At 48.7% G+C, this 54718-nt stretch carries 68 protein-coding genes and 1 pseudogene (2 of these 69 only partly in view); 9 read left to right on the forward strand and 60 right to left on the reverse strand.

Annotation, left to right across the window (positions count from 1 at the left end):
- From Q4E64_RS03650 to Q4E64_RS03675, 6 genes are all read right to left on the reverse strand, one after another.
- Window positions 1-549: the 5' portion of a CoA pyrophosphatase gene (locus tag Q4E64_RS03650; protein WP_303166319.1), read on the reverse strand. The gene continues 117 nt to the left of window position 1, outside the view; only the first 549 of its 666 coding nucleotides appear in the window; it begins with the start codon at window positions 547-549; the stop codon falls past the left edge of the window.
- A 173-nt stretch (window positions 550-722) separates the two neighbouring features.
- Window positions 723-1082, reverse strand: a complete 360-nt coding sequence (locus tag Q4E64_RS03655; RefSeq protein ID WP_303166320.1) for an Hpt domain-containing protein — start codon at window positions 1080-1082, stop codon at window positions 723-725.
- 11 nt (window positions 1083-1093) lie between these two features.
- Window positions 1094-3583, reverse strand: coding sequence for a response regulator (locus Q4E64_RS03660; RefSeq protein ID WP_303166321.1), 2490 nt, complete (start codon window positions 3581-3583; stop codon window positions 1094-1096).
- 180 nt (window positions 3584-3763) lie between these two features.
- Window positions 3764-5329, reverse strand: a complete 1566-nt coding sequence (gene pckA, locus Q4E64_RS03665; RefSeq protein WP_303166322.1) for a phosphoenolpyruvate carboxykinase (ATP) — start codon at window positions 5327-5329, stop codon at window positions 3764-3766.
- Window positions 5330-5354: 25 nt separating this feature from the next.
- A complete protein-coding gene (locus Q4E64_RS03670) occupies window positions 5355-6278 on the reverse strand; it encodes a M23 family metallopeptidase (RefSeq protein WP_303166323.1) in 924 nt (307 codons plus the stop codon).
- An 11-nt stretch (window positions 6279-6289) separates the two neighbouring features.
- On the reverse strand, window positions 6290-7900 hold the full coding sequence (locus tag Q4E64_RS03675) for a polysaccharide biosynthesis protein (RefSeq protein ID WP_303166324.1): 1611 nt from the start codon (window positions 7898-7900) through the stop codon (window positions 6290-6292).
- Between the two features lie 196 nt (window positions 7901-8096).
- Here Q4E64_RS03675 and Q4E64_RS03680 point away from each other — a divergent pair, with 196 nt between their 5' ends.
- Both Q4E64_RS03680 and Q4E64_RS03685 read left to right on the forward strand, forming a co-directional pair.
- A complete protein-coding gene (locus Q4E64_RS03680) occupies window positions 8097-8702 on the forward strand; it encodes a hypothetical protein (protein WP_303166325.1) in 606 nt (201 codons plus the stop codon).
- A 133-nt stretch (window positions 8703-8835) separates the two neighbouring features.
- Window positions 8836-9381 (forward strand): NADH peroxidase, encoded by a 546-nt coding sequence (locus Q4E64_RS03685; RefSeq protein WP_303166326.1) that lies wholly within the window; start codon window positions 8836-8838, stop codon window positions 9379-9381.
- Between the two features lie 181 nt (window positions 9382-9562).
- On the opposite strand, the gene Q4E64_RS03690 is transcribed toward Q4E64_RS03685, so the two are convergent.
- Genes Q4E64_RS03690 through Q4E64_RS03730 form a run of 9 tightly spaced genes read right to left on the reverse strand, consistent with a single transcriptional unit; the run spans window position 9563 to window position 15197 of the window.
- A complete protein-coding gene (locus Q4E64_RS03690; protein ID WP_303166327.1) occupies window positions 9563-9973 on the reverse strand; it encodes a hypothetical protein in 411 nt (136 codons plus the stop codon).
- Window positions 9974-10014: 41 nt separating this feature from the next.
- Window positions 10015-10635, reverse strand: a complete 621-nt coding sequence (locus Q4E64_RS03695; RefSeq protein WP_303166328.1) for a hypothetical protein — start codon at window positions 10633-10635, stop codon at window positions 10015-10017.
- 1 nt (window position 10636) lies between these two features.
- The gene (locus Q4E64_RS03700; protein WP_303166329.1) at window positions 10637-10888 is read right to left on the reverse strand and encodes a hypothetical protein; all 252 of its coding nucleotides are present in this window, start codon (window positions 10886-10888) and stop codon (window positions 10637-10639) included.
- Complete coding sequence (locus Q4E64_RS03705; protein ID WP_303166330.1) at window positions 10888-11178, reverse strand: hypothetical protein; 291 nt, start codon at window positions 11176-11178, stop codon at window positions 10888-10890. Before Q4E64_RS03705 ends, Q4E64_RS03700 begins: the two co-directional genes overlap by 1 nt.
- Window positions 11179-11195: 17 nt before the next feature.
- Window positions 11196-11894, reverse strand: a complete 699-nt coding sequence (locus Q4E64_RS03710; RefSeq protein WP_303166331.1) for a hypothetical protein — start codon at window positions 11892-11894, stop codon at window positions 11196-11198.
- Window positions 11894-12856 carry a radical SAM protein gene (locus Q4E64_RS03715; RefSeq protein ID WP_303166333.1) on the reverse strand — a complete coding sequence of 321 codons (963 nt, stop codon included), beginning with the start codon at window positions 12854-12856 and terminating at the stop codon, window positions 11894-11896. Before Q4E64_RS03715 ends, Q4E64_RS03710 begins: the two co-directional genes overlap by 1 nt.
- A complete protein-coding gene (locus Q4E64_RS03720) occupies window positions 12856-13692 on the reverse strand; it encodes a hypothetical protein (protein ID WP_303166334.1) in 837 nt (278 codons plus the stop codon). The genes Q4E64_RS03715 and Q4E64_RS03720 overlap by 1 nt, the downstream gene beginning before the upstream one ends.
- A gap of 9 nt (window positions 13693-13701) precedes the next feature.
- Entirely contained in the window at window positions 13702-14091 is a 390-nt protein-coding gene (locus Q4E64_RS03725; protein WP_303166335.1) for a hypothetical protein, read from the reverse strand.
- Window positions 14085-15197 carry a radical SAM protein gene (locus Q4E64_RS03730; protein ID WP_303166336.1) on the reverse strand — a complete coding sequence of 371 codons (1113 nt, stop codon included), beginning with the start codon at window positions 15195-15197 and terminating at the stop codon, window positions 14085-14087. Before Q4E64_RS03730 ends, Q4E64_RS03725 begins: the two co-directional genes overlap by 7 nt.
- 76 nt (window positions 15198-15273) lie before the next feature.
- Between Q4E64_RS03730 and relB the strand changes: the two genes are divergently transcribed.
- Together relB and Q4E64_RS03740 are read left to right on the forward strand one after the other, a co-directional pair.
- Window positions 15274-15498, forward strand: a complete 225-nt coding sequence (gene relB / locus Q4E64_RS03735; protein ID WP_303166338.1) for a type II toxin-antitoxin system RelB family antitoxin — start codon at window positions 15274-15276, stop codon at window positions 15496-15498.
- Window positions 15495-15758 carry a type II toxin-antitoxin system RelE/ParE family toxin gene (locus Q4E64_RS03740; RefSeq protein ID WP_303166339.1) on the forward strand — a complete coding sequence of 88 codons (264 nt, stop codon included), beginning with the start codon at window positions 15495-15497 and terminating at the stop codon, window positions 15756-15758. Before relB ends, Q4E64_RS03740 begins: the two co-directional genes overlap by 4 nt.
- A gap of 58 nt (window positions 15759-15816) precedes the next feature.
- On the opposite strand, the gene Q4E64_RS03745 is transcribed toward Q4E64_RS03740, so the two are convergent.
- The 39 genes from Q4E64_RS03745 to Q4E64_RS03935 all read right to left on the reverse strand — a co-directional run bounded on the left by Q4E64_RS03745 (window position 15817) and on the right by Q4E64_RS03935 (window position 44867).
- The gene (locus Q4E64_RS03745; protein WP_303166340.1) at window positions 15817-17208 is read right to left on the reverse strand and encodes a hypothetical protein; all 1392 of its coding nucleotides are present in this window, start codon (window positions 17206-17208) and stop codon (window positions 15817-15819) included.
- Window positions 17201-17536 (reverse strand): hypothetical protein, encoded by a 336-nt coding sequence (locus tag Q4E64_RS03750; protein ID WP_303166341.1) that lies wholly within the window; start codon window positions 17534-17536, stop codon window positions 17201-17203. The genes Q4E64_RS03745 and Q4E64_RS03750 overlap by 8 nt, the downstream gene beginning before the upstream one ends.
- Window position 17537: 1 nt before the next feature.
- Window positions 17538-18176 carry a hypothetical protein gene (locus Q4E64_RS03755; RefSeq protein WP_303166342.1) on the reverse strand — a complete coding sequence of 213 codons (639 nt, stop codon included), beginning with the start codon at window positions 18174-18176 and terminating at the stop codon, window positions 17538-17540.
- A 3-nt stretch (window positions 18177-18179) separates the two neighbouring features.
- Window positions 18180-19415 carry a hypothetical protein gene (locus Q4E64_RS03760; RefSeq protein WP_303166343.1) on the reverse strand — a complete coding sequence of 412 codons (1236 nt, stop codon included), beginning with the start codon at window positions 19413-19415 and terminating at the stop codon, window positions 18180-18182.
- Window positions 19412-20248: a phage tail domain-containing protein gene (locus Q4E64_RS03765; RefSeq protein WP_303166344.1), complete on the reverse strand. Its 837-nt coding sequence runs from the start codon at window positions 20246-20248 to the stop codon at window positions 19412-19414. The genes Q4E64_RS03760 and Q4E64_RS03765 overlap by 4 nt, the downstream gene beginning before the upstream one ends.
- Window positions 20205-23156: a tape measure protein gene (locus Q4E64_RS03770; protein WP_303166345.1), complete on the reverse strand. Its 2952-nt coding sequence runs from the start codon at window positions 23154-23156 to the stop codon at window positions 20205-20207. The genes Q4E64_RS03765 and Q4E64_RS03770 overlap by 44 nt, the downstream gene beginning before the upstream one ends.
- Window positions 23157-23164: 8 nt before the next feature.
- Window positions 23165-23362 (reverse strand): hypothetical protein, encoded by a 198-nt coding sequence (locus Q4E64_RS03775; RefSeq protein WP_303166346.1) that lies wholly within the window; start codon window positions 23360-23362, stop codon window positions 23165-23167.
- Window positions 23363-23466: 104 nt separating this feature from the next.
- Window positions 23467-23853 (reverse strand): hypothetical protein, encoded by a 387-nt coding sequence (locus tag Q4E64_RS03780; RefSeq protein WP_303166348.1) that lies wholly within the window; start codon window positions 23851-23853, stop codon window positions 23467-23469.
- Between the two features lie 53 nt (window positions 23854-23906).
- Window positions 23907-24392, reverse strand: coding sequence for a phage tail tube protein (locus Q4E64_RS03785; protein ID WP_303166349.1), 486 nt, complete (start codon window positions 24390-24392; stop codon window positions 23907-23909).
- 3 nt (window positions 24393-24395) lie between these two features.
- Window positions 24396-24782 carry a hypothetical protein gene (locus tag Q4E64_RS03790; protein ID WP_303166351.1) on the reverse strand — a complete coding sequence of 129 codons (387 nt, stop codon included), beginning with the start codon at window positions 24780-24782 and terminating at the stop codon, window positions 24396-24398.
- Window positions 24783-24784: 2 nt separating this feature from the next.
- A complete protein-coding gene (locus Q4E64_RS03795) occupies window positions 24785-25159 on the reverse strand; it encodes a hypothetical protein (protein WP_303166352.1) in 375 nt (124 codons plus the stop codon).
- A complete protein-coding gene (locus Q4E64_RS03800) occupies window positions 25156-25614 on the reverse strand; it encodes a hypothetical protein (protein WP_303166353.1) in 459 nt (152 codons plus the stop codon). Before Q4E64_RS03800 ends, Q4E64_RS03795 begins: the two co-directional genes overlap by 4 nt.
- Window positions 25615-25628: 14 nt before the next feature.
- Window positions 25629-26462, reverse strand: a complete 834-nt coding sequence (locus Q4E64_RS03805) for a hypothetical protein (RefSeq protein ID WP_303166354.1) — start codon at window positions 26460-26462, stop codon at window positions 25629-25631.
- A 25-nt stretch (window positions 26463-26487) separates the two neighbouring features.
- Window positions 26488-27129 carry a hypothetical protein gene (locus Q4E64_RS03810; protein WP_303166355.1) on the reverse strand — a complete coding sequence of 214 codons (642 nt, stop codon included), beginning with the start codon at window positions 27127-27129 and terminating at the stop codon, window positions 26488-26490.
- 130 nt (window positions 27130-27259) lie between these two features.
- Entirely contained in the window at window positions 27260-27424 is a 165-nt protein-coding gene (locus Q4E64_RS03815) for a hypothetical protein (protein WP_303166356.1), read from the reverse strand.
- Entirely contained in the window at window positions 27421-28938 is a 1518-nt protein-coding gene (locus Q4E64_RS03820; RefSeq protein WP_303166357.1) for a DUF6883 domain-containing protein, read from the reverse strand. The genes Q4E64_RS03815 and Q4E64_RS03820 overlap by 4 nt, the downstream gene beginning before the upstream one ends.
- Window positions 28841-30274, reverse strand: coding sequence for a DUF4055 domain-containing protein (locus Q4E64_RS03825; protein ID WP_303166359.1), 1434 nt, complete (start codon window positions 30272-30274; stop codon window positions 28841-28843). Before Q4E64_RS03825 ends, Q4E64_RS03820 begins: the two co-directional genes overlap by 98 nt.
- A 9-nt stretch (window positions 30275-30283) precedes the next feature.
- Window positions 30284-31534 carry a PBSX family phage terminase large subunit gene (locus Q4E64_RS03830; RefSeq protein WP_303166360.1) on the reverse strand — a complete coding sequence of 417 codons (1251 nt, stop codon included), beginning with the start codon at window positions 31532-31534 and terminating at the stop codon, window positions 30284-30286.
- Window positions 31524-32051 carry a terminase small subunit gene (locus Q4E64_RS03835; RefSeq protein WP_368501500.1) on the reverse strand — a complete coding sequence of 176 codons (528 nt, stop codon included), beginning with the start codon at window positions 32049-32051 and terminating at the stop codon, window positions 31524-31526. Before Q4E64_RS03835 ends, Q4E64_RS03830 begins: the two co-directional genes overlap by 11 nt.
- A gap of 111 nt (window positions 32052-32162) precedes the next feature.
- Complete coding sequence (locus tag Q4E64_RS03840) at window positions 32163-32363, reverse strand: hypothetical protein (RefSeq protein ID WP_303166361.1); 201 nt, start codon at window positions 32361-32363, stop codon at window positions 32163-32165.
- Window positions 32364-32733: 370 nt separating this feature from the next.
- Entirely contained in the window at window positions 32734-33330 is a 597-nt protein-coding gene (locus tag Q4E64_RS03845; protein WP_303166362.1) for a recombinase family protein, read from the reverse strand.
- Window positions 33331-33448: 118 nt separating this feature from the next.
- Complete coding sequence (locus Q4E64_RS03850; RefSeq protein ID WP_303166363.1) at window positions 33449-33697, reverse strand: hypothetical protein; 249 nt, start codon at window positions 33695-33697, stop codon at window positions 33449-33451.
- Between the two features lie 45 nt (window positions 33698-33742).
- Window positions 33743-34252, reverse strand: a complete 510-nt coding sequence (locus tag Q4E64_RS03855; RefSeq protein WP_303166365.1) for a hypothetical protein — start codon at window positions 34250-34252, stop codon at window positions 33743-33745.
- A gap of 62 nt (window positions 34253-34314) precedes the next feature.
- Window positions 34315-34785 (reverse strand): hypothetical protein, encoded by a 471-nt coding sequence (locus Q4E64_RS03860; protein ID WP_303166366.1) that lies wholly within the window; start codon window positions 34783-34785, stop codon window positions 34315-34317.
- Window positions 34745-35095 carry a hypothetical protein gene (locus Q4E64_RS03865; RefSeq protein ID WP_303166367.1) on the reverse strand — a complete coding sequence of 117 codons (351 nt, stop codon included), beginning with the start codon at window positions 35093-35095 and terminating at the stop codon, window positions 34745-34747. Before Q4E64_RS03865 ends, Q4E64_RS03860 begins: the two co-directional genes overlap by 41 nt.
- 59 nt (window positions 35096-35154) lie before the next feature.
- Window positions 35155-35469, reverse strand: a complete 315-nt coding sequence (locus Q4E64_RS03870; RefSeq protein WP_303166368.1) for a hypothetical protein — start codon at window positions 35467-35469, stop codon at window positions 35155-35157.
- Window positions 35459-35797, reverse strand: a complete 339-nt coding sequence (locus Q4E64_RS03875; RefSeq protein ID WP_368501504.1) for a VRR-NUC domain-containing protein — start codon at window positions 35795-35797, stop codon at window positions 35459-35461. The genes Q4E64_RS03870 and Q4E64_RS03875 overlap by 11 nt, the downstream gene beginning before the upstream one ends.
- A 34-nt stretch (window positions 35798-35831) precedes the next feature.
- The gene (locus Q4E64_RS03880; protein WP_303166370.1) at window positions 35832-37217 is read right to left on the reverse strand and encodes a DEAD/DEAH box helicase; all 1386 of its coding nucleotides are present in this window, start codon (window positions 37215-37217) and stop codon (window positions 35832-35834) included.
- 2 nt (window positions 37218-37219) lie between these two features.
- Window positions 37220-37876 carry a hypothetical protein gene (locus Q4E64_RS03885; protein WP_303166371.1) on the reverse strand — a complete coding sequence of 219 codons (657 nt, stop codon included), beginning with the start codon at window positions 37874-37876 and terminating at the stop codon, window positions 37220-37222.
- 306 nt (window positions 37877-38182) lie between these two features.
- The gene (locus tag Q4E64_RS03890) at window positions 38183-40786 is read right to left on the reverse strand and encodes a DUF927 domain-containing protein (RefSeq protein ID WP_303166372.1); all 2604 of its coding nucleotides are present in this window, start codon (window positions 40784-40786) and stop codon (window positions 38183-38185) included.
- On the reverse strand, window positions 40770-41330 hold the full coding sequence (locus Q4E64_RS03895) for a hypothetical protein (protein WP_303166373.1): 561 nt from the start codon (window positions 41328-41330) through the stop codon (window positions 40770-40772). Before Q4E64_RS03895 ends, Q4E64_RS03890 begins: the two co-directional genes overlap by 17 nt.
- Window positions 41331-41333: 3 nt before the next feature.
- Window positions 41334-41969: a hypothetical protein gene (locus tag Q4E64_RS03900; RefSeq protein ID WP_303166374.1), complete on the reverse strand. Its 636-nt coding sequence runs from the start codon at window positions 41967-41969 to the stop codon at window positions 41334-41336.
- Between the two features lie 10 nt (window positions 41970-41979).
- On the reverse strand, window positions 41980-42477 hold the full coding sequence (locus Q4E64_RS03905; protein WP_303166375.1) for a siphovirus Gp157 family protein: 498 nt from the start codon (window positions 42475-42477) through the stop codon (window positions 41980-41982).
- Entirely contained in the window at window positions 42464-42763 is a 300-nt protein-coding gene (locus tag Q4E64_RS03910; protein ID WP_303166376.1) for a hypothetical protein, read from the reverse strand. Before Q4E64_RS03910 ends, Q4E64_RS03905 begins: the two co-directional genes overlap by 14 nt.
- Window positions 42764-42765: 2 nt before the next feature.
- Window positions 42766-43374, reverse strand: coding sequence for a hypothetical protein (locus Q4E64_RS03915; protein WP_303166377.1), 609 nt, complete (start codon window positions 43372-43374; stop codon window positions 42766-42768).
- Between the two features lie 14 nt (window positions 43375-43388).
- The gene (locus Q4E64_RS03920) at window positions 43389-43721 is read right to left on the reverse strand and encodes a hypothetical protein (protein WP_303166378.1); all 333 of its coding nucleotides are present in this window, start codon (window positions 43719-43721) and stop codon (window positions 43389-43391) included.
- A 227-nt stretch (window positions 43722-43948) separates the two neighbouring features.
- Complete coding sequence (locus Q4E64_RS03925; RefSeq protein WP_303166379.1) at window positions 43949-44290, reverse strand: LysM peptidoglycan-binding domain-containing protein; 342 nt, start codon at window positions 44288-44290, stop codon at window positions 43949-43951.
- A complete protein-coding gene (locus tag Q4E64_RS03930) occupies window positions 44284-44697 on the reverse strand; it encodes a helix-turn-helix domain-containing protein (protein ID WP_303166380.1) in 414 nt (137 codons plus the stop codon). Before Q4E64_RS03930 ends, Q4E64_RS03925 begins: the two co-directional genes overlap by 7 nt.
- Window positions 44694-44867: a hypothetical protein gene (locus Q4E64_RS03935; RefSeq protein WP_303166381.1), complete on the reverse strand. Its 174-nt coding sequence runs from the start codon at window positions 44865-44867 to the stop codon at window positions 44694-44696. The genes Q4E64_RS03930 and Q4E64_RS03935 overlap by 4 nt, the downstream gene beginning before the upstream one ends.
- Window positions 44868-45025: 158 nt before the next feature.
- On the opposite strand from Q4E64_RS03935, the gene Q4E64_RS03940 reads away from it, so the two are divergent.
- Together Q4E64_RS03940 and Q4E64_RS03945 are read left to right on the forward strand one after the other, a co-directional pair.
- Window positions 45026-45334, forward strand: a complete 309-nt coding sequence (locus Q4E64_RS03940; protein ID WP_303166383.1) for a DUF6173 family protein — start codon at window positions 45026-45028, stop codon at window positions 45332-45334.
- 188 nt (window positions 45335-45522) lie between these two features.
- Window positions 45523-45867 (forward strand): DUF2513 domain-containing protein, encoded by a 345-nt coding sequence (locus Q4E64_RS03945; protein ID WP_303166384.1) that lies wholly within the window; start codon window positions 45523-45525, stop codon window positions 45865-45867.
- Here Q4E64_RS03945 and Q4E64_RS03950 read toward each other — a convergent pair.
- Together Q4E64_RS03950 and Q4E64_RS03955 are read right to left on the reverse strand one after the other, a co-directional pair.
- A complete protein-coding gene (locus Q4E64_RS03950; protein WP_303166385.1) occupies window positions 45826-46098 on the reverse strand; it encodes a hypothetical protein in 273 nt (90 codons plus the stop codon). The genes Q4E64_RS03945 and Q4E64_RS03950 overlap by 42 nt on opposite strands.
- Window positions 46099-46195: 97 nt before the next feature.
- Entirely contained in the window at window positions 46196-46387 is a 192-nt protein-coding gene (locus tag Q4E64_RS03955) for a helix-turn-helix domain-containing protein (protein WP_303166386.1), read from the reverse strand.
- Window positions 46388-46511: 124 nt separating this feature from the next.
- Here Q4E64_RS03955 and Q4E64_RS03960 point away from each other — a divergent pair, with 124 nt between their 5' ends.
- The 3 genes from Q4E64_RS03960 to Q4E64_RS03970 all read left to right on the forward strand — a co-directional run bounded on the left by Q4E64_RS03960 (window position 46512) and on the right by Q4E64_RS03970 (window position 49302).
- Window positions 46512-46913, forward strand: coding sequence for a helix-turn-helix domain-containing protein (locus Q4E64_RS03960; RefSeq protein WP_303166388.1), 402 nt, complete (start codon window positions 46512-46514; stop codon window positions 46911-46913).
- 404 nt (window positions 46914-47317) lie between these two features.
- Entirely contained in the window at window positions 47318-48007 is a 690-nt protein-coding gene (locus Q4E64_RS03965) for an NYN domain-containing protein (protein ID WP_303166389.1), read from the forward strand.
- Window positions 48008-48153: 146 nt separating this feature from the next.
- The gene (locus tag Q4E64_RS03970; protein ID WP_303166390.1) at window positions 48154-49302 is read left to right on the forward strand and encodes a tyrosine-type recombinase/integrase; all 1149 of its coding nucleotides are present in this window, start codon (window positions 48154-48156) and stop codon (window positions 49300-49302) included.
- 231 nt (window positions 49303-49533) lie between these two features.
- On the opposite strand, the gene Q4E64_RS03975 is transcribed toward Q4E64_RS03970, so the two are convergent.
- From Q4E64_RS03975 to Q4E64_RS03990, 4 genes and pseudogenes are all read right to left on the reverse strand, one after another.
- Window positions 49534-50706, reverse strand: a complete 1173-nt coding sequence (locus Q4E64_RS03975) for an efflux RND transporter periplasmic adaptor subunit (RefSeq protein WP_303166392.1) — start codon at window positions 50704-50706, stop codon at window positions 49534-49536.
- A gap of 17 nt (window positions 50707-50723) precedes the next feature.
- Window positions 50724-53786 (reverse strand): annotated as a pseudogene (locus Q4E64_RS03980) (efflux RND transporter permease subunit).
- A gap of 2 nt (window positions 53787-53788) precedes the next feature.
- The gene (locus tag Q4E64_RS03985) at window positions 53789-54412 is read right to left on the reverse strand and encodes a TetR/AcrR family transcriptional regulator (RefSeq protein WP_303166393.1); all 624 of its coding nucleotides are present in this window, start codon (window positions 54410-54412) and stop codon (window positions 53789-53791) included.
- 294 nt (window positions 54413-54706) lie between these two features.
- A protein-coding gene (locus tag Q4E64_RS03990) for an MFS transporter (protein WP_368501505.1) crosses the window boundary here: on the reverse strand, window positions 54707-54718 show its end. The gene runs 1113 nt beyond the window's last position; 12 of the gene's 1125 nt are visible here — the last part of the coding sequence; its start codon lies beyond the right edge, outside the window; it ends in the stop codon at window positions 54707-54709.

The raw sequence follows: 54718 nt of genomic DNA on the forward strand, positions 1-54718 counted from the left end.
CACGTAATATTCCTTACTTCTGCGCCAGCCCCGCATCCTGTTGGGCACTAAATCAAAAGGAAAATCCTCGCCGGGATGATCCGCCAGCTCCATAGAGCAGCGCTTCGGCGTTATAGCCAACAGCTCCTTTACAGGCACGGTAAAAATACATTCTACCTCGCTGGCGCTGTAGGTGATTTTAGAAATATCGTCCAGCACTCCCACAAAGGGATGAATGATGGGCCCGGTATGCGTAACCAGCGAATCCAGCTCGCCGCACAGGGTAATATCTTCCGGACGCAGGCCAAGCTCCTCGCAGGTTTCGCGGACTGCCGCCGCCGCAAAATTAGCGTCGCTGCATTCCACCTTGCCGCCGGGAAAGCAAATTTCTCCCGGCTGCCGCCGCAGGCTGTGCGCCCGTTCCTCAAAAAGCACGGCTATACCATTATCCGTCTGCACTAAGGGCAGCAGTACCGCCGCTTCCCACAGCCTGTCCAGCTTATCTATACCTGCCGGACGGCGATGCAGGCGCTCATATAGCATGCGCTGTAATTTATCCATCTTGTCCATAGTAACACCTTATTATATCGCGTTCATAGCAAAAATAAAATACAATATTTTATTTCTCCGCCGTGAAATTATACTCCTGCCGGAAAATATGACAAACTTGCAAAGAATAGCGAAAAAATTTTATATAAGCGCGTTAAAAGTAAAAGGCTGCCGCCCGCAGGCAGCAGCTTCATTTAATCCAGCGCCTCGATACAACGCAGCGTTTTTTCCCATTCCGGCACAATAGCAGCCAACCGGCATTGCACCTGCTGCGGCTGAAAGCCTTCGCCGCGCAACAGCTGTACCAGCCCGGCAAAAGCCGCGCTCAAATCCGTCAGGCCCAGATTAGCGCAGACCCCTTTTAAATTATGCGCCCGACGCAGAGCCTCCTGCCAATCGCCAGCCGCAGCCAGTTCCTGCAAAGCGGCAAAATCAGTACTGGTCAGCAGCTTACGCAAAAAGCGCACATACAGCGCTTCGCTCCCCATAAAGCGATCCTCCAGGCTTCCTGCTACATCAATACTTATATATTGAGGCAATTCCTGCAAATTCATTTTATCAGCTCCTATTTATGAATATATTCCTCCATCATTTGCGCCAAAAGCTTCATCTGTACTGGCTTAACCATGTAATTATTCATACCGGCCTGCATAGCGGCCTCCACGTCGGCGCTGCTGCTGCTGCCGGTCAGCGCCAGAATCGGCACGCTGTCCGCATCGGCCCGCGGCAAACGACGAATAGTCCGCGCTGCCTCGCAGCCGCCCATTTCCGGCATCTGCATATCCAGCAGCACCATACTGATGCTGCCCTCCGGTGCGGCGGCAAATTTTTCCACCGCCTCCTTGCCGTTGGCGGCAGCGATAACCTCCAGCCCGTTCATGGACAGCAGCTCGCTGATAATTTCCATATTAATATCGTTATCATCGGCTACTAAAACGCGGCAGCCAGCAAAGTCCGCCAGCTTAGGCGCCTGCTTAACGTCCTGCTTCTGCTTGACCAGCAAAAAGGGCAGCGAAACCACTACGCAGGTGCCCTCGTCAACATGACTGGTAATATGAATAGCGCCGTCCAGCCGTTCCACCAGGCTTTTAACGATGGTCATGCCCAGACCGGTACCCACTACCTTAGGCACACCGAAACGGCTGTCGCGTTCAAAGGGATTATAGATTTTTTCCAAAAATTTTTCCGACATACCGCAGCCAGTATCCTTCACGATAAAGGTATACATAGCCCGATTACGCTTTTCGCCCGTCTCCCGGCGTACCAAAAAGCTGATTTTGCCATTAGCCTTAGTATACTTGACGGCGTTGGACAAAATATTATTGAGAATCTGACGCAGGCCCTGCAAATCGCCGCTTACCATTTCCTGCTCCAACAGCACCTGCTGTTCAAAATATTTTTGTTCCAGCTCGGACTGGGCTGCAAAGATATCGCCAATTTCCTTAACCGTCGCCGCCAAATCAAAGGTTTCCTGCAAATGCTCCACCTTACCGGCATCCAGCCGCGCCATTTCCAAAATATCGTTAATCAAGGTCAAAAGCTGCTTGCCGGACGATTTTATCTTGCTCACATAATCGCTGACCAGTGTCCCGTCGTCCTTGTGCAGCTCCGCCAGCTCAGCCATACCGATAATGCCGTTTAAAGGCGCGCGCATATCGTGCGACATAGCGGAAAAGAACATATTGCGCGATTTAGTATTTTCCCGCGCCACTTTCAACGCCCGCTCCGTCACCTTCATATGCTCCAGCTCGCGCAGCTTTTCGGCGTCCACCTCGCGGAAGAAGAAGATAGCCTCGTCCTTACCCAGCATATCGTCGCGCAGCAGGCGCACATTAACCCACTTAAATTCCTTACCGAAGCGCTGGCGAAATTCGCCGCCGAATTCGCAAATGCGATGCTCCACCAGATTTTTAATATTCTTCAGCGCAAAGGTATCGGCAAATTCTGCGGCAGCCTCCGGCTCCACATAAGTAACTATCTGCTTCAGCAAGTCCTCATAATTGCCTTCGGAAGCCAACGCAAAACCCATATCGGCCTTCAGCATGGTATACTGCCCCGTCCGGAAATTAACGCGGAAAACCGCTAGGAAAGATTTACTCATAACCTGAACGACCTCGTTAATACTCTGCATCTGCCTGCTGAGCAAATATTCGCGCAGGGACAGCATAACTACCATTACAAAGAAAATGCCCAAAGTCAGCAGGAACCATTGCAGCAAATTCTGATAGTCTCCCATCAGATAATCATAGGGAATCGTTACAATGGAAATCCAGCCGCGGTCCGATACAGTGTAATAGACGCCGCGCTTATTGCCCTCCAAGTCGATAATATAGCTGTCGCTACCCTTGCGCAGCTCGCCGAAAATATGGTCCACATAAGGCTGCTGCGCCTCGATAGTCATATTGCGGTCGTTAATGGCAAACATAATATTGCCGTTGGGGTCGCACAAATAATAATAGCTTTGCCGCGGTAGCCTGTTTTCTGCCAGCAGCGAATTAAGCTGCTCCGGATAAAGGTTCATCGCCAGGACGTCTTCGCCATCTCCCAAGCGCACAGCCATTGTCAGCACATATTCGTTGCTGCGGCCAAAGCGATAAAGATTAGTATAGGCCACGTTACCATCGTTAGACAGAGCCGCCTTATACCATTTCAGCTGATTAACGTCAATATCGGGCTCGTCCAGACGGCTGCCAATCAAACGCCCATCGATAACTGCGCACATATCAAAGCTGGTAACGTCTGTATTGCTTTTCATATAATCAGTCAACCGGCGCAGCGCCTGCTCTATTTCCTCGTCCGTCCAGCTTTGCTTGAGCGGCAGCGTATTGCTCATGCTTTGCGCAACGCTGCGCAATAAAAGCTCCTGCGCCTTAATCTTGGAGGTTTCACGGCTGGCGAAGCGCGCCGCTACCTCCTGTCCCATAATGTGCGAGTTTTCCAGAATTTTTTCACGCACAATATGCAGGCTGACGGAAGATACCAGAAGAAAGAAGGCAAAAACAATAACGCTGAACCAGGATACCTTATACGTTCTGTTAAATATATTCAGCTCCACAGTTTAACGCCCCCTTACCGCAATTTAATTCCTACAATAATTATAGTTTACTACAATTTTGCGCGCAAGTCAAAAAGACTGCCGCAATAGCGGCAGTCTGGCAGCACATTGTGCATTTGTAACTTCAACGTAAATACGCAGGTACAATATCGCGTCCTAAATTTACCAGCATCAGTAAGTTTAAGCCTTAGGCCCTGCCGAAAGAATGTAGTCAGTAATCAGCCCATGAAACTTAGCTACATTTTTGCCGAACAGCGCCGCCAATCTGTGCAGCTGCTCGTCGTAAGCCTCTTTATCCTCCCAAGTGTTGCGCGGATTCAGGATATCTGCCGGGACATCCGGACAAGAGGTTGGTATTTGAAAACCGAAGACAGGAAAGCTTTCCCACTTTACCTTGTCCAGCTCTCCGTCCAAAACGGCATTGACCAGACGGCGGGTATATTGCAAGCGTATGCGATGCCCCTTACCATAAGGCCCTGCGCTCCAGCCCGTATTAACCAGATAAACGGACGCGCCGTATTTGTTAATCCGCTCGCCCAGCATTTTGGCGTAGGTCAGCGGCGGCAGCGGCAGGAAAGGCTCGCCGAAGCCAATGGAAAAGGTAGCCTGCGGCTCCACAATTCCGTCCTCCGTTCCCGCAACCTTGCTGGTATAGCCGGAAAGATAATGGTACATGGCCTGCTCCGTCGACAGCTTAGCCACCGGCGGCAGCACGCCGAAGGCGTCGGCCGTAAGGAAAACGATGGTCTTAGGATGAGCCGCCACGCTGGGCAGCAAAGCGTTATCGATATAATACAGAGGATAGGCCGCACGGGTATTTTCCGTCAAAGCGATATCGTCATAATCCGGCTGGCCTTCCTCGTCCAAAATCACATTTTCCAGCACAGTATTTTCCTTAATCGCCCGGAAAATCTGCGGCTCCGTATATTCGCTTAAATGAATGCACTTGGCGTAGCAGCCGCCTTCGATATTAAAAATACCGTCCCTGCCCCAGCCATGCTCGTCGTCGCCTACCAAAGCGCGGGTTCCATCGGCAGAAAGCGTAGTCTTACCCGTACCGCTAAGTCCGAAAAACAGCGCCGTGTCGCCCTTCTCGCCTACGTTGGCCGAGCAGTGCATGGAAAAAACGTCCTGCTTAGGCAACAGGTAATTCATAACCGTAAAAATACCCTTCTTCATTTCGCCGGCATACTGGCCGCCGCCAATGAGCACAACCTTTTCCTTCAGATTGATGATAACGAACATCTCCGAGTGTACGCCGTCCTGCTCAGCATCGGCGTACACTCCGGGCATACACATCACCGTAAAGCCCTCGGCGTCCATGGGCACGGTTTCGTCGCTGATAAACAGATTGCGAATGAACAGCTGGTGCCAGGCCAGCTCGTTGACAAAATGCACCGGCAGGCGATAGCGCGCGTCAGCTCCCGCATAAACGTCGGTAACATACATTTTATGGCTGGCGGCATAAGCCAGCATTTTGCGGTACAAACGCTCAAAGGTTTCCGGAGTGCAGGGCTGATTGTTTTCCCAGCACAGCTCTTCATGCGTGGTTGCATCATCCACAAAAAATTTATCCTTGGGAGATCGGCCCGTGCGTTTGCCCGTGGCTACGCGCAAAGCGCCGTTAGCGGCCAGAATGCCTTCGCCGTTACGCAAAGCCTCCTGCACCAGTTCCTCGCGGGACAAATCGAAAACCGGACGCTGCACCGCCGCATCAATTTCCTGTCTTAATTTCGTCAAAGCCATAAAAATCTCTCCAGTACTCAAATTGTTATTTGCTTTCCTTTAATACATAAAACGGGTCGACGTTCTGCCCGTCTGCCAAAACCTCGTAATGCAGATGCGGCCCCGTGCTGTAGCCCGTACTGCCAACAAAGCCGATGATCTCGCCCTTGATGACCTGCTGACCGGCGCTCACCGCCAGGCCGCTCATATGCCCGTAAATAGTTTCGTAACCGTTGCCATGATTTAAGCGGATGCACCGGCCATAGCCGCCGTTCCACCCGGCCTGCTCCACCGTACCTGCCGCAGTCGCGTATACCGGCGCGCCAAACTCCACAGCGATATCCACGCCCGTATGCCATTCATAGCCCGCGTCGATAGGATCCGTGCGCCCGCCGTAACCGCTGCTGATAACGCCGCCGTCCGTCGGCCAGCGGTCCGGGAACGCTGCCAGCGTACCGCTACGCCCCTCCAGCTCGCCCAGCAAATTGCTTACAGAGCGTTTCGTCGCGTCCAGACCGCGGCGGATATTAACATTCTGCGCCTGCAAAATAGCCATCGTACTTGCCGCGTCCATGCTTTTTGCACCGCCCTGCCCTGTATAAGATCCGGCGGCGGCAGGCGTATTCGTCAAGGCTCCGGCGTTCAGCTTGCTGCTGTCCACATCGCGAATGATGGCCCGGCGCAGCTTCTTCTCCAAATTAGAGATTTCGGCCATATCGCGCAGCATTTTTTCATGATCGTTTAAAAGCTGCTGCAGCTTGGTCTGCTGCTCCTCCTTATGCTCCTTATACGCGGCAAATTCCGCCGCCTCGCTACGGTAATCCGCCAGCTGATAATACAAATAACCGACCGTTCCTACCGCTGCGGTCAGGAGCACCGCCACAGCTGCCAGCCCGGCTTTAAGCCTGCTGTACGCAAAACGCGCCGTTCTACCGTCCGGCAGACGCAGCTCGCATTTTTTGTCCTGCATTGATTATTACCTCACTTAAAAAGGCCAAAGCGCTGGCCCACCGTCAGTAATCTGCGTCCAACAAAGGGCACATTGTCCAAATCCTCCTTGCTCAGCCCGCCAAAGGCCAGCAAGGATAAAGCGTAAGCGGGCACAGCAGCCGCCATAGCGAAAAGCACGCACCACATGCCCATACTTTCCGTCGCAGCCAGCACGCCGTAAATCACAGCGCCCATCACGCCAGCCGCCAACAACGGGCGAATGACGCTGCTGAGGGAAAATGCATAGCCCGTCAACTTATAAATAAAGCCCATATTGATAATTGCCGCCACAGCGAAATCCGCCACCGTCGCCAACGACGCGCCCTTAATGCCCAGTTCAGGCAGCGCTGTCAGCTGCCAGCTCAGGAAAACCTTCACAGCACAAGCCAGAATCATATTAATTACCGGAATCGCCGTGCGCCCCAAGCCCTGCAAAATCCCCGTGCTTATCTGGTGCATGCCTAGAAACAGGATACCGACGCTCATGGTTTGGATAGCGCCTGCCGCGCCGGGAGCATTATAAATAAGCGCCGCCACCTTTTCCGCCAAAAAGAATAAGCCCATAAAGCAGGGAAAGGTAATAATCATGGCTACGCGAAAAGCTATGCGGATTTTATCCCGGATAGCGTCCGCCTGCTTTAAAGCGCGGGATTCGGAAATGGAAGGCACAAGGCTGATGGTCATCGCCGCCGTAAAAATAGTCGCCAGATTAACTAGCGGTACCGCCATGCCCGTCAGATAGCCGAAAAGCTCCGTAGCGTGGCGCACGTTAAAGCCTGCGGCCTCTAAACGCTGCGGCACGATCAGCAAATCCAGATTAGCGCCGATGGGCAGCATCAAGCTGGTCAAGGACACAGGCAGCGCCAGCTTCAGCAAGCGCTTAATAATATGCCCTGCGCTTTCTTCCGGCATGCTGTCGTCCTGCGCCGCCATTTCCGCCTGCAAGCGCCGCTTCAAACGGCGGTAAAACCACATCAGCACCAAAAGAGCGCAGAAGGCACCCACGCCCGCGCCCATGCTGGCTCCGCCGGCAGCGTATGCCAAACCGTAGGGCATAAACAGGTCGGCAAAAATCAGCATCGTAATGACGCGCGTCAGCTGCTCCACAACCTCGGAGGCAGCGGTAGGCGTCATAATCTGCCAGCCCTGCAGATAGCCGCGAAAGCTGGCAAGGAAGGTTACAAAAAATACGGCAGGAGCCAACGCGATAATTGAGTAATAGGCCCGCGCATCACGAATAATATGCTGGCTGATTAAAAAATCCGCGCCGAAAAAAAGCGCCGAAGAAAATAAAAGGCCCGATACCAGCAAGAGCCGCAGCGAAACGTTAAAGACACGCTTCGCTCCGCGGTAATCCTTATTCGCCAGCTTTTCCGAGGTAATAATGGAAATAGCCACAGGCACGCCCGCCGAAGAAACCGTTATCGCCATTAAATAAATGGGAAACCCCATCTGATACAGGCCAATGCCTTCGCCGCCTAAAACGCGGGACAAAATAATCCAGTTCAGCGAGCCGATAATTTTTACCACGATACTGGAAACAGCCAAAATCATCGTGCCCTTTAAAAATTTGCTATTTGAATTTCGTTTATCGTCGCTCATTCTGATCCGCCTTAAAATCTAGATAATCATACAGTATAATTATCCTATTTTCCGAGCAAATTTACAAGCTTTTTCACATTTAAATCATATATCTGCCACGGCATAAGCTTGCATAATAACGCTGATATGCTACAATAATCATAATACGCAAAGCGTTCAATAAAATTATCTTAAAATTTTTTTGGAGATGAGCAAAATGAAAAAGACAGCATTAGCTTTAAGCGCCTGTCTGTTGGCAACCGCCGTAGTGGCTTCCGGCGTTTACGCCTCGCCGCTGAAGAATTACAACGCCGGTAAGGTAGCCGTCGACGCAGGCATTACCCTGCCCTCAAGCTTGAAGGGCGGCAACTATAAGATGAGCAAGGACGACAGCACCTACTTTGGCGCTACCGTCGGTCTCGGCAGCAATACGGCTCTGAATTACAAATGGAATAATTACAAAGCCGACCAGGGCAAAACCCGCGCACAGCAGCTGAACCTAATGTATAAGCTGCTGCCCGGCATTTCCGCCTACGCCGGTTATCTCAACGCCGATACCTCCACCGACTTCGGCGGTAAAACAAAAAATTCCGGACAGGTCGGTCTTTCCGCAGCCTATGATATTCCTTTACTCTTTACAGTCTGGGGCAACGTAGGCGTGGGCAATAAAAATTCCGGCTACGAAATCGGCGTCAGCAAGCCTATTTTGAATAATCTGGAGCTAAACGCTTCTTATTACGACCAAAAGTTTAACGACGCGCTGGGCGACGACGGCGATATGCGAGCCAAAGGCGTAAACGTAGGCGTTACGGTCAAATTCTAATTCAGGCTTTACTCGCACAGTGAAGCAATAAATAATTATTATTGACATCTGCTTTAAATTGTGGTATTATGTAAGTGTCAAGGTTGCACATCATTGTGCTGTAATGCAATATAAAATTTGGAGGGAATTTAATATGAAAAAATTTGTATGTCAAGTTTGCGGTTATGTGTATGAAGGCGAAGCTGCTCCGGCAAAATGCCCGCAATGCGGCGCTCCCGCATCTAAATTCACTGAGCAAAAAGGTGAAATGTCTTGGGCTGCCGAACACGTAGTAGGCGTTGCTGCCGATGTTCCTGAAGACATCAAAGCCGACCTGCGCGCTAATTTCAACGGCGAATGCACCGAAGTTGGTATGTATTTGGCAATGGCTCGCGTAGCTCATCGCGAAGGTTATCCTGAAATCGGCCTGTATTGGGAAAAAGCCGCTTATGAAGAAGCAGAGCATGCCGCTAAATTCGCAGAACTGCTGGGCGAAGTTGTTACCGACTCCACCAAGAAGAATCTGGAAATGCGCGTAGAAGCTGAAAACGGCGCTACCGCAGGCAAAACCGATTTGGCAAAACGCGCTAAAGCTTTGAATCTGGACGCTATTCATGACACCGTACATGAAATGGCTCGCGACGAAGCCCGTCATGGCAAAGCTTTCGCCGGCCTGCTGGCTCGTTACTTTGGTAAATAAGAAAGCCGCATAGTATCGGCACTTTCTAGATTTTTAAGCAATTTGAAAATCTGTTAGGTTAGCACAAAATTTTCTACGAATATCGGACGCACATCGGACACGTCGAAAATTTTTACTCATCTTGTCCGATGTATATCGGACAAAAAAATTAAGAGACCAGGAGAAATCCCGGTCTCTTTTTTCATCTTGACAGCTTATAAAAAACTAACCCGCCGGCAACGCACCATGCGATAGTCCGCTGCGTCCTAATCTTACTTTGTGTCCGCTTCTGCTCTTGCGCGTACTTCTCCAAGGATTCGTTGGCAGTCTGCAATAATGTCTCCTGCGCTCGTGAGCTGAGCTTCAACTCGTTCAGCTGCCGCGTCAGCGCCTCCGACTGCTGTTTGGCCTGCGCTAACGCTTCCTGCGACGCTGCCAGCTGTCTGCGCAGCTCCCTCAATTCCTCTTGTGATTGCCGGTTGATTTGCGCCAGCCTGCTCAAGTTTGTTTCCAGCCTGTCCAGTTCCGCTGTCGTTATCTCTGCCGCCATACCAAACGACGGCAATAATAATAACGACAGCAGCAATAACGCCATACATAGTTTTCTTGCCAATGATGCTCGCCCCCTCTTAAAACCACGCGAACGCCGCGCGATTATCTGCCGTTGTCCGCTTCGCCGTAAGCAGGAATGCCGTAAGGCGTGGTCAAATCAATTCCGGCCACATAGTCGTAAGTTCGCCAGGCGCGGTTCTTATACCCGGCGTAATATGCTTCGCCCACATCGGCCGCAATGTAATACTCGTTGATAAACAACTCCCTCAGCGCGCTCAAACTGCGCAGGTTACAACCACGGTTATATCGGTTGCGCAGGAAGGTAGCTACTACCCTATGCGACGTCGGGCACCAGATGCCAGCGTAAATCAGGCAGCGCGTATCGTCCAGCGTCGGCACCTGCCGCAATGCGTCGACGTATACAAGGCAGTCCCGCGCCAGCAACTGCTCCTGCGCCGCTTTTCCCTGCTCGCTTCTCAGTATTGCTTGGAGCATAGGCAGTTCGCCGCTGGCCTTGATATTGATGTAGCTGCGGCCAATAAATTCACCACCGCCGTCAATCATACCCAGCAGTTCATCAGCGCGGCTTCCCTCCCATTGGCTGATGCCGATGGACGGATAGCTATAAGCCGTACTGCAAGCCACGCTGTCGTATGCCCCTTCCACGCCCGTAGCGATTATGCCGCGGGCGATTTCTTTTGCCAAAATATCGCGTATTTCCACTTTACTTGCCTCCTATAATTTTACCCGGCGCTCCCTGCGGCGTGTTGTAACGGCTATTTACCCACTTATTGCCCAATTGCACCAGCACAGCGCCGCCAGTCGCCATTGCGAATTCTCCGTAATTTCGCCACTCTTTACCTGTAACTGCTAAGGCTACAGAAACCAAGAGGAAAATTATATATCCCAGCGTCGGCAGCACCCGCGTAAGACTGTAAACGCCGTCCTCTTTCAGCATTTCCGTAAATTTTCGCATTACTCTTCACCTCCATGCTGCAGATGGCAGTGCTCGCACCGCCCCTCGACACGAATAAGGCGCTGCTCCACTCTGTCAATACGCTTATGCGCAGACTTCGCTACCTCGCCCACGCGCACAGTCTCTTCATTATTCGCGCCCACGTCCTTGCGCAACTGCTCCACCACGCTGCCCAGCTTTTCCACGCTGACCTGCAAAGCTACGATGCTACTTTTCAGTGGTTGCACTATCAGCCACGTAATAATCAGCACCAAAAGAGAAACAAGCGTATTGAAATCGGATAAGTTCATTCTAATCCCTCCAATCGTTATTTAGCAGCTTCCTGCTCAAGCAATCGCTGTACATCAATAGCCCTGCCCTTATACCGGCAGTTTGGTGCGCCAAGGTAAACGCTTTCCGATTCGTTATAGTTAAACCGTACCTCATTAACTCCCGGATGAAGCTTCACCGCCTGCCCGCCATGGCTGCAATAAATATCTTGCTGCCAAAAATCTGACTGCTGCAGCTCCATCTGCAAAATCAATTTATCATTGCAAAGGCTTCCATGCACATCGTGCAGCGTCCAGCTGTATTGCCAATCCAGCGGATGTATATAATCCTTGGTGCAGTGGTTTAAAGCAGAAAAATCGTTAGTATCGCTTGCCAGCTCATTATCCCCTTCCAACAAAAACATCTTGACGAAAACTTCGCCGCCGCTTTTGTCAATCTGCATAAAACCGCGTTGGTTCAACACCTGCATAAATTCGCTAGGCATCATATCCAACGCCTGCAGAAGTTCCCGGAAATTATACAAAGCGTAAGTATCGCCTGTTATATTGTTGTACAGTACCATGGTACTGCTGCCGTCCGCCAGCAATTCTGCGTCGATGATGATATGCTTAGTATTATTATCGTTAGTATGATAGAAATGAAACCGCTTATCTTCTATATTTAGCTTCAGCTGCTCGCTACCCTCTTTCCGCCTCACAGCGTTAGGAAATATATAAAAATTTTTCAAAATATCCATCAAGGCACCTCCAATGTATCCAGCAGCGCTCTATTAGCTTCGTATATGCCAATAAACCAGCTATACAGCCGTTTGTAAAAGCTGCACTCTAAATCGTGAGCCAAGCTTTTTACGCATGCGCCGCCGCACATTTTATATACCGCGCATTGCCGGCAGCCCGGAAATTTATTTGTAATAAATTCCGCCTGCCGTTTCTGCCAGCTATCCTTCTGCAATTTATCGTCACGAATATACAGGCACGTAAAACGGCTGCCCTGCGCATCTATTTTTTGTAAGCTGCGGTTAACGCAATAAGTTTCGCCATATTCATATTCCGCCCTGTAGGCGCGCGCCAGTTTTGTGTAAAGCCCTATATAACGCCTGTTAATCACGCCTCTTTTATAATCTGCAATAAAGCTGCCTACGCATTCCTTGTACTGCCGTAAAATATCTTCGTAATCTTCGGCAGTCAAGGCATAACGGGCATTATAGCTGTTGGTATGATGCACTATATGCGGAAAGAACGATAAATTACGCCCAATGAGCTTTTCCTTCAGCGCAAAGCTCTTGATTATCCTTTGAAAATTAGTATTGCCATGGTACAGCGTACAGCTTACGGCTATCCACGGATAATTGATAAGCTCCGTAAAAGGATCGAAGCCGCGCAAATCGTCCTCTGCACCGTCGTAGCTGATACAGATTAAAAATTTATGCTTACGAAAAAAATCAAGGTATTGCTTAAGGTTGATGCCGTTAGTGGAAACGGCGTATTGAGCATCCGGCGCGGCGGCTACGACCTTTTCTATTTCCTTCAGATAAAGCGTAGGTTCCCCGCCCATAAATTTAATGCGGATATCGCTGCGCCCGCGCACATAATCAAGCAAATTATCGCTTACGCCGCTTTCAATCTCAGAAGCTTCTCTATGACAATAAGCACAGTTTAAATTGCACCTGCTTCCCAAATAGATCGTCAACGCTTCCATTAACCTTCACCGCCCAAGCACAAGCCGTAATCGTTCCATACCTCGTACCATTTACGCCCAAGCTTAATTTTAATGGCCCCGGTATAGCCAAAAGGATATAATCTAAAGCTGCCCTTGCCGTTTTGCAAACGTACCCGGCGGTTATTACATAAGCCGGCGCTGCACTCAACCATTACTTCTTCATCGTCAATATCGCGGGCTAATTTTTCTATAAAATTGCCCTTGTATTTTTGTATAGTAAATTCTATATAATCCGCGCCTGCATCCGGCTGCAAAGCAACTTCAAAATCACCCTCCAGAGGAAAGCCTTTGCGGTTGGCTTTAAATTCGTACCCGCCAGCCGATAAGGAATAACTGTCCCATAAGGTCATGCGCGGGTGATCACCCAATACTAAATCGTCGCTGTTGAATGGCAAAAGCTCATAATCCTGATCCGCATCGATTACAAGCTTATCCTTATTTACCTCAAACAGGCGCACAATAATATCTTTTTCTTCAGCAGCCATAACGCCGGTATCGACCTGAATAATATTACGCGTACCATAAAGCTGTCCCAGCTTGGCAAAATCCATTTTTATAGAAACGCCTAAGCGATTCAAATCCAGCCATTTAAAGGAACTGGAGCTAATCTGCCGATAGATTTTTACGCTGCCTTCTTTAGCGATCAGAACGTAAGAATTATAGGGCAGCATATTTTCAACAACGTCCAGACCGGTAATTACTGGCGTTTCTTCCTCAGACCCCTGCTTTACCTCTGCGCGGCAATAGCTCCCCTTAATTTGTAATTTAACGTCAATATCAGCGTTGCTTTTCGTATTATAGTAAATCTTTAACATTCTGCCACCTCACAGCTTAACGCAATAGTCGTTTACAAAGATATTTTCTCCATCTTCCACAGTCAATTTATAACCTTCTCCACTTTCTTCGCTTAATAATATTTTATCCTGAACTACGCGATAATTCGGCAGCGCCATACTAACAGCACCATCCCTGAGTTGCTTTACGCCGTCAATGCTTACGGCCGACCTTGCCCCATAAGCAGTAAGCAGCACTGCATCCGCAGATAAAACAGCTGCGTTACGCGAAAACTTCAATACACCTTCTGCTGTCTGCCGTTCGATTTTCAGCAGCTTACGCGCCCTATGGCCGCGGTCCACAAGCAAATCTCCTTCCTGCAGCTCCTCTACGGGTATCGGCCCTTTACTGGTATGCACATTACCTTTGATTACTAACATGACGCTTCCTCCTTGTTTATTAGCAATTCATAACCCTTTTGCAGTAATATTTCTAAAGCAGGAACAAATAACGCTCTTTGCAGCTTGCAATATTCCGTTTTATCCCGCACCAGCTTGCAGCCGCCCTTGCAAAACGCCAAAGCCTCGCAGGCAAGACACTTCTGGCGATGACGCATAAGCGTTTCTCCGGCCAAAATATTTTGCAGGTAAGTAAAAAAATCGCTATATATGCTGCCGGCTTTTTCCCTGACGTTATGGCAGGCATATAGATTGCCCTTCAAATCTACGTTTAAAACTGTCAAACCGTTACCGCAATACGCCGTCTGCCTTCGTACCTGCCCTCTTTGCTTTAAATAAAACTGGCTTGCCTGTCGAAGAATGCTTTCCATATACGCCATTTTAATACTATTCCCCACCCTGGCCTGTTCTTCTGCAATATTGGTTACATACGCCGATGCCAGCTGGCGCATTTCACAAGATACGCGCTCATAATCGATATGCAGAAGCCAACGGTTAGTAAGCCCGGTATCCATGATTGCATCCAGATTGACAGCCAGCGGATGCCCTTGTAACGCCTGGTATTCATCAGAAAGATGCTGAAATGTTTCTAAAAGCTCCAAAGGGTAAGCAGCGGACGAAATAACGCCGGAGACACCTAAATGACGTATACGCAATAACCTGGCTTTTAATTCACCCTGAGCAAATACGTCGCAGCCTCGCGTGTTCTTCGTTCTGTACCCGTCCCATGAAATAGTAACGGAAAAATCGTGCACGTTGAAAAAATCTACTATTTCATCTGTAATAGCTTTGCCGTTGCTTATCACTCCATAGCCTAACGGCAATCCACGTTTTTCGGCTTCCACAACAATTTGCCGGATAGCAGAAAAATACAGCAGCGGTTCGCCGCCGTAGAATATCAGCCGAAGCCTTTTACCGCCAGTTTCCTGCGATATCTGCCCAAAGAAATCGTAAATATCAGGATTGATTTTTTGCGTAAGTTGCCCGTTTACTAACGGGTGCTGTAAGCAATAAGCACAGTTCATATTACAGCTATTGCCCAGCATAATATAAATACGGTTGATACGCCGTTGTAAAAAGCTTTTCATCGGTCACCTCCACCAGTAATTTGACAACGCTTGCGAGTTGTATTACAATATATTACAAAGAAAGGCGGTGTTTACTATGACCACCATATCCGTAAGACTTAACGACCAGGACAGCGAGTTCATCAAAAAATATGCCGAATTTAAAAATATCAGCATCTCCGAGCTTATCCGCCAAGCCGTTATCGAGCGCATTGAAGACGAAATTGATATTCGCGCTTATAACAAAGCCATGGAAGAATACAGGAAAAACCCTGTAACCTATACTTTGGATGAGATAGAAAAGGAGTTAGGCTTAGAATGAACTACCGCGTAGTTTTAACTCCAAATGCCAAAAAACAGCTAAAAAAACTGGATAAGCATACGACCACGCTTATCATAGGTTGGTTGCGTAAAAACTTAGAAGGCTGCGCTAACCCACGGCAACATGGCAAAGCGCTGACTGCCAATCGCAGCGGCCAATGGCGTTACCGCGTTGGCGATTACCGTCTTATCGCCGAAATCGAAGATGATAAAATCATCATTCTAATTCTTGCTATAGGGCACCGTCGCGAAATATATTAATTACATACTAAAAAATTTTAAGCTGTATGGCATTTTGGCCGTACAGCTTTTTTGCATATTAAGAATCGTCGCCGCAGTCGCAATCACAATCACAATCACAATTGCAGTTGCTTAAAGCTTTCACAGTAGTATGCGTATGGCTTTTGTTAACCAATTGCTGTAAAAGAGCTGCAACAGTATACGTTCCTGCCGCTACGCCTGCTATTGTATTATATCGACCTTGAGTTTTATTACCACTACCAGTTGTTGACGTATAAGTATTGCTCGTAGCGTAAGTAGTGTAAGCCGCCTGAGTACTTTTTGTCACCGTAACTTTTGAACTTGCAGCCGAAGCTCCCGTCGCGCCGGTTGCACCGGTTGGCCCCTGTGGTCCGGTTTCACCTTGGTCGCCTTTATCCCCTTTCGGCCCTTGCGGTCCCATCTCCCCGGTATCCCCCTTGTCGCCTTTGGGAATAACAAAATTTAATGTAGCTTCCTGCTCCGTCCCCACGTTTTCTACTACAGCTTCAGTACCTGCTTCTCCGGTCGTAACTGTACCTATGGTAATTGTTGCCGCGCTGCCTATAGCGCCGCTTTCGCCCTGTTCCCCCTTATCGCCTTTATCACCTTTAGGGCCTTTAATATTAACCGTCGCCGGATTATCCAATCCCGCCGCATTTGACCACGACAAATCGCCTTCTTCAGATACGGAAGGTACAAAGACATTAACGTGTTTGGACGCATATTCAGCGGCTTCAGCCGAAGCCGCTGCTTCTGACGCGCTGGTTGCCGCGTTTCCCTCTGACGTTACCGCCGATAATGCCGAAGACGCTGCCGCATTCGCAGAATTAACGGCAGCAGCCTCACTATTAGCAGCGTTTACTTCTGACGTTTTAGCGGCAGCTGCGCTATTAGCAGAAGCCGTCGCTGCATCAGCGGCAGCTTGTGCGCTTGCTGCGCTAGCCTGTGCGCTAGCTTTACTTTCCGCTGCGCTGTCGGCAGCTTCTCCCGCCCATGTCTTAGCAGACTTTGATCCGCTGACATTATCGGGGGCACTATCGCTTTCTGCCCATTCCTGTGCCGTTCCCGCCCAAGTTTTAGCAGACCGCGCCCCTACTACATTATCCGGCTCTGTGCCGCTTTCTGCCCATTGCCTTGCCGTATCGTTCCATGTTTTACTAGAGCGCGCGCCTTCTACGCCGTCCGGTTCGCTTTCGCTCTCTGCCCACTGGCGCGAAACGTCGCTCCACGTTTTAGAGGAACGCGTATTTTCCCCGGCTGGCGGTAAATCGCTTTCAGCCCAGGCTTCAGCCATATTCTGCGCTTCCTTAGCGCTGGCGACGGCAGCTTCGGCTTCGTCCTTATAAACGCGCGCCTGTTCCGCAGTATAGTCGTCCATCGGCTCGGCAACTTCCACCGCCGCGTTATCAATAACTTCTACCTCTACTTCTACACTCGTAGTATTAGACATTATGCGCCACCCCCTTTATGGTAAACGCCTTTGTAAAAAAGCAGGTCACTATTTTATCCGTCGAACTATTTATAATTGCCGTATCGTAGATATACGCGCCCGGCTCCAGATTATCCAAAGCGCCTTTTGGTACAACAACATCGACATAATTATTTCCAGCGTTATAAAAGCTTGCTTCATACATAACTTCTGTAGAATTAGTCGTCGCTTTTATGGCAAAAACAAATTTATCGTCGGCTGTCAGCAAATAATTTTTTAGCTTAAACCTAATAGAGAAGGTATCAAAGCGCGATACCGTTATATTTTTATTATTATCAATTTCTATCATATCAAGGTCCTCCGCTGTCATCTCCACAATCGCAATCACAGTTACAGTTATAGTTATAAGAATCTCTCACATATTCCTGTGTATGACTCAAATTTACAAGATGCTGGATAACTCTTCGCAGTGTATATGTACCTGCGCTTAATCCCTTATGCGTTCGTATCCTGCCCCTGGTACTTGTTATATCACCTCTGCCACCGCTATTCATAGTAGAATCATAGCTTGAAACACTGCTTACAATCGCGTCCCTTTCCGGCTGTGTGCTGCTGGTCACAGTAATTTCCGCCATATCCAGCAAGCGATCGTCAGTCAGCGTGCCTAAGCCGTTATAGCTTACCAACACTACCTTGCCTGCGTCAGCAGCATTAAACAGAAGCGTACCGGTATTCCAATCGGCGATACCGTGCTCCGTAGTATTGTAATCCGGCCAGTATTGCCCCTGCGCCGGTTGCGCTGCAACCTCCGTCAGCGCCGCGCCGCTGGAATACTTTACCCTGAGTGTAGTAGGGTCAGTTTTCTGCGGCACTTCGTTTAAACGAATGGTATAAGGGCTGCTAGTCGGCACGGTGTGCTTCTCATTATTTATAGCCCTGACGTTAAAAGTACCTAAAAACGGATCCAACCTGTAATCTACTATAGCCATATATTAACCTCCTTTCAGCTGCTTGATGGCCGACTGCTGCGCCTGCTCCATATCCGCAGCCTTGCGTTCTATGCCTAGCAGGTACTTATCTACCGCGAAAACAGGCTCCCCTAACTCAAGGTCTGCCTTAATACCGTCCGTTCCCGAAATGGTATAGCTGATTTTCGTTATCGGATAAGTCTCTGCTTTGCCGTCAAGCCTGCGGATTTCCGCCTGTCCGTCGGTACTCATATGCCTCACGTTAAACGTCCCGTCCGGATAAGGATATTCCAGCTTGACATTTTTCACTTTGGCCGATTTTACAGGGGCCTTGTACTGCGCAATCTGATTCTGTCCCCAGCGCTGCGCGTCAGCCACCTCATAAGCAGAAGGCAGATCCCATATTTCCTGCCGCAGGCCGTACTCCTTCTGGCTGGCGGTATCTTGTACCGTGCATAGCCAGGCTTCGCCTTCATCGTCGATGTTGCCGCCCTTAATCCTTGCCCAGTTCACCACCTTGCTGGCGTCCCACGACGGGCTGTAGGAGCCGATATGCTTGCCTACCGTCAGGCGAGCCTGTTCGTTGATTTTCGTATCGCGCGGCTTAAAATAAATACTGCGGTATTCGTCCACCCCGTATACATAATCTAAAGCGAAATCTGTGAGCGTATCCAACGCTTCTGCCGCCGTTACGCCGTCAAAAACAATCTTTGCCGGCTTATAGCCTACGTCGGGAATTTTAACCGCGTTATATACGAGCCCCTGCGCTTTTTCCGCCTGGCGGGCAATATCGCGGGCAATCTCGCCTACATCTACGTTTTCATAGGTTTTAAAAATCAAAATATAGTCAAGCTTATTGTAGTACCCGTAGCCGGTAAATTTGTACTCCGTATCCGTTGTTCCTTCGACGGGCCGCGTCAGGATATAACCGCTGTACCACGGCTGCGAATCGCCGAAAAGATGGATATCAATGCGCTGCATATAATCAAGGTCCGTATTGCCGGGCAGCTTCTTAAAAGACAGCTGACACTGCCCGCAGCCGGTATTAGTAATTTCAAATTTCAGCTGGCTGATAGCGTTGCCTTCGCTGCCGCTACCGAAAATTGCGGTTTTAGTCCCGTCTTTGGCGTAAGCGATAACCGTATATTGCCCAGGATAAAATTCCAGAACCTTGCCGCGTTCGCTGTCTGAGCCGCTGCCGTTAAGCCTGCCTGCGAATATACTGCGCCCGTATGTGCCTCTACCGTAAAGAAAATTCATACAAACCACCTGTTGGTAAATGTAATCTCTACCCTGCCTGCGCCGCCGGTATAAAGCAAAAGGTTTGCTCCCGGCTTAGCGTGCAGGAACTGCCCGCTGAAGGTGTTGATACTGTTGGCGTTGTCGCGCCACACCGTCCCGTCCTTGCTGTTGATAATGGCTGTCGCAGGCTTAATCAGCAAGGCGTCGGTCAGAGTAAACTTTTCCTTGGCTTCCTGGTGCCATATGGTTATACCGGACATTTTATTGGCAGGGATAAATTTAAACGTCAAAGGCGTATCCACGCTGCCAAGGTTATGCAATACCATCTCGGCTTCAATAGTCGGCTGTCCGAATTCATATACCACTTTGCTCTCCTGCGCTTCGTAACGGAACGGATCGGTAAGCAGTAACGAAACCGTAATACTGCTCCAGCGCTGCTTGAAGCTTTTCTGAAACTTATGCTTGATTTTTGACAGCCCGGCTACATGATAGACGCGGTCGCTGCGCCCGCACGTAAGCTTATAATCCGTCATTGAAAAGTACGTATACGCCTGGTTAAGCGCTTCGTCATGGTCTTGCTCAGTCGCTTTACGCATATCAAATTCAACGGTTATCGTGCGCCCGCCAACTTTCCCGTCGCCTACCATGTCGCTGCCATGCGTAAAGGCGCGCGACTGCAGCTTATTACGAAAAGTGTAACTACCACTATCTGTAAGGCTCCAAGCGAAAGGCAGAGTATATTCCCGCCCATCCTTGACAATGCGTAACGCCTCATAGGCTGCCTGATATTTAGCCCGCTGTTTCATTTCAACCACCTCTAAGTCCGGCCAGCAGCGTTTCATTAAATTCATCAAAAAGCTCTTCTACATCGTTGCCGGTATTGATATCGCCATAGTTGTACAGATTAGCAGTCAACGCTACTCCTCCTGCTTCCGGACTACTACTTGCGCCAAGCGTCGGCCTATACGTTGCCATACCCACCATCGCCGGGTTAATACCACTGCTAAGTATAGAAGCCGTTTCTCCCGCAGTATAAACCATCCCGGGTCGCGTAAAGTTTACCAGTTCCGGACCTTCTTCTCCGACCAGCGTAAGCCCTTTGCGTCTGCCGCCTGTAGCCGCGGCGCCAATCCCCAAAGATGCAATGCCGGCCGCTGTCATTGCAGCTACAGCGCCGCTATAAGCTGCCATACCGGTCAACGGTCCGCACACGGCTATAGATTTCTGCACAGCCGGAGCTACCAGAGCCTTGCCTTCGGCTAACGCCCTTGCTGTCGTTTCGCCTTCTTCCTTTTTTCCCAGCGCGCTTTCCAACAGCGCGGCCGCCTGGCGTTTAACCATAAACTGTACGAACATATTGACTATATTTTTGCCGATGTCCTGCAAAGTTTTACTAAAACTGCCGCCCTGGGTAATCAAATCAGCAAAACCGCTGGCCAGTTGGTTTTTAATACTCTCGCCTGCCTGCAATTCAAACTCCAGCATTGTCTGCTGGCTTTCCATGCGCCAGTCCAGAAGCTGCTGCCGCAGTTCCTGTTCCTGCTGCAAGGCAACCAGCTTCGCTTCCTGCTCGCTGTTAAGGTATTCCAGAAATTGCTCATAGGACATTTCGTTCATGGCTTCCTGTTGCGCAGCCTTTAAGGCCTGAAATTCAGTCAGTCTTGAAAGCGCCTGCTCATTGGCCTGCTGTTCTATCTGATCGCGAAGCCCCAGGACAACCTGCCCGTGCTCTGTTTCGTACCCTTCGGCGGTTTTAAGCGCCTCCTGGTACAACGCATTGCGGTCGTTATAAAGCTTTTCGGCGTCCGCAATAGCCTGGGCGTCGCCTGATTGAGCAGCAGCCGCTCTGTAAGCTTCGGCTTCGTCCACGGCGCTCTTCTGCTTTGCCAGCTGCTCGTCTACCGCTGCTAATCTGGCGTTCTTTTCATCTTTTATTTTTTGGTAAACCTGATCGTAAGCGCTCATATCCTCGAAAGCAACGCTGGCATTAAGCTTATCCCAGTTATCCGTCAAATCCTGAGTAGCCGCGCTGCTCTTGGCAAGCGCTTCTGTAAGGCGCTGTAATTCCGCCTCTTTTCTGCTTAAATCGTCGCTGCCCCTGGCTCCAGAACTGCTTTTCGGCGTGCTAATAGCAGGAGCAGCAACGTCGGCCTTTGCTTTTGGTATAGGAGAATCGCTGGCCGCATTATCATCGTCGGTGTTGGCCATGGAGCTTTGCCAATAACTGTCGCTCATAATCTTCTGCTGAGCGGAAAACACCTCGCGAATCAAATCAAGCGCCTTGCCCGCCCAACTGGTTATCAAAGCAAGAGCGTTGTCGCAGGCGCTTTTGATGTCGTTCACCCAATCCGGCGTATAGCCCATAGCGCTTTCCCACATTTCGCCAACCAGAGAGACAACGCTGCCTGCCATTCCGGCAATAGCAGCCGGCACAGCGGCCACCAGCCCCGTAACGGCAGAAAGTACGCCTGCTATGCCTATTCTGGCGGCATCAAGCGCAGCTTCCGTAAAATCGTCCCAATAAACAACAACGGCGCTAACCATTGCCCCTAAGCCTGCAACGGCGGCAATAGCAGGAGCGCTAATGCCTATCGCTGTCCCGATGGCAGCAATTGCCGCAGCAGTAGCTGCGACAAGCGTTACGCCTACAACGGCCGCCACGGCGCCTATCGCCGCTATTACGCCCGGCGGTACGGCTTCAGCAAGCGCTTCAGTTAAGCTTTTACCTTCCTGTTGCGCTTGCCGGAAGCTTTCGGTAATATTGCCCAAAGCTTCGCTGATTCCTTGCAGCTTATCCTTGATGTTAAAGGCTTCCACCATATAGCTGCCCATGTTGGCCGCGAAGGTTCCCGCCGTTTCTTCGATATTGGAAAACAAGCCGTTGATGCTGGTTTCCATCTTACTCATCATACCGCCGAAATTGGCGTCCATACTGGCTGTAATAATCTGTACGGCCTCGGCGCTGTCAATCATGCCCTTCTCGGTCAGATCTTTGATTTCGGTAATACTTTTACCATAAGCCTGGGACAAGGCTTCCCATACGTTGATGCCAGCCGTGGCCAGTTGGTTTACGTCCTGCGTTTTCAGCGTGCCGCTGGTGGATATCTGTCCTAACGCGTAGCCCATCTGCTGTACGCCTGCGCTGCCCTTACCTAAGCCTGCCGCGGCGTCGCCCAACGTTCGCAACGTAGGTATAATTTCTTCCGCTTTAAACCCGAAAGCCATTAACTGTTGAGCAGTCTCTACTACGCCTGGCACGTCAAACGGCGTTTTAGCTGCAAATTCCTGCAAATTCTTCAGCATCTGCGTACCGCGACTTGCAGACTTAAGCATCGTTTGAAAAGCAATCTCGTATTGCTCCATCTGCCCAGCGGCTTTAATGCAGCTTACGCCTGCTTCTGCGATGCTGCTGGCAATGCTTCCTACTACTCCTAAAGTCGCAGCTCCAGCTAAGGCGTTCATGGCATTATTCATATCTGCCATATTCTGCGTAGCCTTTTTAGCCGCATCGGCAGCCTTGCCCATACCCTTGCTGATAGAATTTCCCGCCGACGTAGCCGCGCTGCCTATTTTAGACATCATTCCAGAAAGCTTGCCAGTATTTCCCTGCCCTATGCTTTCCAGAGCTTGCTTTGCCTGCTTTCCGGCTGCTTCTATTTTGGAAGCGCTGTCCTCGGCGACCTTGGCCGTACCTTTCAAAGCGTTGACGGCACTTCTGCTATCGCCGGAAATAATAATTTCTATGTTTTTTTCAGCCATAACCTGCTTCACTTCCTATTCAGTTCCGCTTTAATAGCGTCGTCTTCCGCCGTCCATTTCTTCCGAAAGCGTCCGTCAGTGAAAATATCCTTAACCCCGATCTTGTTCTTATACGTCTTGCCTGCGCTATTGGCGATCCAAACTGTAACCAGGCTGGCCAAAATATTTTCAGCCTGCTGCCTGCGCCAGATATAGCCGTGCCACAAATTGATAATTTCATACGGCGTATAGCGCCCCGCCTTTTCTGGAGTCAGCTCTAAAGGCCCGTAAATAATCCATTCAACGCTTTGCAGCCATTCCGCAAAGCTGGTTACTTTTTTGCTTCGTCCGCTTCCTCTTCTCTGCTATCGTCCAAAGTGTTTAGGATATTCTCAAAAGCGGACTTCTCGCCGCCCACCAGTCCACTGAGCCCGATCGCCGCCAAAAGGCGCAAGCGCAGGTCATAAATCCCCTTGTCTCCTGCAGCATATTCCGCAACCCATTGCGCCGTACTCTGACGGGAAATTTTTCGGTCGCAGGCCTTTAGGCCGCAATAAGCCGCGCTGATAATATCTGTGATTCCCCATTGCTCGCTGGACAGCAACGCGAACACATTACGCCTAGGAAGCAGGCTTTCCAATTCTTCCAGGGCGGCAATAGTAAATTTTACTTCGCGTTCTACGCCGCCAAGCTCAATCTTCACACTACGTTTAATCATGTTCCAACCTCCCATTACAATAATGAAAGGCACGCTGTTACACGTGCCTTGATTTATGCGCCAGTAGTACCCCTAGGATCTTCCATTTGTTCCGTATAAATCGGTTTTCCCTTGCCCTTTAAAGTAACGCTTAAAATAGCAGCGTCGTCATAGGTAGCGCTTTCTTCTAAGCCGGTAATGATGTACCAGTTGCGGATGCTGCGCCCGTTTTTGCTCCACCGCAGGATATCCACCGCCTCGTCGTTGTCGTAGGCGTCACGCAGCTCGTTGACAGTCTCGTCGTTGGTTTTGACAATCAGCTCTATGGTCAGCTCAATAGTTTTCATGCCCGGCTCGCTGTCGCCGTAACCGCTGCTGTTTTTATCGGACACGTCAATTTCGTCCGCGCTATCGTTATAACTCGCGTCGCGCTGGCCACCAATCAGCGCCCAGATAGGCGCTGCATACGTCGCGCCTTCGCCATAATTTAAAAAAGCCAGGACATTTCTGCCCAGCAGTTTTTCCTGTTCTACAGATCTTACAGGTCTGGTTTTTGCCATTTCCTATACCTCCTCGTAATAAGTAACTTCGTATTCCAAAAGAGCCACTCCCGCCTGCGGCTTACCCTGCGGACTGCCGTAGATAACGCGTTTTACCTCGCCCACGATAGCCAGGCCGCCCAAATCATCATCGTTAAGCGCTTTGAATGCCACATCGGCCATCTCATCCACACTTTCAACGCTGTTGGCGTCTACAATATAAATATAATAGAGCCCCGTCGCCACAAGACAAACCTTGTCGTCATACTGATAAGAAATGCGGTCGTTAGTCACAGAGCCTTCCACCGCTTTACTGCGGGCCGCGCCACTGATGCGTTCCTGCCAGGAAACCTCCGGCAACGCTTCGGCTAATAAACCAATAATAGCGGCTGTTATAGCTTTTCTTTTCATACTCAGGCCCTCCACAGTTTAATGCTGGCTCCGCCGCTGTTTTGCGTGCCGGTAAAATCCGACGCCACCAGCCCGCCGCTAATTGTTTTTAGCTCGGCTCGGTAGAACTGCAGCTTCTGGGCAAAAATATCGCTGTTTTCTTTGCCGTCGAAAATAACGCTTCCGTCGCTGCCAACAGAAAGCAAACAGCGGTTATAGCAGGCGAAAACAATGCCCAAGCGCCGCACAGTGAAAGTAACCGGCATGCAGATATTTTCAGCGGCGACGCCTAAACGCGCGGCTGATTCTTCAATAAAGCGGTTGGCTTCTAAAATGTCGCTATCTGTAACCTGCAATATAGCGTCCTGGATATCGTTTAAACTAATGTATTCCATCATAACGCCTCCAGTATCTGCCCCAGCCCTGCAGCGAAGCGCACCTGAATATGCGGCGTCTGCACGTCGGCAGCGTTATACAGGAACTGATCCTTGTCTGTTCCTGGATGCCTTACCCGTGGCGCAAATACTATGCCCCCTCGTCCTACAAACCGCAATACCTTTTTCTCTCTTGGCACGATAGTATGAGCTTTCGTCCCTTCATGCACATATACGCCGTAAGGAACGGCGGGCGACAAAGAAACAAAGCCCTTATTGCCGTCCACCATTGTTAAAAGCCCCTCACGTTCCAAAGCTCCGGAACGCGACGTATAAGCATGATGGTCATGCGCGTACTCTTTAATATCGCGTACAGCCATCTTCAGCTGCTCCCGCACAAAGCTTTCCACCCTGTCCGGGGCAGCTTCAAAAGCTGCGACTAAGCCTGCAAAATCAGTTGTAATATTATATGCAGCCATAGCCGGTTTCACCTTTAATCAGAAACCGCCGCAGTCAGATGCGTATAAATTGCGCCCTTTTTGTTGTTGAGGATAAAGGCGTCGTAATATACGCGGCCTTCCACCAGCCAGCCGCTAATGCCGGGCGGATTTTCATGGATTTTATATTCGGACAATTTAACCGGTGCGCAGCAGGCAATCGGATTAGTAATCACGAAAGCAGTATTTTCCGGCATCCAGGATTTAGGTACAACGATAATAGGCACACCGTCCACAGAGCCCAGCTGGCCGGTAAATTTTACCTGCTGCCCTAATTCGCTGGCTTTGATAAAATTGTCATCCTGCTTCAGCAGCTTGTAATAATTAGTGGACGCATAGCAGATACGCCCGGATGCAGGCGCCAATTCGTCAGTCAAAGCTTCCATGCCGTCCAGGAAGGCCGCGTAAGCGTCCGCTTTGGTCAACGCGGCGGTAGCGCTGTTCTTTGCGCCACCGGCAATAATCTTCAGGCGATATTTATCAATTTCCGGGATTACCACCTCATCTACCTGACGGCGCAGTGCCACGCCTGCGTTTTTAACCATCATCTGGTCGTCATGGTTGCCGCGGTCAATAGTAAAAGTAAAGGCGCGGTCTTTACTTAAGGTCATCTCCTGCACGCTGTCGCCCAGCTCGTCGGGAGTACCGTAACGATTAGCGCCGCTGCGGTTGTAATCGCCCATCGCTACAATCGGGATAGAATATACCCTTACGGTCTTGACGCCGGTAAAATCATAATCGTTATTGATAGCCGGCGCCGTAATGCTGCTTTTAGTAAACCTTTCGTCAATTTTTGCGGAATATTTGCTTGCATAGTTTAATGTTGCCATTATTCTTTAACCTCCTGTTTTTTTCTTACTCGCCGAAGCCGGACAAGAACGGATCGCCATCGCCGCCGTTGCCGCCAGCCGGAGCGCCACCGCCGCCTTGCGGGGTGGCTTTTACCGCCCAGCTATTGGCCGTCAGCCAGGATTTTACCCCGTCGTCCACGCTCAAGGTCTTATCGCCGTCTTTATAGCTCAAGCTTTCGTCGTCAGCCACCTCCAGCTTATCGGCTATCAGCCTGGCCATTTCTTTAGGCGCCGCCGCGTTTCCTTTAGTTAGTGCGTCCACCAGTGCGCTTGTCTTAACTGCTTCCAGACGCTTAGCTTTTTCGCTGTCGGCTTTGGCCGTCATGTCGGCAAGCTGTTTGGTGACACTATCAACTTTTTTCGTCAAATCGGCCATAGCTTTAGCCACTTCCTCCGGCTTCTTGCCGCCCTGAGCAAAGCTGTCCAGCGTAGCCTTCAGCTCTTTAGCCTTATCGGCCACATCGTCGCCGTCCTCTAAGCCCAGGCTCTCCAGCAGGGACTTAACCTTAGCCGCCGACTTATCGCCGTTTTGGCGATGCGTCTTCGCTTCGTTGGCTAAGCGGTTACATTCTGCCTTTACTGCGGTAATAAGTTCCGCGCCGCCCTCCAGCTTCTCCAGTTTTTCGTAGACTTCTTTTAACTCCATTTTCGCAACCTCCGTTGTCTGGGCCTCCGCCCGAATTGTAGGGTCTCCACCCTGTTTGCGCCCCCTCCGGGGCAATAAAAAAGCAGCTGTCCGTTCTAACGGATAACTGCTTGATTAACAAAGTATTTAATTAAGGCAATGTCTTCTCAATATCTGTTATTAAAATATCTTCTGTATAAGTGTCGCCGTCTTTATCTATATCAGCCAAAAAAGCTTTTCCTTCTTCGAAAATTTCTACAATGTACGCTACATTGCCATCTTTTAGCAAAACTTTATCATACTGCTTAATTTTCACGTCGTCACCTTCCTCTTTGTTACATAAACGCTTGTCAAACGCTTTTGCTCACCATCTTCTATCCATGCAGTTAACACGTTGGCCTTTTTGCCATTGGCACCCACGAGTTCCATTATGTATTCATATCTCATTCCAAAACCACCATCACCTTTTTCAACGAATTTACTTTCGTTAAGATGAGCCATTATATTTGATTTTAGTTCCTCATAGTTACTCTGTTTGTACCCTAAAGCTAATTCAAAAGCTTTTGCTTTATCTGGAGCTTTTATAGGATCCAAAGCATAGCCTATAAACTTTATATCTGGCAATATAATAGAACTTTTTGATGCTTCTATTATATCATTACTACTAAAATGCTGCAATCTCGTCGACGGATTATGCAACCCACTCCAGCCGCGCATATAGCGCTGCCAGTCTGCGCCGTTCGCCCACGCCTTAGCCCCATCGACGCCCAAAAGCTGCTGCCGCCGCGTCTGTGAAACGCTTTTCAAATAAGTGTCTCCTGCCTGCTTCGCCCTGCTTTTACCGCTCTTATAAGCTTCCAGCTGCTGAGCGTTCAGGTCGCCCTCGTAGGCCTCCACCAAGCTGCACATACAATGCGGATGTACTGGTAGCGACGGCGCCTTGTCTTTGGGAAATACTCCCGCGCCCATACCGAACATATCGGCTTTAAGCAGCATATCGCACACGTCGTATACCGGGTGCCGCGTGCTCAGTTTCCAACGGTAGCCTATAACGTCCGCGTCCTTCCCAGCGCTGGCAAAAAAGCCGTCCGCCCAGGCTCGCGCCATCTCTGTACGGATTATCCTGTCGGCCACGTAACGGCTTTTCTCCTGCACTGCCACCCGGCAAGCCTTTTCCAAAGCTTCTGCGCTTCCCTCCTGAACCTGTTTTAAAAGCTTTTCACAAGCAGCTTTAAGCATTCGCGTAGGTGCGCCCTTATCGGCCAATCGTTCGATGTTGTGCAGGGCTTTACGAGCCGCCGCCATTTGCGTCGTACTGCCCGCTGTCGCCTTCTTTACGGCCTGTAGGTAGTTCGGTAAGGCCTGCTCCCTTACGAGCGCCTTACCGCTGTTGTAACCGTCGTACAGCTCCCTTGCCGCGCTCTGCCAGGAGGCGTTTAGCTTGAGCTGTTTGCTGACCGTAGCAACTATGGCCTCGCGCATCGCCGCATCAGCGCCATGCAGCTTCTTACTGAGCGTCATACCGTCGCTGCTCCACGGACGACAAAGCGCCTGCGCAAAAACTGATTGCTCCGTACTTGTAAGCATTTCAGGCGCTATACCGTAGCCGTAAGCCGCCGCTTCTACAAGAGATTCTTGTAATCTCGGCAAAGTAAATATCTCTGGGTATTCTTTAGCGACAGCATTAACCGCCGCTTCTGTTTTTTTGCCGCTTTCCAGCAAATCGTAAAGTCTATTTACCGCCTTGCGTCCCGTTTCCTGCCACTCCTGACGCAGGCTGCTTACCAGCCTGCTTACCGCCTTGTTGTCCCGCCTGATCCTCTTCGTCATCGTCTACCTCATCATCAAACTGGTGCTGCATATCAAGCTTTTCCTGCTCCTGCTGCTCCTTATAGCTTTCTACCAGCGCATCGAAATCATCGTCGGCAAGCTCCGGCAGATAAGACGTAAGCACTTTCTTGAAAACTTCCACGTTAAAAGCGTCACCAAATGCCAAACCCTTAGCTACGTCGGCGTTGGCCAGTTCCGTCTCCACATCGGCGATGCTGTAGTCGTTAGGATAATTGCAGGTATAATCCAGCTCCACTCCCAACCAACGGGCAAACAGCGCTGCAAGGTTCTTTTCCGCCGCCTCTATTCTGTCGGCAAAATCCGACAAAATCTGATTGGTCTGCTCATAATCCCAAGCCTTGGCCGTGCCGCTGCTCTGCACCTTTACGCCGGTAACATTTACTACGGACGCCATGCGATAGCATTCCTGCTGCAGGCGTTCAATGTTCTCTGAAATTATTGTTGCCGGCCCGCTGTCTGGAGCGATAAATGCAGGCTCATGCGCCGCGTCAGCGGGGTATCCCAACGCATTATTGGTGCCTATTTCAATAGCGTCGTGATTGGTGTCAGGATATACCAAAATACTAAAAGTCTGATTGATCAGAATGTCGCTAAGCCAACTGCTCATGTTATAAATAGCGAGATTAGTTTGGGCGATGCTCATAAAGTCGGACGGTGGCAGCGCGTCGAAATTATCATGCTCGCGTGCAAACAACGGAATAACGGGAGTAACGCCCAAATTCCACTGCCCCGTACTGGTGCCGCGGCTATTATCCAGTTGCCAGCCTTGCGGCGTAAGCGTGCGCCGCGCCCTTATATTTTCCTGCTCCGGGTCCGGCTCTTCATAAATAAATTTGCTGATTCTGCCAAATTTGTCCAGCTCTATTTCCTCAACCTGCAAAGGATGTACTACAAAAGCGTAAGGTAGCCGCGCCCGCTCTTCTTCCAGAGCCTGCAAGGTTGTTTCCTGTCCTTCTCCCAAAGCGCTGTCCATAACAATAAACGCCACGCCGTTAAGCTTTGCCAGCTTGGCGGCCCGCTTCATCAAATCCTTAATATGCGTCCCGCTAAAATCTACATCGCTGATAAACTTTTCCCAAGCTTTCGCGCCGCTGCCCTTATAATCCCGAACAGCCAAGCTCTTAAATATCGGCGTTACATGCGCGTCTACGCACGGTTTTAAATAGTTCAGGTAGTACGCGGCGCGTCGGCGCTGCTCGTATTTCGTACCATCCTCGCGCGGATGCCTTATCAGACGTCCGCCGTCGAAAAAGCCTCCGGTCCCTTCATATGCTTCCATCAGCAGTTTATATGCTGATTTTTTATTGTTTTTCATGCCTGCCTCCTAGTAGTTAACGCGCCGCGGCGCAATACGTTCGCGGCTCATTACTTCGCTTAGCGCATACCGTACTGCGTCTATCGCATGGTTATTAGCGTCCGAATATGCGCTGATAAACTGTCCGTCCTTATTGCGCTCGTATTCATAGCTGATGAACTCGCGGTAGGTATTAGGGCAGCGTCGCTTATCTATGTAAATATGCGCCCGGCTCTGCAACCATTTCATACCAAATTCAACGCTGTCAGGTCCCTTGCGCGCTCCAAATATCCTAAGGCCCATAGAAGCCATCTCCGTTATGGATTTTGGCTCCGCAGCGTCTGCCAGGATACGCCCGCCTTTGACCTTGGAGCTGATGCGCTCAACAGCCTGCCGGTTCGTAAGCTTTTGTTGGTACAGCTCATCAAAAATATATACATCTTCGCGCTTAGCGTCGTAAGCCAGACGAACATAAGCTAACGGGTCTACAGCAAAGCCAAAATCCAGGCCGTTGTAAATGTAATCAAAGCCGCCGATACGCTCATCAGGCAGCGCTATCTCTTCTACGTTCTCAAAAACTGCGCCGCCTGTACCCGTAACTTCGCCAAGATATTCATGACGGTAAAGCAATTCGCTCTTAGCCTTTAGCTTGTCAGCCTCTAAAAAGAACTGCTCTCCAAGCCACGAAGGCGGAACGCCCAAATAAGTCGAATGGTGCACCAGCCTATCCGCATCATCGCTTAGTATTTCCTCGTTCACCCAGTTGTTACGGCTCTTAGGCGGATTATAAGTACAAAACACCCAGTACGTAGAGCCGCCGCGTAATAACGACTGCAGCACGTTACGTATCTCTTCCATGCCGCTAAATTGGTCAAGTTCTTCAAACCAGACGATACCTACATAGCCAAATGGCAATTTTATTGATTTCACCTTTGCCGGGTCGTCCAAGCCGAAAAATAATATTTTCTGCCCTGTCGCCTTATAGGTGATTTCATGCGGTGAAGTTATAAATTTAAACCGGTCAAGAAGCCCCAGCTGCTCGATGCCCCACTGAACCTGCGGATACACGCTGTTTTTTATCGTATTACGCACCTTGCGCAGCACAACGGCATGGCATACCGGATGCTGCAGCATAAGCAGCGGTACGTTAATGCCAACAAATGAAGATTTCGTTGAACCACGGCCACCGGCAAGCCAGTAAAAAGTATGCTTATGAGCCTGAAGGTCATAAAAGACGATGTCAAAGGCAGGCGCCGTTATCGATGCTATATTAAATTCCATCTGCCGCCTCCCTATCGAACGTAAATACTATCTGTTCATCTACATCGCCCTTATCCAGTTCGGCAACCTCAGCGGCCAGCTTCTTCACCCTTAATGCCTGCTCGTCAGCATCAGCGCGGCTAGGATAACGCTTCAAAAGCAGCTCCGCAGCCTTCAAGCGCTCTTTCATAGAGCTTTTCTTGGTCATGATGCGCGCCACGCTGCGCCCATCGCCAATGAACTCGTTTACTACAACCTCTTCTACCATCTCATCGCGGATAACTGACGAAAGGAATTTAATGACCTCTTCCGGCGTAGCTGTTTTGGAAGCTTCAATCTCTTTCATACGTTCTTTTATGGCTTTTTGGATATTAGGTTTTATAAGGTTTTCTGCGCCTATTGTAGCCGCCGTTTTCTTGCTGTATCCTGCCATTATTGCCGCTTTAGTAGCATTCCCCGTCTCAATATAAGCTTCTACAAAACGTCGCTGCCTCTCTGTCAGCTTCACCATTACATCCTCACCACCATCGCTTTCCATGCATAGAAAAAGCCGCTGACCACATTGGCCAACGGCTTCGTTATTCTCTTGTTCCCGCTTTCGCTAGTATATATTATACCACGTCAAGAGTGTGCACTTCTATGCACTTTTTTAATTTTCCACGATTTTTGCAAGAATTTCTTGCGAAACCATCCCCGCTTTCAGCTTGCACAAGAACGCCCGCATATACATTTCCTGCTCTGCCGTAAGGCGGAATTGTACTTGCTTCGTCGGGATATCCCCGTTCTGTCTCTTGCGGCCTGCGCCCGGTCGTGCGCCGCCCCATGTACCTTTTTCTTTTTCTTCAGTCATAATAAGCCCCCTAACGTTTCAATACTTTTATCAGTGTATACACCGAAATACATAAAGCTAGAACGGAAATAACTAAACTTAATTCTTTCATTTCTGTAAAGATGTGGTATAATTGAAAGTGAGGCGGGGCTTGCGCCCCAAACCTCAGTGCTTTCTAATCTGGTACAGTGTGATAACTGCTGCTAACAAGTTTATCACTGCTGTTGCCAGATTTATTATTTCTTCCACATCTTCTCACCTCCCTTCGATGATTTAATTATAGCATATTATCTTGATTTAGTCAAGACTTTTCGAGAATTATTTTAAAATATTTTATATAAAACTTTAACCGCAGGATTTTATTTATTATCCTACGGTTATTTTTATTGTTTTAATTAAGTTTTGCAATCATTTTCCTATATGCATGCTCCCTAAACGACGACAGCGGCATATTGCACCGCCGTGCAGCTTCTGCGCCGCGAATTATTCCCGCCCGCCATTGCGCGGCCATTTCGTCGAAATTAGGCGGTAGCTCTTTGCGCGGCCTGCCAAACTTTACGCCCCTAGCCTTTGCGGCGGCGATGCCCTGCGCCTGCCGTTCGTGAATGTTGGTGCGCTCCGTATGCGCCACGTAAGCCAAAACCTGCAAAATCAGGTCGGCGATGAACGTTCCCAACAAATCCTTGTGCTTCCTCGTATCCAATATTGGCATATCAATTACCACGATATCCGCGCCTTTTTGCTTTGTTATAAGCCGCCATTGGTTTTGTATTTCCTCGTAATTACGTCCTAAACGGTCAAGGCTCAAGACATACAACACGTCGCCAGCCTTCAGCTTACGATATAATGCCTTATACTGCGGACGGTCGAAGTCTTTGCCGCTCTGCTTGTCCTCGTAGATTTTTTCAACTCCGGCCTTCTTCATCTCGATTACCTGCCGCGCAAGGTTCTGCTCCTGACTGGATACTCTTACATAACCGTAAATCATTTTCTCTTTTCCTTTTTATATGGCACACCATTTTGCTTTAACTCCTTTACTGTACCGCAAGGTCTGCCACGTAAGCATCCGCAACTCTTCGTGATGCCAGCAAGAATTTTTGTTAGCATTATAGCCCTCTCCCTTCCACCGTTTTACAAGTCAAAATATAGATGCCATTTTCGCATTCCACTTTATGGCCAAATTTTTTAAAATAATTTGCGACTCTATCGCTGATAGTTGTTACCGTCGTGCGATGGTATTTTGCTATCTCTTGCAGGATAGCGGCTATTTCATTGTAAGCCGCTACGGTAAGCTTGCGCTTGTCCAAATCCTTAGCAAATTCTATGCTGTTGAAATCGGTAAATAGTTTATCCATTTCAGTCTCACTTCTATCTCATTTACAGTCTCATTTAACTTTCTGCTAAAACAATTTCTGTTCTTCAAATATGGCTTTAGCGCTTTTTCTTGATATAACGCCGTTAGCTTTTCTTGGCTTAGCGCGTTTAGTTTTTCTCCCATCATCCTTTTCCAATATTATGTCCAATGCTTTGGAGTGCAGCTTATGGACACCGCGCCAACTATACCCCATATCACCCGCAATCTGCTCCCATTTCTGGTAATTCAAATAGCGCTTGTGTAATATAACCTCTAAATTCTTATCCCCGACCAACGCTATCAGCTGCCGCACTTCGTTCATCGCTGCCACAAGGTTATTCATATCCTGCTGTATGTCGGCCTCCAGGTCTACGATATTAACTACGGCGTTTTCGATTTTTTGCCCATTACCGCTGCCGCCAGCTCGCGGGCCATATTTCGGCGTTACATTATTGGCGATATCCCGCAAGTTTTGAAGCTGCGCGCAGTCGCTTTCCAACTGCCGCTGCAAAGCTGCTGCCGATTTTAATTTTTTCTTCAATTCGTCCTTGGTCACTTACATGCCTCCATGCGTAAATACCGCCAAAATTCGATTTAATTAGTCCATTTATTGGTTTCTCAGCTTTTTTCGTCTACTAGGTCGTCATATGCGCTGCTAACCTGCAATATTTTTCCGGTTTGCCTGTCCCGCAACAAGTGTTTCTTCATTACTTCGTTACGTTCAACTTCATAAACAGCAACGAGGCTAACGCTGTATCTGCTATACTCCTGCATAGCGTATTCCCTAACCCATACTGCAGCCCCTGAATCATTAAAAAGTAGCAGGAATAAAGGATTAACCGGTTCGCTGAAATCAGGATAACGCCCTTTACCGCACTGCACTACCGTTTCATCAGCATCAATGCAAATGATGTAATTATGTATCAGCTCGCTAAACCAATTCGCTGCATTATTTTCAGTACCGAAAAACGTTACTGCCGGCTTCGTCCAGCTGTTCTTGCAGTTAGTAATATCCCTTATAGGCTTTATGGTTTTGCCAGCGAGTAATTTATCTAATTCTGTTTGCCCTATCGCCCGCCACAGTTTCATGTCGGCCGCCTCCTTTTTCATTTGCAATTTCAAGTTCTTTATGCTCCAGGAGAATGCCCTGACGCTTAATGCTGGCAACAGCTGCCAGCTGCTTAGGCGTGCGATTATCATAATAGTCGTCATTCATCATTATGTAGCTTTCAGCTATAATGCTGATGGCACGCTGGCTGTGAAATATTTCAGGCCTGTTCTGCAAAAGATATTCTACACAGGTCAGCATTTCTGCAATCGCAGCTCTGTACCCATGGTCAAACCCTTTTTTATATCCTTCCTTTACGCAGGCTTCGCCTAAAACCTGCATATCATTCAAAGACATTGGCTTGGGCGGCGCGGCTAACGGCGGCAGACCGCCCCGTTTGAGTTTTCTTGCTATGCTTCCCATAACGCCCTCTTTTCCGGCTTCACATCATCCGCCAGCTCCCGCAGAATCTTTATCAGCTCCGTGCTATGGCGCCGGTAAGCTTCCGTAATTTCGTCAGCGTAGTATTGAGACTTTGCCAGCCTGAAGCCATACTTTTCGCTGCTTTCCACAGTCTGGCCGAATTGCCGGGCCGCAATCATGTAAAACATCAGCTCCGGGTTCTCAAGGCCCATGGCTTTGTAAATCAGACTCAGCCACAGGTCGCTGTCCCGCGGGCTGTTTAATGGGTCGCAGATTGTAATCCCCAGATCTCTAAAGTCCATACCGCAACGCTCCTTCCATAATCTCCCTGTAGCCTTTCGGCCATTCGACAATCTTCAGCGCTTCTTCCACCGTATAGGCAACGCCGGCAGCGGCGCCCTTGCTGATCATCGCCAGCATAAACTGGCGCTGCTCTTTCGTCGGTCTGCGCGGATGCAGCTTTGTCTCGATGTAGAATATCTGTCCGTCAGGACGGAAGCCATATAAATCGCAATGTCCCTTTGGCAGGCCGGTATTAAAAAACCTGCCGTCCGGCGTTCTTACCTTGCCCACGTTGGTACGAAATATCTGATGCCCGGCGTTGGTTACCGCCAGCATAACGGCATTCATTAACTCTGTTTCGTTCACCTTTGCTACCGCCCTTTCAGCAATATTTAACCGGCTGGCTGGCCAAGTTCATTTTATAAACGGACCACTTATATTTTGCCGGAATAGGTATGCCAAGTTCTATAGCCTTGCGTAGCCCCCAGAAAAAATTATATTTCTTAGCTTTGCGGAACAGGTCTATCTGCTCCCAGCAGGTGGCCTTTTTATAATCGTCGTATGGGAGCTTTGCGATTTCCTCCAGCTGCACGCCTTCCACCACTTTGCGCTCGGCCTGTTTCTCGCGTTCGCTAAAATCATAGCCGCAGAATTTGCACACTCTGGCGTTGCTGGGCATCACCGCGAAGCAGTTCGGGCATTGCTTGACGACGATTTTGTTTTGCTTTTTCTTAGCTTTGGCGGCCAGCGTCCACTCGCGGTCGTCATCCGGCAGGCCATGCCTGGTGTAGTTGCCGACGTGGTCCAAAATTATGGCCACCTTATCCGGGTTGTTTGGGTCGTAACGCATGGAGCGCATGGACTGCTGCACGTGCAGCGTCAAAGACTTCGTTGGCCGCAGGAGCACCACGGCCTCGCAGTCCGGCACGTCGAAACCTTCGCCGAACAAATCCACATTGCTCAGCAGTTTTATCTTGCCCTCGCGGAACCTTTTAACCACTACCTCGCGCTCAGATTTAGGCGTAGCGCCGTCTAAATGGGCTGCCGCTACTCCAGCCTCCCGAAAAGCCCTTACGGTGTTCTTAGACGTTTCTATGCTGGAGCAGTAGACGATAGTTTTCTTGCCGTTGGCCAGCTTAAGCCAGTTTTCCACGGCGCTGCCGAAAATGGCTGACTGATTCATAAGCTCTTCCACTTCGGCCTTATCATAATCGCCATGTTTGGTATGCAGCTTGCTGGCGTCCGCCAATTGGACGCCGTAATATTTATACGGCGCCAGATAATGGTTTTCGATAAGCCAGCTTGTCGATACCGACTCAATCAGCTCGCTGAAAACCGCGCCCAGGCCGCCTTCGTTCATGCGCTGCGGCGTCGCTGTAAAGCCTAGCACCGGAGCATATGGGAAATACTGCAAAACCTTGATATAGCTGTTGCTTAAAATATGGTGCGCTTCGTCCACTATAATCAAGCCCGGCTTGTTCAGCTTGCCCAGCCTGCGACAGGCTGTCTGCACCATCATCACAGAACAGCGCCGGAAGTCCACGCCGCAGGCTTTGAATGTTTCCGTTATCTGCTGACAAAGTTCCTTGCGATGAACCAGAAACAAGACGTTGTTTTTGCGGTTGGTAGCCAGCGCGGCTATTGTCCCCTGGATAACCGACTTGCCGCCGCCGCACCCAAGCACGCAGCATACCGCATGCTTGCCGTTGACGATTGCCTGGCGGGCATTGCTGATCACATCCTCCTGGTATGGTCTGAGTTTCATCATGATTAGTCCCAGCGCTCCCAATTGCTGCCCCTGCCCAGCCCGCTGTCATAACCGCAGGATTTGCACGGCTCTTCGTCTTCATCCTGCTCCTGGTATTTGCAGTTGCCGCAGCTACACTGGTTATTATGCGGCTTCATCCAGCCGTCGCAACCACCCTTTTCGTCGCTGCCATAGCTTTCGCAGTCAGTATCGGCGCAGTTCTTACAGGTCTGTTCAACTGAACCGCCGGCAGGAAGCGCCGCTACGTCTATCGTTTCTTCATCAGCAGCCTGCCCTGCATTCAGAGCAAGCATTTCCTGTTGCTTTTCCTCCGGATTACCGTCGTCAAAAAGATTTCCCTGCGCCTCTTCTTTTTGGCGCATAACATAATTGCCGTCGCTGTCAATATCCAGTACCATATTAGGCAGGCTGATAGCGGAAGATTTTTTGGTCGATTCCTTATAGCTTCTGGCTACGTCATAGGTGATGAGCGGTACCAGGCATTTATCGCCGTTCTCGTCTACGCCGCCGGACAATTCGATTTTAATTTTGACGCCAATATCTCCTTCGCCGACGTGCTTTTCATCCATCGCGCACAGCAAAGCCTGCAGCATATTGTTAAAATCATCCTTGAGATTTTTGAATACGTCGGATTCTATCGTGAGATTCATATAATTCATAGTTTTCCCTCCTGAAATTGGCTTAGATAACATTTTTATGTCAGCTAGCTGACATTTAAAAACGCCGCAAACCCGCATGGTTGAGCCTTAGCTAACAAGCTAACGTAATTTGGCGATAGGGTGCGTATATTTTATAGGGTAATTACGCTTTAGCTTAATTGATGCTTCCATACGAGACACCTTATTTTGGTTAGCTAATGAAAAATGTTAGCTAACTTATAAAAATAATGCGTGAAAAGCGCATGGTTAAGCCGTTTTTGCTTAGCTAACATTTTGGGTGGTTTAGCTGACATTTCCCGAAAAATGTCAGCTAGATTTCGGCGACACTACCAGAGCAACGTAATAAGAGCGCACTTTACTAAAGGTATACGCTGCGTAATATCGCCCGTTCACCTTTTTTAAATGGCCGTTATCCACCCATTTTTTCTTGACGGCATTAAACTCAAAATTTTTCTTCCGTAACTCACGTTCCAGAATTGATTTATTTATATAAACAATCCCATCGTCAGTATTGATACGTCCCCAATAAGCGCGGCCTTCCCAGTCGCGTATTTCAGTATCAAAGAACTCCTGGTTTTCGGAGATTACGGACACGATGTAGCTAAAAGCACGTTCCGATACGTCTACTTCGGCTTTGCTCTTAACTACCTTCACGGCGTCCTCAATGCTCAGCCAAAGGCCGTCCTTAAAAATATAGCGCGCGGCTATTATATCGGCCATAATTATCAAGGCCATGGCCATAGCCTGCTTTTCGGTGGTATCGGTCTGTTCCAATACCTGCCGCATAATATTCTGGTAATCCGTTGCCAGGGCTTCATTGGCTAAGGCTTCCACGAAAGCCTTGCCGGCGCAGCCGTAATGGCTGCCGATAAAATTGACCACCGCGTTACCGTCGGCGACAATTTTTTCAAAGCACTCTATCTCGATGACGCGGTTGATAACGCCGCCACCGGATTCCGTGCTTGTACAAGGTTCTTCACCTGTAAAAATAAAGTTATTATACCAGGAGCGCTGCTTCTGAATTTCTTTACCGCTGTTCATGCGGCCGCGATCGATGCCTTCAGCAATCCGCATAATGAGCTTGTCATATTCGTTGCCGATATTGGTCTTAATCGTCTGCAGCTCGTCGCCGAAGAACGGGATATTACGCAACACTGCCGCCGTGCTCATCATGGCGTTAGCGGTAGTGTTCATAGTGCGCATGAGCTTACCCTGCGCAGGGTTGCCCCAGATGCTGGCCGCCGTCATAGCTGCTACTGTTTTGCCGGAACCCGTACCGCCCCATAAATGCAAGACGAACGGCAGCGCTTTAACACGCTCAATAAGTACCGACGCAAACGAAGCAGCCAAAATAAACTGCATATACTTGTTTTTCCTGAGCGGGCTTACATATTCTACCCACTCTGTAAGCGTACCTTTTTCCGTTACGCTTCTGATCAGCGGCTTGTATTCCTGCTCGCAGTCCAGGCTTATTTCATCGTCATACGGCACAAAGCGGCTGCCGACCCAGCCCATGTGGTCTATAGATTTTGACCTTGGCAGAATATCAGGGTTAAGCGCAACTGCCGTCGCTATGTACTTGACCAGCTGCGCCGCGTTTTCGCTGTTGACCTCTATGCCGTAATCGGCAAGGTCTAAAATCCTATTTTTATTGGCAATTTTGCTCCTAGGTATAACGATTGATTCCCAAGCGCCATTGCGCTCATAAGCTATACGGATTTTTTCCGTACCGTCCTCCATATTCTGGAGTATTTCCGTTGGCATAATCGGTGTCGGCGAAGCGTATTCGTTACGCAGATTGTCGCCCTGCTGTACCGTGCGGTACACGCCGTTCTGTCCGGTACGCCATTCGCCGCATCTTAATTTGAACGGCTGGCCTTTAAAATTGGTCATGTTTTCCGACCTGATACCTTTGGCGGTCTGTGCTTGTGCAAAGGAGCGCCAGCAGGAGTCGAAGTCGCGGCGGAAATTAAGCGCTCCCGCCCTGATCCGCAGCGACGTTAAAATTTTCTGTCTCGCATAAGGTTCATTGATAGCGTATACAGCATCCAGCAGCTTATCGTCTATCAGACTGTTGCGGTCCAGTTGGCCGATAAATTCGTCGTCCAGTTTAATTTCTTCCGGCCATTTATAGCTGCTGATTTTTTCAGGATCGCCGCCCTGTTCAAAATAATCGGCCACGTCGCCCTTTTCCGGACACTCCGGCCAGATATCCGTAAGCTTTAATACTTTGACATCACGCCAGGCGTTGATATAATCTTTGCCTTTGGCGTCGTTGTCGCCAATGACAACTTTTGCAGTAAATTTATCCAAATACTGCCTGTCAACAGCGCTAAGCTTAATATTTTTCTGGGCCCCGGTATTGGTAGTTGTGGCCAGCAGTCCGTGCTTAACCATAGCGTCGGCGCACTTTTCGCCCTCAACCAGGTATAACACCGTGTCCGGCGCCGCCTGCTCCAGCAGGTGCAGATTATAGAGATTATTACAGTTTTCGGGTTTGGAATAACGCTTGTTACCGGTACCGTCCATAAACTCAAAGCCAAAGACCTTATGGCCATCAGCCCATTTTCTGCGGCGTTTGCGATAAGCTTCGCTGCCGTCAGGATTGGTATAGATATGGTAATAATCCTCCATAGGCTTGGTGCGGGCATAATCAATTTTAGGCTTAGGCTCCGGAGGTCTAGGCTTAGCTCCCAGCCTGCGCCACTCCCTGAAAAAATCTGCTCCCTGCGCATTACAACGCTGGCAGTAAACCAGTAATTTATCGTTTTTTACAGAGATATATAAATGCCCTTGCTTATGGCATAACGGGCAGTCAGCTACAATCTGCCCGCCCTTTTGCTTTGGGTTTACTAAATACGGACGAATATCGTCAAGCGTCAGTCTCCCGCCATCAGAACGGGAGATCATCGTTAAACGGTACGTTAGTACCAGCCGACGGCGCTGCCGGAGCAGACGGTTTTATCTGAGCCAGCTTATCCGCCGAAAGCTTCTTCAGCGCCGGCACCTTGAAATCACCCTGGCGAATCTTGGCGCCCGCACAGCATTTCACGGCTTTAAGACTGATACGCACCTCGTTATTTTTATTCAGATATTCTTCTTCACCAAGAATAATGCCGATGAACATGCCTTTAAGCTGCTGCTCGTTGCCGTCGAACTTATCCGCTACGAAATTACGGTTACTTTCTTCTACCGCCTGCAAGAACCCCTTAAACATACCGCGGGCCTTTTCCGTGTACGAACGGTACATAATGGGATAATCGATTTTGTAGTTATCGCGACGCCTTTGGTAAAAACCTTTCCACTCGCCATCTACTATATCGTAGTAGACTTTCAGGTATTTTTTCGCAGGTACATCCTCCACATCCATAATGCGGCAGATATAGCCGCCTGGCGTCGGCTGCGCAAAATCATCGTCCTGCGCCTGTACACTGCTCCAATTAAATTTTTCCATCGTTTATTCCTCCTTTGCTTCATCCTGCCGAGCATTCCAGCCGTAATATTCTCTAATAGCTGTATCAACCAGCTTCAGGTCGTTGTCTATTTTAGGTGGGAACATATCCATGGGCGACTTGGCCGTGGTGAAGCCGTCGCTCTGGGTAATGAACCAATGGTCTTTACCGTCGGTTTCTGCCAGCAGCACGATACTGAACAGGCCTTCCAGCGTCAGCTGATTATCCAGCATCTTGCCACTGGTCTTGGCCTTTATCCGGCCATCGTCAGCCTGTTCCGTATGATGAAGCAGATAAACGACTGTGTCCTCGCTGGTGCGCTCACGGATAAATTTCAGCATATTATAAAATGCTAAAGCGCAGTCGGTAAATTTTGCATACCCGACTTCTTTTGCCCTGTCGAACAGGCTGAAAGCCATCAGATATTGGCTATCATCAATCACATAGCATTTCAGCGTATTTCTGCCCAAAACCTCAAGAATACGGTTATAATCCGCAGTATTTACCAGCTTGAGTTTTTTACGAAATGGCAAAGGCTTGCCGGCCACGTTAAATACGCCTATCTCGGACGGCTCAAAATTGCGCAGGGAAGTGGATTTACCGCTCCCCGACGCGCCTAAAATTAATACAGGCGTTCCCATCAGGCACCTCCTACTTAATCTGCAAATTCTGCTTGGCCACCAGCTGGCATCCGTCTATTACGATACCCGCCTTTAACGCTGCTTTTAACTTAGCTTTATCCGGCTCCGGCTCCTTAAAACGCAGATAATCGTCAGCCAGCGCGCTAACGTCGTTTACTTCCACCACTTCGGACGCGCGCCAGCTGAGTTTTACTCTGGCAGTTTCAAATTTTTTGCCGTCGAAGTACTTAGCGAAAAAGCCCGCCAGGTACTCTTTACAGCGGGCAGCCTCGCTTTCATGGCTTTTGGCACGTTCAGCCAGCTTCTTAGCTTCTGCCTTGATGGCCTCGGCTCGGGCCAGTTCATTCTTGATATACAGCGCCAGATTTTCTAAACGCTGGTCGCGCGTCATTTCCATACATTCAAACTCGTCGAGGTCAAGAATTTCCCCGGTATCGGTGTCCACTACGCGACCGTCACCGGTTTTAATGCAGGCTTCCAGCTGCTCGGATAATTCATACAGGTTCATTGACCGGCGCCTCCTTTACAGCTTCTAATTCGCTAGGCACTACTAACTGAATAGGCGGCCTGGATTTATACATTAACGTCCAGATTTCAGATGCAGCAAAGTCAACCGCCTTGGCAGCTTCCTGCATGGCATTGCTCATATCCATCAGTAAATCGGCAATGCCTTCATCGCAGTCGCCATAGTTTATAAGTTCACTCATCTGGCGATGCAGGCTCTTCATCTTTTTGAGCTCAATCTTAATGATATTCAGCTTGCCGCTAGTCTTGGTCATTGCAAAATCGTTCATTCTTATTTCGTCTCCTTTTCTAAACTCAAAAGTTCGGTACCAATCTCCAGCATATCCACGGCTGTATCGATATTGTGGTCAGCCAGCCATCTGCTGCAAGCGGCGTCCAAATCACAGCGCACCTTTTCCTGCATCTTAGTGCGAAGCATCTGGACATATTCTGCCTGCAGTTCCTTCTCCGCCTCCAGCTTCAGCCGGTCATGGTAGTCCAGGTTCTTTTTCACAATGTCATCTACCTTGGCATCCAGCTCCACGTCGCGAGGTTCGGCTTGAGGGTCATAACAAATATTGTCAGGTACCGGAATTGCGTTAAGGTCAACTACCTCAAGCTCTTCAGCAGACGCTTCATCGACGGTCACAGCGGCGCCGATCTCTTCTTTCTTCGCTTCAGCATTTTGTTCATGCAAGGCGTCGGCCTTCATCCTGTTGATATCGCCGATTGAGCAGCCAAGCACTCTGGCCAAGCGCTGCTTGTTCGCGTCGCTCAGATTGCCGGTCCTTTTGCAGCTGACCTGCGCATTAGTGCTGACACCGGCCGCCGTAAACAGCTTAGTTGCACTTTCAAAACCTTTTTCTTTACCTGCTTCAACTAATTTTTCAAAAAAGTTCATGGTTAACATCCTCCTTACATCTTGTCTAAAATCAGCCTGATTTCCCTGCCGACTGCTATCCGTTCATTGTAGGTAGCCTGGTTGCGAAAATCCTGCATATAAATCTCTATCATTTCCTGATAAACTTCTTGTTTAAAGCTCCGCTCACTATTTTTGAACGGTTTTAGCACCGTAATGCTGCGGTCAAGGTTGATTTTAATAAATCCCCTGTCCTTCAGCCGGTATCTATTGGTTTCCACGACGGCCGGAGTAGTGTCGCCCATTATTTCAGCGATTTCCGTATCCGTCGCGTGAGGATTAGCGGCCAGCAGTTCATAAATTCTGCTGATTTTGCTTTGCACAGCCATTTACACACCTCCAAAATTATCGTATAATGAAGGTGAACCTACTGGAAATAAGTTCACCTTTTCAGAGCGCGCTGATATTGCTGTATCAACGCGCTTTTTTCTTGCGCTTTTTCCGCCGCTGCTTTGCGTTTTCTGCGTCGCATACCGGGCAAGTATACGGATAGCGGCGGCAGTGACTGCTGACGATGTATTCCCGCCCGCAGATAAAACATATTTCTTTACGCATTTTAGAACGCCGGCAACAGCGTCGACAGCAGTACCCAGCCGCGTTCTTCTGCCGCTTCCTTGATTTCAACTTCCAGCGGTATTACCAGCACGTCGCCCGGCTGTATAGAGTAGTTGTTCAGCCCGTTACGCTTGCCGATTTCGTACATCAGCTCCCGGACGTCCCGCGTTCTATCCTGCTCAGGCAGGTATTTGGTAGCAATGCCCCAAACGGTCTGCCCGGCAGCCACAGTATGATAGCGCTGTTCAGCAGCGTACTTCACGCCGCGCCCGCCGGTAACGAATATCATGGCTGCCAGCAGCGCTGCGATAACCAGGAACACCTTCGCAGTTTTCATCAGCATTGTGATTCAGCTCCTTTCAACTCTACCGGGTCTCCCTCGGTATAATCCTTTCCGGACGCGCCGGCCAAAAACTCATCCAAATCTTCGTTCCGTACCAGAACACGCCCAATCCTAAAAGCCTTTAAATACCCCTTATGGATAAGCTTGCGGATTCGCGGCGCAGTAGTTTGCAGTATTTCGGCAACCTCGTCCACGTTGTAAACCTTTCGCTCCACAGATTTCACCACCTTAAATTCATTAAGACAGTTTTGTAACTGCCTGATAAATTCCATCTTGTCCCAGCCCTCTAACTCGCAGACTTGTATGTCGAATAATATTTCGCTATACATGCGGGTTATAAATTGATGACGGGCTAAATCGTTCAGCTTACGACGTTCTTCAACCGTCATCGGAGCCAAGCCCGTCAACGTAAATCCTCGTGCGTAAACTTAATACCGGTAACGCGCTGGTTGATAAAATCCAGCTTTGCTTCCTCACTCACGTTTACGATACCGCTATACAAATGACGCGCAAAGCGTAATGCCTGCTCTTTTGTTACCGTATGCCAACCGCTTATCAGCGGCTTAACCCTTATCACGTTTTTCACCCTCCTTCTACAACTCCTCCACCCTGCACCCCAGCGCCGCCGCCAGCGAACGTCAGCGCTGCCTCGCTTGATGTTTTTATTCCATACGCCCCTTCTCCCGTGCTAAAATATAAGCGTCACCAAAAATCAAACAAAGGAGCTGAACATTTATGGACTCTGGTCAAAACGCTAAAGAAGTATATCAGACCATCATGAACGATATACACGATGCAGAAAATAATTTAGCTGAAGGATACGATTTATATGTATTCTTATCAGATTACCCTAACATTGAAATAACTACTATCGGCCGCCGCGGCGATCATCTCTTATTTTTTGAAGGCTGCGTCGGGCAAAGTCAGAAAACTCATTTTCTAATTCATTATTCCAAAGTATCGCTTCTGATTGTAGAAAAGAAGATTGAGCCTGCTCCTGCATACAAGCCAAAGCGTAAAATTGGATTCGTTGTAAAAGTATGATATTCTCATTTATTTCCTCAAGAATCACTAAAATATCTTGATTTTTGCTTTCTCTCTCTGCATCCTCTTGCACCACTCTCACCCCCTCCTCTCAAGCTTATTAGGCAAAAAGCTTTCTCAACAAGCTTTACCTTCATACCTCCATAACCTGTGCTATAATGAAAGTACAGATTGGAGGTGAAAATACCATGAGAACTAACTACGAATTATGCAGAAAAATTTTAATTGCTATAGCTGACGCCGATATCCATACTGATGTTTCAAACTACAATATCTGCCAAGAGGAACATCCTGATATCATAGGTTGGCATATAGGAAAACTTATAGCTGAAGGATATGTAACCGCCATCGATGCTAGAAGTAAAGACGGCCAATTTGATTATATTTGCGTAGAATTAACGCCTTCAGGTGAACGCTTTCTCAATAGTATTGAAAACAACAATCGCTGGACTAAAGCTAAACAATATTTACAAGACAACGCACTAGAAATTTCATTTAGAGCTATTGAAATTGCCGTTAAACGCTTTTGCTAATTTAAATTCATCCATAATCAATTCATCAAATACTTCATAAAGTTTGCTAATCAGATCTCGATTTCCACCAGGAATATTTCTGAGTTCTTTATCAAACCTTTTCTTTGCTTCGATATAGGCAGCTAAGCGTTGTAACGAAAACTCTGGTAAAGGCTTATCTTGTCCCAGAATACCTACATCACACGTACCCTTATAATTGGCTGCCGTAAAGATAAATTCACATTGACGCATCCCGCACCCCCTTTCAAGCTTATCAAACAAGAGATTGTCAAGGACAATCTCTTTGTTTTACTATAACCATGTTATAGTAAATCTAGTATACTAGATATTATGCGTGTAAAAAGTCCGACACATTGCACTGCAATACTCTTGCCAGATTTTCCAACGTGCTAATTTTTACTTCAACTTCCTCGCCGCTCTCTATTCTAGAAATCGTTGCACGAGTAACGCCCGCTTTCTTTGCCAATTCAGCTTGCGTAATACCATTTTTATGTCTTATATCTTTCAATTTGTAAAGCATTTTAGTAACCCCTTTCTTTGTTCTTAGTCTAGTATACTAGACCATTTTATCTTTGTCAACTGTATTTGACAACTTACTGCTAATCATGTATAATATGCTATACAAGCACTAAGGATGTGATTATATGAATATTGGAGAATTTGTATTTCAATATCGGAAAGAGCACGGACTATCTATGCAAGCATTTGGTGATTTATGCGGGTTAAGCAGAGCTTATATTTCAATACTAGAAAAAGGTATAAATCCTACTACCGGAAAAGCATTCATTCCAACGATAGAAACATTAAAAAAAATTGCTGAATCCACCAATTCAAATTTAGATAGCTTATTAGCCATGCTAGACGGTTCTCAATCAGTAATTTTAAATTCCTTGATTCCTATTGAAGTAACACCTACCGAAAAAGAGCATATAAAAAAATATCGCCAGCTGGACGCTGACGGCAAGGAAGAAATCGACGATATCATAGATGTAAAACTCGCCAAGCTCCAGCGCAAAGCGGAAGCAGAAGAAGCGAACTGCGGTTGAGAGTGAAATAAAAAATCGTCTTTCACAAAAAACGCTATTTTTGTAAAAGACAAACGGGAGGAAATATGTTATACGAAAGCCTTACGAAAATTTATTATAAGGACGAAAAGAACCATTATAAAGAATATCAAAAACGCTATAATGCGCCATTCGCTTTTCACCTTAATGTTTTAATCAAACAGTATAACAACATAACGAAATGATATTATACTATACAATACTTCTACCATAAGTTCACATTTTTTACACATATTGTGTTGACAATCAAGGACTAATCGTGTAAAATAAAGTTTACAAAGGAACTGATAGTTCCTGTTATATGCTAATAACGTCCTTGGTAGTAAGTCTCCCTCTGATATGGGAAGTACCGAATCCAGGGACATTTTAATTTTGGAGGAAATTTTATGAAGGTCGCAATATTTGTAGATGGCGGATTCTACCGTAGGCGTTCTCAGTCTGTTCTAGGCGATATTACTGCTGAAGAACGAGCCAAAGAATTAGAAACTTATTGTCATAGGCACTTACACAAAAGCAAAGGTAAGGATAACTGCCGTGAGGTAGAACTATATCGTATTTTCTACTATGACTGCCCACCAATGGACAAAAAGATCTATCATCCACTTCTAAAAAAGCAGGTTGATTTTTCAAAAACAGAGCTTTTTGTTTGGTCCAATACTTTTTTAGATGAATTAAAAAAGAAACGTAAATTTGCTCTCAGACTTGGAAAACTTGCTGATGCACAAGCTCATTACTCTCTTAAAGAAAAAAGTTTACGAGCACTATGTAACGGAAAAATTAAATTTGAAGACCTCACTGAACAAGACTTTATTATCAATGTTGATCAAAAAGGTGTAGATATGAAAATAGGTATCGATATCGCTTCTTTAGCCTATAAAAAACAGGTTGACCAAATAGTATTGATCTCTGGAGATAGTGATTTTGTTCCAGCAGCTAAATTAGCCCGTCGTGAAGGTATTGATTTTATTTTAGATCCTTTAGGTGCACCTATAAAGCCTGATTTATTTGAACATATAGATGGTTTGCGTTCCTGTGATAAAGCATACGTTGAACGCATACAAAAACAACAGCAATAAAAAAGCCCCCGGCGTTACCAGCACCGGAGGCCGCGGCAGTGTTACCAGCACCGCCAATCGTCCATAGTTCCACCATAGGACAGCAATATTATACCCTAAAATCTGCTGTCCTGACAAATAAATTTATATTCAGGAGGTAGATTATTATGCGAGGTTACGTCAGAGAATACCGCCCCGGCAAATGGTCCTATACCATTTACGTCGGCAAAAATGAAAAAGGCAGGCCAGTAAAACAGGAAAAAGGCGGCTTTGCCACCAAAAAAGAAGCCGAAACAAATCTTGCTCTTAAAATAGCCGAATATATGGAAACAGGTGCAGTTTTCGTCCCCAGCTCTTTGACGTTCGACGAGCTGTATAAGGAATTCTTGGAAAAAGACGCCAGGGTATCGCGACGCCCGCAGACAATCCGTAAATATGACGTTATGTATAAATATCATATCAAAGCTTCTCTAGGCCATCGCTTTATCAAAACCATTAAAACCAAAGACATCAACACCATACTCACAGCTATGGTAAACAAAGGCTATTCGCAAAGCTATGTAATGAGCGCTTATAAAACTCTACGCGTCACCTTCCAGTACGCCCTGGACAACAGATATTTGAAAGTCGACCCAAGCAGCGGCGCAACGTTGCCCAAAGAAGTAAAGCCTCCCATCGAAGTCCTTACTACCGAACAAATCAGCAAGCTCAAAGAGCTGCTTGGCAACAGCAACTGCTTACTGCCTTTTATGATCGGGATTTATACCGGCTTGCGTCCGGCTGAAATCGTCGGGCTGCGCTGGCGCGATATAGACCTCAATAAAAAGACTATTCACGTACAGCGGCAATTAAAGCCGGAAGTCAAACATTATGCCTTGGACAAAGTAAAAACCGCCGAATCTGACCGCATAATCAAAATAAACGATACGCTGGCCAACTACTTAAAGACGGAAAAGACTCGACAGCAGGAAAACAAAGAGATTGCCGCTGAATTTTGGAAAGAGAATAAGGTATACAGCTATTTCGACAAAAAAGTAATTATCGTTCCTGACTTCGTGAATATCAAAGCTGACGGAGAATGCCTGAACGGCAGCTCTCTAAAATACATCGGGCGCGTAGCAAAAAAAGCCGGTATCCCCTTTCACCCATACATCATGCGTCACACGCACGCCACAATGCTCATAGAAAACGGCGCCAGCCTGAAGCTTGTGCAGCTTCGCCTGGGGCATACCAAAGCGACTACCACCTTGCAAACCTACAGCCACGTTACGCCTATACACGAAAACTCCATTATCGACGCGCTGCCGGAGTTCTAATATCGGACAGCTTTTGACATCGGACAAAAATCGGACAGCCGAGCTTTTTCCTTAATGTAATAATAGCAAAATACGCTTAAATTCAAGTTTTTTTAGGATTATACTACCGCGACGAAGCCCGTCATGGCAAAGCTTTCGCCGGCCTGCTGGCTCGTTACTTCGGTAAATAAGCAAATTATCATAAAAACCCCGTTCCGCTGGAACGGGGTTTTTATATGTAAAGGCGACAGCTCACGTTTCTAAGGTATATTCTACCTGATCGCCGTTCTGTAAGGTTTTGCCGCCGTTGACGACGACTACATCGCCCTCCTGCAAGCCGCTGGTAATAACAGTATTGCTGCCGTCGCTGGCTCCGGTCTGTACCTGCCGCCGCTCCACCTTATTCCCATAAACCAGCAATACCGTACCGTCATCCGCTACGGCCTCTGCCGGAACGCATAAAAGCGGCTCCGTCTGCGGCTCCAAAATTTTCACCTGCGCGAACATACCCGGCAGCAGCTTATAATCCAGCGCCGCGTTATCAATCAGCACATCTGCCCTGAAGGTATGCGTCGCCGTATCGACGTAAGAATTTATCGTCGCCACCTTGCCGGTAAATTTTTCCTGCGGCAAGGCTTCGCACGTTATTTCCGCCGCCATGCCCGGCTTAACCATTCCCAATTTGCTTTCCGGCAGCATAACGCTACATTTCATTACGCCCACGTCGGCGAAACGGATAATGCTGTCGTCAGCTTTTATTTTGCTGCCTACGGCTAAATCGTAATCGTCCAAAACTATACCGTCGAAAGGTGCGCGAATCAGGCAATCGTTTACTTCCGCCCGAGCGGCGTCCAGCTCGGCCTGCGCATATTGAATCGACGCCAGCGCCTGCTCATAATCGGCAGCGGCCGTGGAGCTGGCCGTGCGTTTATCGTCCACTTCCTGACGTGCTACTACGCCGTCTTTGATGAGTTTGTCGTAGCGCGCGCGTTCGGCAGCGGCGTTCGCCGCCGTCCATTTAGCCGCTTCGGCGTTTGCCCTATTCATTTCGATTTGCGCCGCAGCGGAAGCGGCTTTAGCGCTGGCGTTAGCGTGTTCCAATTCTACAAGCAGCGCGCCTTGCCGCACGCGCTGATTTCTTTGCGCAAAAATTTTTTCCACCGGCGCTTCTACTTTAGCTTTAATTTCTACATCGGATATAGCCTGCAGCGAAACGGTGGAAGACACGGCGTTATCCAGCCCGTCCCGATACGCAGCCTTCGCTACCTGCACCCGCGCCGGCAAAGCTTCCTGCTGCGGCGCCTGGTAAAAATAACGCTTATAGACAAACCCGCCCACGGCGAACGCAACCAGCGCTAACGCCAGCATTTTCTTCGGCGAACGCGCGGCGCTTGCCGCAGCGTCCAGTATTTCCCGCACTTTCATTCTGTTCCTGCCTCCCGTCATTCTATTTTAGCCATCAGCTTGCCGAAGAAATTTTGCACGCGTCCGATATATTTATCCTTGAAATCGTCGACAATTAAATACACGACCGGAACGACCAGCAAAGTCAACAGCGTAGAAGTAAATAAGCCGCCGAAAATCGCCACCGACATCGGCTGGCGCGATTCGGAACCGGTAGTAAGCATCAAGGCTGCGGGCAACGCGCCGAGCAGCGTCGACAGCGCCGTAATCAAAATGGCGCGCAGGCGCAGCGGTCCCGCGTTAATCACTGCCGTTACCTTATCCAGTCCTCGCTGGCGTTCGTCGTTGATAAAAGCGACCAAAATAATGCCGTTATTAACGACGATGCCGACCAAAAGGATTAAGCCCATATAGCTCATCATATCCAGCTTAACGTTCAGCAGATACATCAAGCCGAAAGTCCCCGGCGTTAAAAGCGGCAACGAAAACATAATAGTAAAAGGATGAATGAAGGATTCAAACTGAATCGCCATGATGACGTACACGAGGAAAATTGCCGCCACCAGCGACAACGCCAGCTGCTCGAAAGCTTCGACCTGCTTCTTGTTCATGCCGGAAGAAACCAATTTGATATCCGATCCGGCTGGCAAATGCTTTATAACCAGCTGCTGCAGGAGCGTCATCGCTTCGCCAGACGAAAAGTCCGTCGTTACGTTACCAGAAATGCTGATGCTGCGCTGGCGGTTATAACGCGTAATTACGTTAGGCGCTAAGCTTTCTTCCGCGTCAAAGATACTGCTGGCCTGAACAATTTCGTCGTCGCCGTTGCGGATATACAAGCTATCCAAAGCCTTTTTGCCCGTGCGCGACACATCGTCGGCCTTAATCCTGATATCGTAGCGATAACCGTTTTCCTTATATACGCCGACCTTCTGCCCGCCGAATACGGCGTACAGCTCGTTGCTCAAAGCTTACAAATCGACGTCCTGCAAATCGGTAATACCGCGTTTTAATTTAATATCCACCTGCGGCTTATCAAAACGTACTTCGGTTTTTAGATCACGCAGCTTCCCCGTCTGCTCCGCGTCGGATATGACCTTTTCCGCTACATCCGACAATTCGCGGGTATCGGACCCCACGAGCGTCATTTCGACATCCTTGCCCGAAAACGTCGTCAGCACGAGGTCGACGTCGCGGAAGCCTGAAAGCCGCTGGCGCATTTCGTCCAGAATATCGTTCAGCTTAGCGCGTTCCGCATGGGGCTTGAGCTGCACGTAAACCGTCGCTTCGTTTTTCATACCGCCCGTGCCGTTGCCGATTTCGGCGTAAGTATATTCCACCGCTTCATGCTCGCGGATAACCTTGCCGATATCTTTAGTGACGCGATACGTTTCTGCCAAGCTGCTGCCGGACGGTAGCTCGCACTCTACTTGAAACGTGCCTTGGTCGTCCGTCGTAAAGAACGAAGAACCCACCTGCGTATATAAAAATATGCCGCCCAAAAACAGCCCCGCCGCTGCGGACATCACCGTTTTGCGGTGGTGTACGGCAAAGGTCAGCGCGCTGCGGTAATTTTCTTCCAAGCGCGTAAACTGCGCGTTGCAATACGCGCCGAAACGCCCCGGTTTAACCTTGCGTAAAATACGCGAGCATAAAAACGGGGTCAGCGTCATCGACAGCACGAAGGATAATAGAATAGTCAGGATAACCGTCGCGCCGAAGGCATAGAAAATTCTGCCCGTAATGCCGCTCATAAACGCAATTGGCGAAAAAACCGCCACCGTCGTCATCGCGCCGCCGAATACGGAAAAGGCCACTTCCTTTGTTCCCTGTAAAGCCGCTTCCATCGGCGGCACGCCCTTGCCCAGGTAACGGTCGACATTTTCCATAACTACCGTAGCCGCGTCCACGACCATGCCCACGGAAAGCGAAATGCCCATCATGGTAATATTATTGATGGTCATGCCCAGCTTTTGCATCACGACAAAGCTTCCCAAAAGACAAACAGGTATAGCGATTACCGCTACAAAGGTAGTACGGATGGTCTGCATGAACAGAAACATCAGCGCCGAGCACAACAGCACGGCGACCATGACGTCCGTGCGCACGCCAGCCAACGAATTATTGATGTAGTCCGCCTGCGTATAAACCGTTTTTAGTTCCATGCCCGCAGGCAGCTCGGCTTTTAGTTCTTCTAAATAAGCGCTGACGCTTTCGCACAGCTGCACCTCGTTGGCGCCGCTCTGTTTTTTTACGCTGATAATGATCGTATCGTCGTCGTTCAGGAGCGCGATATTTTCCTCGTCGTCCAGTCCGTCTTCCACCGTCACGACGTCGCCCAGGCGCACTACGGCGTTGTCCTCAGTTTTTACCGGCAAAGATTTTAATTCTTCAATAGAAGTATATTCGCCGTTAAAACTCAAATCCACTTCCTGCCGCCCGATGTATACGCTGCCCACGGGCTGCTCCACGTGCTTTTTGCTCACAGCGTCCGCAATGTCCTGCGTAACTATGCCGTAAGCGTTGGCCGCTTCGGGCTTGAGCCACAAACGCACCTGCCGTTCGCGGAACCCCGCCGTATCGATATCGCCCACGCCGTCCACGGCCTGCAGCTTTACTTTCAAAACCTTATCCACGTATTCCGATTTACTTTGGTAATCCGCCGTGCCGGTCAGCGCCACCTGCATAATGGCAGAGCTGCCCGTGTCGAACTTCTGCACGATGGGCTCGTCGGCTTCGTCCGGCAAATCGGCCTTGGCCGCGTTCACTTTATCGCGCACGTCCGCGGCGGCGTCGTTGACGTCCTTATCCATATCGAATTCCAACGTCGTAACCGCCTGCCCCTGATAGCTGGACGAGCTGATGGTGCTGAGCCCGGAAATGCCCGTGAGCTCCGATTCCAAAACGTCGGTAACGTTGTTGTCCATAACCGTGGCGCTCGCGCCCGTCATCGTCGTCGTAATCGTCACCATCGGCAGGTCGATGTCCGGCCTGTTCTGCTTGCCCATCTGGCTATAGCTATAGCATCCGAAAACAAAAGTAGCGATGGCCGTGATAATTACGGTAACAGGTCGCTTTAACGATAGGTTGATTACGTCCATGATTATTTCCCTTTAAGACAAATGCCGTCCACAGCATAAGCGATAATTTTATCCACCAAAGCGTCGGAAAGATTATCCGGCAGGGAAGTGTTTTTTAAATCAGCATAAGGATACAGATTCAATCCGCCTAAGATAACCATCATATACTGGTCTAAGACTTCCGGCGCTTCCTGCGCTAGTTCGCCCTTAGCTACTCCCTTGCGCAAAAATTCCAGGACAATATTGCGCGGGCTTTCGTTAGGCATTACCTGCATGCCGCGTTTCTTTTTTTCGGCGCGCGCGATGGCAGTCGCGGCGAAAATAAAACGGTAGCGCTTATAACCTAAATATAAATGTTTGAGCAAGACGCATAAGATAGTACGGCAATCGCTATCCGCCGCCAAAATCTCGCCGATATTTTTTTCTCCGGAAACTATTAACCGTTGCTCGATGAAAAAAATAACTTCGTACTTATCTTTAAAATAATTATACAGCGTACCTTTGGAAACGCCCGCCTTGTCCGCCAATTCGATCATCGTAAATAATTCGCGGCGGTCACGCTGCAAAAGTTCGCAGGCTACGCAGAAGATTTTATCTTTAAACATTTCTTCTACCAGCTGTTTTTTCTCCTCGGAATATTTCGGCATATAAAGTTCCCCCTTAAAACTTCGGCGGCGGCTCGCGCCGTTTAATTGCAAATCTAAAACCGTCGGTCATTTTAATGACCATTGGTCATTTTTATTTTACAGTTCTGTTACTGCACTGTCAAGTATAAGACGCGCTTCTCGCCGCATTATCAAAATAAATTTACAAGTAGCAAGCGGCAGGCAGCGACGATAAACACCGACGCAAAAAGCTCCCCTTACGGACGCACGCGCGCCCGTAAGGGGAGCAAAATTTTGCTTTGCCATATATAATTGTCTTATAAATTATGTTGGCGTTTACTCTTTGCC

The sequence above is a fragment of the Phascolarctobacterium sp. genome, from assembly GCF_030531065.1.
Lineage (GTDB): Bacteria > Bacillota > Negativicutes > Acidaminococcales > Acidaminococcaceae > Phascolarctobacterium_A.

What these genes read in the sequence shown, in the direction of transcription:
- Q4E64_RS03655 (WP_303166320.1), bottom strand. Translation starts at nt 1,082, where the DNA reads ATGAATTTGCAGGAATTGCCTCAATATATAAGTATTGATGTAGCAGGA.
- pckA (WP_303166322.1), bottom strand. Translation starts at nt 5,329, where the DNA reads ATGGCTTTGACGAAATTAAGACAGGAAATTGATGCGGCGGTGCAGCGT.
- Q4E64_RS03670 (WP_303166323.1), bottom strand. Translation starts at nt 6,278, where the DNA reads ATGCAGGACAAAAAATGCGAGCTGCGTCTGCCGGACGGTAGAACGGCG.
- Q4E64_RS03675 (WP_303166324.1), bottom strand. Translation starts at nt 7,900, where the DNA reads ATGAGCGACGATAAACGAAATTCAAATAGCAAATTTTTAAAGGGCACG.
- Q4E64_RS03680 (WP_303166325.1), top strand. Translation starts at nt 8,097, where the DNA reads ATGAAAAAGACAGCATTAGCTTTAAGCGCCTGTCTGTTGGCAACCGCC.
- Q4E64_RS03685 (WP_303166326.1), top strand. Translation starts at nt 8,836, where the DNA reads ATGAAAAAATTTGTATGTCAAGTTTGCGGTTATGTGTATGAAGGCGAA.
- Q4E64_RS03700 (WP_303166329.1), bottom strand. Translation starts at nt 10,888, where the DNA reads ATGCGAAAATTTACGGAAATGCTGAAAGAGGACGGCGTTTACAGTCTT.
- Q4E64_RS03705 (WP_303166330.1), bottom strand. Translation starts at nt 11,178, where the DNA reads ATGAACTTATCCGATTTCAATACGCTTGTTTCTCTTTTGGTGCTGATT.
- Q4E64_RS03710 (WP_303166331.1), bottom strand. Translation starts at nt 11,894, where the DNA reads ATGGATATTTTGAAAAATTTTTATATATTTCCTAACGCTGTGAGGCGG.
- Q4E64_RS03715 (WP_303166333.1), bottom strand. Translation starts at nt 12,856, where the DNA reads ATGGAAGCGTTGACGATCTATTTGGGAAGCAGGTGCAATTTAAACTGT.
- Q4E64_RS03720 (WP_303166334.1), bottom strand. Translation starts at nt 13,692, where the DNA reads ATGTTAAAGATTTACTATAATACGAAAAGCAACGCTGATATTGACGTT.
- Q4E64_RS03725 (WP_303166335.1), bottom strand. Translation starts at nt 14,091, where the DNA reads ATGTTAGTAATCAAAGGTAATGTGCATACCAGTAAAGGGCCGATACCC.
- Q4E64_RS03730 (WP_303166336.1), bottom strand. Translation starts at nt 15,197, where the DNA reads ATGAAAAGCTTTTTACAACGGCGTATCAACCGTATTTATATTATGCTG.
- relB (WP_303166338.1), top strand. Translation starts at nt 15,274, where the DNA reads ATGACCACCATATCCGTAAGACTTAACGACCAGGACAGCGAGTTCATC.
- Q4E64_RS03740 (WP_303166339.1), top strand. Translation starts at nt 15,495, where the DNA reads ATGAACTACCGCGTAGTTTTAACTCCAAATGCCAAAAAACAGCTAAAA.
- Q4E64_RS03745 (WP_303166340.1), bottom strand. Translation starts at nt 17,208, where the DNA reads ATGTCTAATACTACGAGTGTAGAAGTAGAGGTAGAAGTTATTGATAAC.
- Q4E64_RS03750 (WP_303166341.1), bottom strand. Translation starts at nt 17,536, where the DNA reads ATGATAGAAATTGATAATAATAAAAATATAACGGTATCGCGCTTTGAT.
- Q4E64_RS03755 (WP_303166342.1), bottom strand. Translation starts at nt 18,176, where the DNA reads ATGGCTATAGTAGATTACAGGTTGGATCCGTTTTTAGGTACTTTTAAC.
- Q4E64_RS03760 (WP_303166343.1), bottom strand. Translation starts at nt 19,415, where the DNA reads ATGAATTTTCTTTACGGTAGAGGCACATACGGGCGCAGTATATTCGCA.
- Q4E64_RS03765 (WP_303166344.1), bottom strand. Translation starts at nt 20,248, where the DNA reads ATGAATTTAATGAAACGCTGCTGGCCGGACTTAGAGGTGGTTGAAATG.
- Q4E64_RS03770 (WP_303166345.1), bottom strand. Translation starts at nt 23,156, where the DNA reads ATGGCTGAAAAAAACATAGAAATTATTATTTCCGGCGATAGCAGAAGT.
- Q4E64_RS03780 (WP_303166348.1), bottom strand. Translation starts at nt 23,853, where the DNA reads ATGATTAAACGTAGTGTGAAGATTGAGCTTGGCGGCGTAGAACGCGAA.
- Q4E64_RS03785 (WP_303166349.1), bottom strand. Translation starts at nt 24,392, where the DNA reads ATGGCAAAAACCAGACCTGTAAGATCTGTAGAACAGGAAAAACTGCTG.
- Q4E64_RS03790 (WP_303166351.1), bottom strand. Translation starts at nt 24,782, where the DNA reads ATGAAAAGAAAAGCTATAACAGCCGCTATTATTGGTTTATTAGCCGAA.
- Q4E64_RS03795 (WP_303166352.1), bottom strand. Translation starts at nt 25,159, where the DNA reads ATGATGGAATACATTAGTTTAAACGATATCCAGGACGCTATATTGCAG.
- Q4E64_RS03800 (WP_303166353.1), bottom strand. Translation starts at nt 25,614, where the DNA reads ATGGCTGCATATAATATTACAACTGATTTTGCAGGCTTAGTCGCAGCT.
- Q4E64_RS03805 (WP_303166354.1), bottom strand. Translation starts at nt 26,462, where the DNA reads ATGGCAACATTAAACTATGCAAGCAAATATTCCGCAAAAATTGACGAA.
- Q4E64_RS03810 (WP_303166355.1), bottom strand. Translation starts at nt 27,129, where the DNA reads ATGGAGTTAAAAGAAGTCTACGAAAAACTGGAGAAGCTGGAGGGCGGC.
- Q4E64_RS03820 (WP_303166357.1), bottom strand. Translation starts at nt 28,938, where the DNA reads ATGACGAAGAGGATCAGGCGGGACAACAAGGCGGTAAGCAGGCTGGTA.
- Q4E64_RS03825 (WP_303166359.1), bottom strand. Translation starts at nt 30,274, where the DNA reads ATGAAAAACAATAAAAAATCAGCATATAAACTGCTGATGGAAGCATAT.
- Q4E64_RS03830 (WP_303166360.1), bottom strand. Translation starts at nt 31,534, where the DNA reads ATGGAATTTAATATAGCATCGATAACGGCGCCTGCCTTTGACATCGTC.
- Q4E64_RS03835 (WP_368501500.1), bottom strand. Translation starts at nt 32,051, where the DNA reads ATGGAAAGCGATGGTGGTGAGGATGTAATGGTGAAGCTGACAGAGAGG.
- Q4E64_RS03840 (WP_303166361.1), bottom strand. Translation starts at nt 32,363, where the DNA reads ATGACTGAAGAAAAAGAAAAAGGTACATGGGGCGGCGCACGACCGGGC.
- Q4E64_RS03845 (WP_303166362.1), bottom strand. Translation starts at nt 33,330, where the DNA reads ATGATTTACGGTTATGTAAGAGTATCCAGTCAGGAGCAGAACCTTGCG.
- Q4E64_RS03850 (WP_303166363.1), bottom strand. Translation starts at nt 33,697, where the DNA reads ATGGATAAACTATTTACCGATTTCAACAGCATAGAATTTGCTAAGGAT.
- Q4E64_RS03860 (WP_303166366.1), bottom strand. Translation starts at nt 34,785, where the DNA reads ATGAAACTGTGGCGGGCGATAGGGCAAACAGAATTAGATAAATTACTC.
- Q4E64_RS03870 (WP_303166368.1), bottom strand. Translation starts at nt 35,469, where the DNA reads ATGGACTTTAGAGATCTGGGGATTACAATCTGCGACCCATTAAACAGC.
- Q4E64_RS03875 (WP_368501504.1), bottom strand. Translation starts at nt 35,797, where the DNA reads ATGAATGCCGTTATGCTGGCGGTAACCAACGCCGGGCATCAGATATTT.
- Q4E64_RS03880 (WP_303166370.1), bottom strand. Translation starts at nt 37,217, where the DNA reads ATGATGAAACTCAGACCATACCAGGAGGATGTGATCAGCAATGCCCGC.
- Q4E64_RS03885 (WP_303166371.1), bottom strand. Translation starts at nt 37,876, where the DNA reads ATGAATTATATGAATCTCACGATAGAATCCGACGTATTCAAAAATCTC.
- Q4E64_RS03890 (WP_303166372.1), bottom strand. Translation starts at nt 40,786, where the DNA reads ATGATCTCCCGTTCTGATGGCGGGAGACTGACGCTTGACGATATTCGT.
- Q4E64_RS03895 (WP_303166373.1), bottom strand. Translation starts at nt 41,330, where the DNA reads ATGGAAAAATTTAATTGGAGCAGTGTACAGGCGCAGGACGATGATTTT.
- Q4E64_RS03900 (WP_303166374.1), bottom strand. Translation starts at nt 41,969, where the DNA reads ATGGGAACGCCTGTATTAATTTTAGGCGCGTCGGGGAGCGGTAAATCC.
- Q4E64_RS03905 (WP_303166375.1), bottom strand. Translation starts at nt 42,477, where the DNA reads ATGAACCTGTATGAATTATCCGAGCAGCTGGAAGCCTGCATTAAAACC.
- Q4E64_RS03910 (WP_303166376.1), bottom strand. Translation starts at nt 42,763, where the DNA reads ATGAACGATTTTGCAATGACCAAGACTAGCGGCAAGCTGAATATCATT.
- Q4E64_RS03915 (WP_303166377.1), bottom strand. Translation starts at nt 43,374, where the DNA reads ATGAACTTTTTTGAAAAATTAGTTGAAGCAGGTAAAGAAAAAGGTTTT.
- Q4E64_RS03920 (WP_303166378.1), bottom strand. Translation starts at nt 43,721, where the DNA reads ATGGCTGTGCAAAGCAAAATCAGCAGAATTTATGAACTGCTGGCCGCT.
- Q4E64_RS03925 (WP_303166379.1), bottom strand. Translation starts at nt 44,290, where the DNA reads ATGCTGATGAAAACTGCGAAGGTGTTCCTGGTTATCGCAGCGCTGCTG.
- Q4E64_RS03940 (WP_303166383.1), top strand. Translation starts at nt 45,026, where the DNA reads ATGGACTCTGGTCAAAACGCTAAAGAAGTATATCAGACCATCATGAAC.
- Q4E64_RS03945 (WP_303166384.1), top strand. Translation starts at nt 45,523, where the DNA reads ATGAGAACTAACTACGAATTATGCAGAAAAATTTTAATTGCTATAGCT.
- Q4E64_RS03950 (WP_303166385.1), bottom strand. Translation starts at nt 46,098, where the DNA reads ATGCGTCAATGTGAATTTATCTTTACGGCAGCCAATTATAAGGGTACG.
- Q4E64_RS03955 (WP_303166386.1), bottom strand. Translation starts at nt 46,387, where the DNA reads ATGCTTTACAAATTGAAAGATATAAGACATAAAAATGGTATTACGCAA.
- Q4E64_RS03960 (WP_303166388.1), top strand. Translation starts at nt 46,512, where the DNA reads ATGAATATTGGAGAATTTGTATTTCAATATCGGAAAGAGCACGGACTA.
- Q4E64_RS03965 (WP_303166389.1), top strand. Translation starts at nt 47,318, where the DNA reads ATGAAGGTCGCAATATTTGTAGATGGCGGATTCTACCGTAGGCGTTCT.
- Q4E64_RS03970 (WP_303166390.1), top strand. Translation starts at nt 48,154, where the DNA reads ATGCGAGGTTACGTCAGAGAATACCGCCCCGGCAAATGGTCCTATACC.
- Q4E64_RS03975 (WP_303166392.1), bottom strand. Translation starts at nt 50,706, where the DNA reads ATGAAAGTGCGGGAAATACTGGACGCTGCGGCAAGCGCCGCGCGTTCG.
- Q4E64_RS03985 (WP_303166393.1), bottom strand. Translation starts at nt 54,412, where the DNA reads ATGCCGAAATATTCCGAGGAGAAAAAACAGCTGGTAGAAGAAATGTTT.